This is a genomic window from Paenibacillus sp. FSL M7-0656 (assembly GCF_038003225.1).
Classification (GTDB): Bacteria; Bacillota; Bacilli; order Paenibacillales; family Paenibacillaceae; genus Paenibacillus; species Paenibacillus amylolyticus.
On sequence record NZ_JBBOOT010000001.1, the window covers coordinates 6,977,791 to 7,034,020 of the forward strand.

At 46.4% G+C, this 56,230-nt stretch carries 49 protein-coding genes (1 of these 49 cut by a window edge); 38 read left to right on the forward strand and 11 right to left on the reverse strand.

Annotation, left to right across the window (positions count from 1 at the left end; translation table 11 throughout):
• The 22 genes from mgsA to MHI01_RS30755 form a co-directional block, all read left to right on the forward strand.
• A protein-coding gene (gene mgsA / locus MHI01_RS30650; RefSeq protein ID WP_017687735.1) for a methylglyoxal synthase crosses the window boundary here: on the forward strand, positions 1–237 show its 3' portion. Its footprint begins 204 nt before the window's first position; only the last 237 of its 441 coding nucleotides appear in the window; its start codon lies off the left edge, out of view; it ends in the stop codon at positions 235–237.
• On the forward strand, positions 234–932 hold the full coding sequence (gene bshB1 / locus MHI01_RS30655; protein ID WP_076317443.1) for a bacillithiol biosynthesis deacetylase BshB1: 699 nt from the start codon (positions 234–236) through the stop codon (positions 930–932). Before mgsA ends, bshB1 begins: the two co-directional genes overlap by 4 nt.
• A 99-nt stretch (positions 933–1,031) precedes the next feature.
• The gene (bshA, locus tag MHI01_RS30660; protein WP_036672009.1) at positions 1,032–2,192 is read left to right on the forward strand and encodes an N-acetyl-alpha-D-glucosaminyl L-malate synthase BshA; all 1,161 of its coding nucleotides are present in this window, start codon (positions 1,032–1,034) and stop codon (positions 2,190–2,192) included.
• 62 nt (positions 2,193–2,254) lie between these two features.
• On the forward strand, positions 2,255–3,553 hold the full coding sequence (locus tag MHI01_RS30665; protein WP_036672006.1) for a CCA tRNA nucleotidyltransferase: 1,299 nt from the start codon (positions 2,255–2,257) through the stop codon (positions 3,551–3,553).
• The gene (locus MHI01_RS30670) at positions 3,540–4,517 is read left to right on the forward strand and encodes a biotin--[acetyl-CoA-carboxylase] ligase (RefSeq protein WP_036672005.1); all 978 of its coding nucleotides are present in this window, start codon (positions 3,540–3,542) and stop codon (positions 4,515–4,517) included. The genes MHI01_RS30665 and MHI01_RS30670 overlap by 14 nt, the downstream gene beginning before the upstream one ends.
• A 344-nt stretch (positions 4,518–4,861) precedes the next feature.
• On the forward strand, positions 4,862–5,740 hold the full coding sequence (gene panB / locus MHI01_RS30675) for a 3-methyl-2-oxobutanoate hydroxymethyltransferase (protein ID WP_036672039.1): 879 nt from the start codon (positions 4,862–4,864) through the stop codon (positions 5,738–5,740).
• Complete coding sequence (gene panC / locus MHI01_RS30680) at positions 5,737–6,633, forward strand: pantoate--beta-alanine ligase (RefSeq protein WP_076317445.1); 897 nt, start codon at positions 5,737–5,739, stop codon at positions 6,631–6,633. Before panB ends, panC begins: the two co-directional genes overlap by 4 nt.
• The gene (gene panD, locus MHI01_RS30685; protein ID WP_017687742.1) at positions 6,626–7,009 is read left to right on the forward strand and encodes an aspartate 1-decarboxylase; all 384 of its coding nucleotides are present in this window, start codon (positions 6,626–6,628) and stop codon (positions 7,007–7,009) included. Before panC ends, panD begins: the two co-directional genes overlap by 8 nt.
• Before the next feature lie 117 nt (positions 7,010–7,126).
• Positions 7,127–7,750, forward strand: a complete 624-nt coding sequence (locus MHI01_RS30690) for a tetratricopeptide repeat protein (RefSeq protein ID WP_306068488.1) — start codon at positions 7,127–7,129, stop codon at positions 7,748–7,750.
• 142 nt (positions 7,751–7,892) lie between these two features.
• The gene (dinG, locus tag MHI01_RS30695) at positions 7,893–10,754 is read left to right on the forward strand and encodes an ATP-dependent DNA helicase DinG (protein ID WP_076250015.1); all 2,862 of its coding nucleotides are present in this window, start codon (positions 7,893–7,895) and stop codon (positions 10,752–10,754) included.
• Positions 10,755–10,973: 219 nt separating this feature from the next.
• Positions 10,974–11,627, forward strand: coding sequence for a redox-sensing transcriptional repressor Rex (locus tag MHI01_RS30700; protein WP_036671997.1), 654 nt, complete (start codon positions 10,974–10,976; stop codon positions 11,625–11,627).
• Entirely contained in the window at positions 11,614–12,921 is a 1,308-nt protein-coding gene (locus MHI01_RS30705; RefSeq protein ID WP_036671995.1) for an amidohydrolase, read from the forward strand. Before MHI01_RS30700 ends, MHI01_RS30705 begins: the two co-directional genes overlap by 14 nt.
• Before the next feature lie 37 nt (positions 12,922–12,958).
• A complete protein-coding gene (locus tag MHI01_RS30710) occupies positions 12,959–13,489 on the forward strand; it encodes a DUF5590 domain-containing protein (RefSeq protein WP_047843541.1) in 531 nt (176 codons plus the stop codon).
• A 301-nt stretch (positions 13,490–13,790) separates the two neighbouring features.
• Entirely contained in the window at positions 13,791–14,318 is a 528-nt protein-coding gene (locus MHI01_RS30715; protein ID WP_017687748.1) for a hypothetical protein, read from the forward strand.
• Positions 14,311–15,813: an AAA family ATPase gene (locus tag MHI01_RS30720; RefSeq protein ID WP_036671989.1), complete on the forward strand. Its 1,503-nt coding sequence runs from the start codon at positions 14,311–14,313 to the stop codon at positions 15,811–15,813. The genes MHI01_RS30715 and MHI01_RS30720 overlap by 8 nt, the downstream gene beginning before the upstream one ends.
• Before the next feature lie 133 nt (positions 15,814–15,946).
• Positions 15,947–16,819, forward strand: coding sequence for a 3-hydroxyacyl-CoA dehydrogenase family protein (locus tag MHI01_RS30725; protein ID WP_017687750.1), 873 nt, complete (start codon positions 15,947–15,949; stop codon positions 16,817–16,819).
• Complete coding sequence (locus MHI01_RS30730) at positions 16,816–18,021, forward strand: acetate/propionate family kinase (protein ID WP_036671987.1); 1,206 nt, start codon at positions 16,816–16,818, stop codon at positions 18,019–18,021. The genes MHI01_RS30725 and MHI01_RS30730 overlap by 4 nt, the downstream gene beginning before the upstream one ends.
• A gap of 101 nt (positions 18,022–18,122) precedes the next feature.
• The gene (gene asnS / locus MHI01_RS30735) at positions 18,123–19,418 is read left to right on the forward strand and encodes an asparagine--tRNA ligase (RefSeq protein ID WP_017687752.1); all 1,296 of its coding nucleotides are present in this window, start codon (positions 18,123–18,125) and stop codon (positions 19,416–19,418) included.
• Positions 19,419–19,438: 20 nt separating this feature from the next.
• The gene (locus MHI01_RS30740; protein WP_084650363.1) at positions 19,439–20,143 is read left to right on the forward strand and encodes a DnaD domain-containing protein; all 705 of its coding nucleotides are present in this window, start codon (positions 19,439–19,441) and stop codon (positions 20,141–20,143) included.
• 76 nt (positions 20,144–20,219) lie between these two features.
• Positions 20,220–20,891, forward strand: a complete 672-nt coding sequence (locus MHI01_RS30745) for an RNA polymerase sigma factor (RefSeq protein WP_282320929.1) — start codon at positions 20,220–20,222, stop codon at positions 20,889–20,891.
• Complete coding sequence (locus MHI01_RS30750) at positions 20,884–21,336, forward strand: hypothetical protein (RefSeq protein ID WP_076317451.1); 453 nt, start codon at positions 20,884–20,886, stop codon at positions 21,334–21,336. Before MHI01_RS30745 ends, MHI01_RS30750 begins: the two co-directional genes overlap by 8 nt.
• 37 nt (positions 21,337–21,373) lie before the next feature.
• Entirely contained in the window at positions 21,374–22,669 is a 1,296-nt protein-coding gene (locus tag MHI01_RS30755; protein ID WP_445744917.1) for a multi-tm2 domain protein, read from the forward strand.
• Between the two features lie 151 nt (positions 22,670–22,820).
• Here the strand turns inward: MHI01_RS30755 and MHI01_RS30760 are convergent, their stop codons facing one another.
• From MHI01_RS30760 to MHI01_RS30790, 7 genes are all read right to left on the reverse strand, one after another.
• A complete protein-coding gene (locus MHI01_RS30760; protein ID WP_340984792.1) occupies positions 22,821–23,474 on the reverse strand; it encodes a methylthioribulose 1-phosphate dehydratase in 654 nt (217 codons plus the stop codon).
• Positions 23,475–23,477: 3 nt separating this feature from the next.
• Positions 23,478–24,155, reverse strand: a complete 678-nt coding sequence (locus MHI01_RS30765) for a 2-hydroxy-3-keto-5-methylthiopentenyl-1-phosphate phosphatase (protein ID WP_017687758.1) — start codon at positions 24,153–24,155, stop codon at positions 23,478–23,480.
• Positions 24,152–25,375 (reverse strand): 2,3-diketo-5-methylthiopentyl-1-phosphate enolase, encoded by a 1,224-nt coding sequence (locus MHI01_RS30770; RefSeq protein WP_340984793.1) that lies wholly within the window; start codon positions 25,373–25,375, stop codon positions 24,152–24,154. Before MHI01_RS30770 ends, MHI01_RS30765 begins: the two co-directional genes overlap by 4 nt.
• Positions 25,372–26,232, reverse strand: coding sequence for a pyrroline-5-carboxylate reductase (proC, locus tag MHI01_RS30775; protein ID WP_340905500.1), 861 nt, complete (start codon positions 26,230–26,232; stop codon positions 25,372–25,374). The genes MHI01_RS30770 and proC overlap by 4 nt, the downstream gene beginning before the upstream one ends.
• Positions 26,233–26,268: 36 nt before the next feature.
• A complete protein-coding gene (locus MHI01_RS30780; RefSeq protein ID WP_340984794.1) occupies positions 26,269–27,516 on the reverse strand; it encodes a glutamate-5-semialdehyde dehydrogenase in 1,248 nt (415 codons plus the stop codon).
• Between the two features lie 58 nt (positions 27,517–27,574).
• Complete coding sequence (gene proB / locus MHI01_RS30785) at positions 27,575–28,678, reverse strand: glutamate 5-kinase (protein WP_047843533.1); 1,104 nt, start codon at positions 28,676–28,678, stop codon at positions 27,575–27,577.
• 361 nt (positions 28,679–29,039) lie between these two features.
• Positions 29,040–30,248 (reverse strand): pyridoxal phosphate-dependent aminotransferase, encoded by a 1,209-nt coding sequence (locus MHI01_RS30790; RefSeq protein ID WP_340984795.1) that lies wholly within the window; start codon positions 30,246–30,248, stop codon positions 29,040–29,042.
• A gap of 261 nt (positions 30,249–30,509) precedes the next feature.
• Here MHI01_RS30790 and MHI01_RS30795 point away from each other — a divergent pair, with 261 nt between their 5' ends.
• From MHI01_RS30795 to MHI01_RS30810, 4 genes are all read left to right on the forward strand, one after another.
• Positions 30,510–31,505, forward strand: coding sequence for an ABC transporter substrate-binding protein (locus MHI01_RS30795; RefSeq protein WP_340984796.1), 996 nt, complete (start codon positions 30,510–30,512; stop codon positions 31,503–31,505).
• Between the two features lie 202 nt (positions 31,506–31,707).
• The gene (locus tag MHI01_RS30800) at positions 31,708–33,330 is read left to right on the forward strand and encodes an AraC family transcriptional regulator (protein ID WP_340984797.1); all 1,623 of its coding nucleotides are present in this window, start codon (positions 31,708–31,710) and stop codon (positions 33,328–33,330) included.
• Positions 33,331–33,403: 73 nt separating this feature from the next.
• On the forward strand, positions 33,404–34,225 hold the full coding sequence (locus tag MHI01_RS30805) for a carbon-nitrogen family hydrolase (RefSeq protein WP_340984798.1): 822 nt from the start codon (positions 33,404–33,406) through the stop codon (positions 34,223–34,225).
• Positions 34,226–34,316: 91 nt separating this feature from the next.
• Entirely contained in the window at positions 34,317–34,502 is a 186-nt protein-coding gene (locus tag MHI01_RS30810; protein WP_340984799.1) for a hypothetical protein, read from the forward strand.
• Between the two features lie 234 nt (positions 34,503–34,736).
• On the opposite strand, the gene MHI01_RS30815 is transcribed toward MHI01_RS30810, so the two are convergent.
• Complete coding sequence (locus MHI01_RS30815; RefSeq protein ID WP_076318119.1) at positions 34,737–35,657, reverse strand: LysR family transcriptional regulator; 921 nt, start codon at positions 35,655–35,657, stop codon at positions 34,737–34,739.
• Between the two features lie 361 nt (positions 35,658–36,018).
• Between MHI01_RS30815 and MHI01_RS30820 the strand changes: the two genes are divergently transcribed.
• From MHI01_RS30820 to leuD, 5 genes are all read left to right on the forward strand, one after another.
• Positions 36,019–37,917, forward strand: a complete 1,899-nt coding sequence (locus tag MHI01_RS30820) for a beta-glucoside-specific PTS transporter subunit IIABC (protein WP_100527258.1) — start codon at positions 36,019–36,021, stop codon at positions 37,915–37,917.
• A 37-nt stretch (positions 37,918–37,954) separates the two neighbouring features.
• The gene (gene licT, locus MHI01_RS30825) at positions 37,955–38,794 is read left to right on the forward strand and encodes a BglG family transcription antiterminator LicT (protein WP_036671969.1); all 840 of its coding nucleotides are present in this window, start codon (positions 37,955–37,957) and stop codon (positions 38,792–38,794) included.
• A gap of 45 nt (positions 38,795–38,839) precedes the next feature.
• Complete coding sequence (locus MHI01_RS30830) at positions 38,840–40,297, forward strand: glycoside hydrolase family 1 protein (protein ID WP_091017958.1); 1,458 nt, start codon at positions 38,840–38,842, stop codon at positions 40,295–40,297.
• Positions 40,298–40,670: 373 nt separating this feature from the next.
• A complete protein-coding gene (leuC, locus tag MHI01_RS30835) occupies positions 40,671–42,092 on the forward strand; it encodes a 3-isopropylmalate dehydratase large subunit (protein ID WP_074095602.1) in 1,422 nt (473 codons plus the stop codon).
• Positions 42,093–42,123: 31 nt separating this feature from the next.
• Positions 42,124–42,726 carry a 3-isopropylmalate dehydratase small subunit gene (leuD, locus tag MHI01_RS30840; RefSeq protein ID WP_036607574.1) on the forward strand — a complete coding sequence of 201 codons (603 nt, stop codon included), beginning with the start codon at positions 42,124–42,126 and terminating at the stop codon, positions 42,724–42,726.
• A gap of 197 nt (positions 42,727–42,923) precedes the next feature.
• Here leuD and MHI01_RS30845 read toward each other — a convergent pair whose 3' ends face one another.
• The 3 genes from MHI01_RS30845 to MHI01_RS30855 are packed head-to-tail and all read right to left on the reverse strand — an operon-like array spanning position 42,924 to position 46,201.
• Complete coding sequence (locus tag MHI01_RS30845) at positions 42,924–44,393, reverse strand: serine hydrolase domain-containing protein (RefSeq protein ID WP_340984801.1); 1,470 nt, start codon at positions 44,391–44,393, stop codon at positions 42,924–42,926.
• A 51-nt stretch (positions 44,394–44,444) separates the two neighbouring features.
• A complete protein-coding gene (locus MHI01_RS30850; protein WP_340984802.1) occupies positions 44,445–45,542 on the reverse strand; it encodes a HAMP domain-containing sensor histidine kinase in 1,098 nt (365 codons plus the stop codon).
• Positions 45,527–46,201 carry a response regulator transcription factor gene (locus MHI01_RS30855; RefSeq protein WP_036607568.1) on the reverse strand — a complete coding sequence of 225 codons (675 nt, stop codon included), beginning with the start codon at positions 46,199–46,201 and terminating at the stop codon, positions 45,527–45,529. The genes MHI01_RS30850 and MHI01_RS30855 overlap by 16 nt, the downstream gene beginning before the upstream one ends.
• A gap of 276 nt (positions 46,202–46,477) precedes the next feature.
• Here MHI01_RS30855 and MHI01_RS30860 point away from each other — a divergent pair, with 276 nt between their 5' ends.
• From MHI01_RS30860 to MHI01_RS30890, 7 genes are all read left to right on the forward strand, one after another.
• Positions 46,478–47,884, forward strand: coding sequence for an N-acetylmuramoyl-L-alanine amidase family protein (locus tag MHI01_RS30860; protein WP_340984803.1), 1,407 nt, complete (start codon positions 46,478–46,480; stop codon positions 47,882–47,884).
• A gap of 259 nt (positions 47,885–48,143) precedes the next feature.
• On the forward strand, positions 48,144–49,553 hold the full coding sequence (locus MHI01_RS30865; RefSeq protein WP_340984804.1) for an N-acetylmuramoyl-L-alanine amidase family protein: 1,410 nt from the start codon (positions 48,144–48,146) through the stop codon (positions 49,551–49,553).
• Between the two features lie 35 nt (positions 49,554–49,588).
• Positions 49,589–50,266 carry a GerMN domain-containing protein gene (locus tag MHI01_RS30870; protein ID WP_340984805.1) on the forward strand — a complete coding sequence of 226 codons (678 nt, stop codon included), beginning with the start codon at positions 49,589–49,591 and terminating at the stop codon, positions 50,264–50,266.
• A gap of 72 nt (positions 50,267–50,338) precedes the next feature.
• Positions 50,339–53,077 carry an S-layer homology domain-containing protein gene (locus MHI01_RS30875; protein WP_340984806.1) on the forward strand — a complete coding sequence of 913 codons (2,739 nt, stop codon included), beginning with the start codon at positions 50,339–50,341 and terminating at the stop codon, positions 53,075–53,077.
• Positions 53,078–53,240: 163 nt separating this feature from the next.
• Positions 53,241–53,936, forward strand: coding sequence for an endonuclease III (gene nth / locus MHI01_RS30880; protein ID WP_036607558.1), 696 nt, complete (start codon positions 53,241–53,243; stop codon positions 53,934–53,936).
• Between the two features lie 23 nt (positions 53,937–53,959).
• Positions 53,960–54,232, forward strand: a complete 273-nt coding sequence (locus tag MHI01_RS30885; protein WP_017687779.1) for a hypothetical protein — start codon at positions 53,960–53,962, stop codon at positions 54,230–54,232.
• 308 nt (positions 54,233–54,540) lie between these two features.
• Positions 54,541–56,230 (forward strand): dynamin family protein (locus MHI01_RS30890; RefSeq protein WP_340984808.1); only part of this gene is annotated, 1,690 nt, incomplete at its 3' end.

Here is a 56,230-nt window from a genome sequence, read left to right on the forward strand (position 1 = left end):
GCGCAAAATGAGATGGATCTGATTATTTTCTTGCGAGATCCATTGATGGCACAACCTCACGAGCCGGATATTAATGCGTTGCTGCGTCTTTGTGATGTGCAGGGTATTCCACTTGCCACAAATATTGCAACTGCTGAGATTCTGGTCAAGGCTCTGGATCGTGGCGATTTTGCCTGGAGAGAGCTGGTACATAAATACAAGCCGGAGGCTGGATTGAATTCGGGTGATTCCGAATGAGTCTGGATATTCTCATCTTTGGAGCACATGCAGACGATGCGGAGATTGGTATGGGTGGAACGATTGCCAAACATACCGCTGCCGGCTTGAAAGTAGGCGTGTGTGATCTGACTCGTGCTGAGATGTCTTCCAACGGAACAGTAGAGCGCAGAACCGAGGAAGCGGAGCAAGCCTCCCGCGTCCTCGGTCTTTCGTGTCGAACGAATCTGGGGCTTCCTGATCGTGGCTTATATCTTACGCCTGAACATGTACAGGCGGTGACGGCTGAGATACGGCGTCATGCCCCTCGGATGGTGTTTGCTCCGTATTGGGAAGATCGTCATCCGGATCATGTCAATTGCAGTAAGCTTGTGCAGGAGGCTGTATTTAACGCTAAGCTTCGCAACTATATGCCGGACATGCCTGCCTTGCAGGTGAAGGAACTTTATTTTTACTTTATTAATGACATCGGGCCTACGGATTTGATTGTCGATATTACGGAACACTATGAGCAAAAAGAAGCATCACTGCTCTCTTATCGTTCCCAATTCGAACTGAGAGACGGAGCGGTCTCGACGCCATTGAATCAAGGGTATATTGAACGTGTAAGAGCCCGCGATTCCTTGCTCGGACAACGCAGTCTCATCCCGTTTGCAGAAGGTTTTGCTACAATTACACCTTACGTGGTTCATCAATTTGGCCCGGGTGCCCAATAAGCGATTTCACATTTTACGTTTAATGAAACGAAGGGTTTCATTATTCCATTGCATTATATCAACCTGCATGAAGCGGGAGATCAAAGGAGCGTCCACAGGATGGATAAAAAGCTAAAAATCGGCATCACCTGTTATCCGTCCCTCGGCGGGTCTGGCGTTGTCGCAACGGAACTGGGCAAATTACTTGCCGAACAGGGGCATCAGGTTCATTTTATTGCCAACAGTATCCCGTTCAGACTGGGTACGTTCCAGAAAAATATTTTTTATCACGAAGTTGAAGTAAATGATTATTATGTTTTCCGTTACCCTCCGTATGACCTGTCACTGGCAACAAAGATGGCTCAGGTGGCTAAGTCACAGCAGCTGGATCTGCTGCATGTTCATTATGCCGTGCCACACGCAGTATGTGCCTTTCTGGCGAAACAAATGGTAGGGGACGGCCTTAAAGTGGTTACCACGTTACATGGAACGGATATTACGGTTCTGGCTCAGGATGAATCTCTGAAGGATCTGATCCGTCTAGCCATTAATGAAAGTGACGCGGTTACTGCCGTATCACAAGATTTGATTCGAGAAACGGTCGAATTGCTGGATATTCAGCGTCCAATCGATCTAACCTATAATTTTATTGACAAACGAATATATTATCCGCGGGATGCTGCCAGTCTGCGAAGAGACTTTGCTACGCCTGACGAAAAAATATTAATGCACATCTCCAATTTCCGACCGGTGAAAAGAACTCAGGATGTGGTAGAGGTCTTCCGTCAGGTACAGGAGCAGGTTCCTGCCAAACTGTTATTTGTTGGTGAAGGACCTGATTTGCCGAAGATGCAATGGAAGATTAATGATCTCGGCTTGAATGATAAAGTTCATTTCCTTGGCAAACAGGATGACATTGCTCAGGTCATTTCCATGGCCGACGTGTTGATGCTTCCATCGGAGAAGGAAAGTTTCGGACTTGTGGCGCTCGAAGCAATGGCTTGTGGCGTACCCACAATCGGTTCACAGGCCGGAGGAATTCCGGAACTGGTCTTACATGGTAAGACGGGGTATTTATCCGCGATCGGGGATACACAATCCATGGCCGAGAACACCATCCGTTTATTGACGGACGATCGTTTGGCTGCTGAGTTCAGGGAAGCATGTCTTCAGCGCGCGCATCACGACTTTTGCAATGATGCTATTCGGCATGAATATGAACAGATATATTACCGGGTGTTGGGAAGGGAAGTTCCGAATCTGAAGCCGGTTTGCGGTTAATCATTTCTTTGACGAAATCATACTGTGCATACCACAACAGGCAAGAGAAGAGGTGATATGTGGTGGTTCAATGGACACAGGTAGATCGTGAAATGGCAATGCAGAGTGAGAATGTACTCACAACATTAAACAAACATGGCTACAAGGCATATTGGGTAGGTGGTTGCGTTCGTGACGAATTGCTGGAACGTGTTGTGGACGATATGGATATCACGACATCTGCTTCTCCTGAGCAAGTCATGGAACTGTTTGACGATTGTATTCCTACAGGTTTACAACACGGTACGGTTACCGTTCGTTCAGGCGGTTATTACTTTGAAGTGACCACATTTCGAACAGAATCCGAATATCAGGATAATCGCAGACCTGCTGCGGTTCAATTTGTTCAGGATATCAAGGAAGACTTACAGCGGCGCGACTTCACGATGAACGCTCTTGCTATGGACGTCACTGGGACAATCGTTGACCCGTTCGGTGGACAGGCAGATATCAAGGAAGAGCGAGTCAGATGTGTGGGTTCTGCGATGGAACGATTTGGTGAAGATGCACTGCGGATGCTCCGCTGTGTCCGGTTTGCTTCCGTATTTGATTTCAAAATTGCCCATAACACGTGGAAGGGTCTTGTAAGGCAGAAAGACCTGCTTCAACATATAGCAATGGAACGGGTACGTACCGAGATGGTAAAAATGATGTCTGGACCGCATCCTTTAAGAGGGTTGGAGCTGTTATACAGAAGTGATTCCCTTGCGCATATCAAAGCGCCGGTAAGCTCGACCCGATTTAACAAGATGTTGTTATCCAATTTGGAACAATTGTCAGGTCAGCATGTGTTGCTTCGTTGGTCACTCATCCTGATTGCTGGCGGTTATAGCAAGGATGAAGCAGATGTATTATTACGTCAGTGGACATTTTCCAATGAACATCGTTCTCGTATAACAGGGGTCCTTCAGGTGGAACAGTTGATTCATACTTCCGTGCAGGAGCCGAAGGATACGGTCAGTCTCCGTTCCGATTGGATCGTTACTGTTCTGGCTTGTGGCGTTCAGGCGGCGGATGATTGGCTTCGAATACAGTCTGCACTGCCAGCAGAATGGCGGAATCAGTCCGAACCGGCAGAAATGCAGGTTGTATTAGTACAAGAGCTTGCAGCCGAATGGAGTCAATCGATTCCTGTGCATGACTTGAAAGAGTTGGATATTACAGGGGAACAAGTGTTACAAATGGTGCAGCGCAAAGGCGGGCCTTGGCTGGGGCAACTAATGAAACATTTGTTACGAGAAACGGCGATTGGAACGATAGCGAATCAGCATGAAGCACTAAGTGCAGAAGTGAAGCGGGTGGTTCAAGATGACCAAACATGAAGATCTGTTACATATGTTATTAAATGCAGAAGGACGATTCGTATCGGGTGAAGAGATCAGCCGTAATCTGTCCATCAGTCGGACCGCTGTGTGGAAACATGTGAACAAGTTGCGAGACATGGGTTATGAGTTTGAAGCGGTATCCCGCAAAGGATACCGTCTGGTAACGAAGCCGGATAGCATTGACGCTACTGGCCTCCAATTGGCCCTGGATACAACCGTATTTGGCCGTAAGGCTGTTTTGTTGGCTTCGACCCTGTCTACGCAAGGGGATGTTCTCAAGCTAGCTGAGCAAGGGCAGGCAGAAGGCGCTGTGGTCATTGCGGAAGAACAAACAGGAGGAAGAGGACGTTTCGGTCGACAGTGGTTCTCTCCTCCGGGTAAAGGAATCTGGATGAGTGTCCTGTTACGCCCTGATCTACCACTTCAGCATACGCCGCAGCTAACTTTATTAACAGGAGTGGCTGTATGTCGTGCCGTTCGAGCTTGTTCAGGAGCTGATGCGGGCATCAAATGGCCAAATGATGTGTTGATTGACGGACGCAAGGTATGTGGCATATTGCTTGAATCTACGGTAGAAGATCATGAAGTCAGATACTGTATCGCAGGTATAGGCGTTGACGTGAACTTTGATCCCGAGGATTATCCGGAAGATCTGACCACAATCGCTACTTCGCTCAAGATGGAGACGGGTCAATCCGTTGATCGCACCAAACTAACGGCTGCCATTTTGACGGAGCTTGAACAGTTGTATTTTTTGTATCAAAAAGAAGGATTTGGCGTGATCTCAGCTCTATGGGAGGCCCTGTCCGTATCGATGAATCGAGAGATTACAGTGACGAATCCTCATGGTGTCATTGAAGGGAAGGCAATTGGTCTTGACCCTTCTGGTGCACTTATCGTGGAGAAGCACGATGGAGAACATACGCTAATCATCTCTGGTGAGATTTCCTGGAAATCATAAACAATTTGTCGAATTTTCACTGGTAAAATGAACATAAGACGTGAAGTTTGAGCAGAACTTTGGTATACTGTGTTCGTGAGGCGATATCGGCTAATGCAGACCGAATTGCACTCCCGTAACAGTAACCTTTGTTCTGCTTTGATGTGTTTTATATAAGCAGACCGCAGTGCAAGAATGAAATACGTTTAAGTGAGTTGTTGGATTCTGCTCTGAGCCGAAGAGGACCGAGACAGAAGGGACGATCGCAAGTGACTCTTTTTTGACTTTTCGGGACTTTTTAGTGGAAAACTAAAAGGTTTTTTTGTTGCGTTTATTTGAAAAGAAGAAAGGAGCCATGAAAAAAAATGGCGAACAAACAAGCGTTGAATATTGTGAAAATGAAAAAATATAAGCAGGATGGCGTGCCGCTTACCATGATCACGGCTTACGATTATCCAACAGCGCTCCTAGCAGAGGAAGCAGGTATTGATCTGATCCTGGTTGGTGATTCACTCGGCAATGTAGTACTGGGTTATAATTCGACGCTTCCGGTGACCATCGACGACATGGTATACCACACACGTTCCGTAGTGCGCGGTGCTGAGAAGACATTTATTGTGGCTGATATGCCTTTTATGACCTATCATGGCAGCGTGGATGAGACGCTTAAGGGTGTCCGTCGACTGATGCAAGAGGGGCATGCCCATGCGGTTAAAATGGAAGGCGGAGTCGAGATAGCGGACACCGTTAGAGCAGTTGTGCAAGCAGGCGTGCCTGTTCTTGGACATATCGGACTGACACCTCAATCGGTTAATCAGATTGGTGGTTACCGCATTCAGGGCAAGGATGCAGCGGATGCGAAACGTCTGATGGACGAAGCCAAAGCCTTGGAAGCTGCAGGTGCGTTTGGCATTGTGCTTGAACTGGTTACGGAAGAAGTTGCACGGGCGATCTCGGAGGAACTGTCCATCCCTACCATCGGAATTGGAGCAGGACGAGGCTGTGATGGTCAGGTACTGGTATTCCACGATGTGGTTCAATACGCCTCTCCGTATACGCCCAAACGATTTGTCAAAACCTATGGAGATGTGGGTACATTAATCAGAACCAGCATCGAAGCTTACGTGAAAGAAGTGAAAGATCGTTCGTTCCCGGCCGAAGAGCATGTATTCAATGCGGCGGATGGTGTTCTGGATCAACTGTACGGCGGACAACGCAAGGAAAAGGTGGGGAGTAACTCATGAAAGTATTACGGACAATCGCAGAGTTAAGACAGGAACTAAGCTTGAAGCGTCAAGCGATTCGGTCCAGTGCGTCTGTTGTAGGTCTTGTACCAACAATGGGTTATCTTCATCAAGGTCATGCAAGCTTGATGCAGGCAGCCAGACAACAGAGCGATATCGTGGTATTAAGCATATTTGTTAATCCAATTCAATTTGGCCCTAATGAAGATTTTGACAGCTATCCGCGGGATGAAGCCAGAGATGTGGAAACAGCACGCTCACAAGGAGTGGATATCGTATTTATTCCCTCTGTTGAAGAGATGTATCCACAGGCAACGCAAACGACCGTATCTGTCTCAAAACTGACGGAGCGCTTATGTGGCGCTTCACGTCCAGGACATTTTGACGGGGTAACGACCGTAGTCTCCAAACTCTTCAACATCGTACAGCCACAGCGTGCATTTTTTGGTATGAAAGACGCTCAGCAGGTTGCGGTCATTCAACAGATGGTGAATGATTTGAATATGCCTGTAGAAATTGTACCCTGTCCGATTGTTCGCGAAGAGGATGGCCTTGCCCTCAGTTCACGTAACGTCTACCTTAACCCAGAACAGCGTACACAGGCCTTGGTTCTATCGAAGGCACTACGTGCAGCTCAGGAAGCCACAGATACAGGTGTAGCTACTACAGCCGCAGATATCCGTCGTATTCTGCGCGAGCACATTGCAACCTCACCGCTTGCCGTTATCGACTACGCCGAGATTCAGGCTTTTCCAAGTCTGGAGCCGCTCACAGATCAGGAAGAAGTTCAAGGCCGTGACGATCTGCTCATTGCACTTGCGGTGAAATTCGGAAAAACAAGATTGATTGACAATATAAGGTTGCAAAAATCGGAGGTACTGTCCCATGTTTAGAACACTGATGAAATCCAAAATTCACCGGGCTACTGTAACGGAAGCCAACTTGAACTATGTGGGTAGTATTACCATAGATGAAGACTTGATGGAAACATCCGACTTGATGGAAAACGAGAAAGTGCAAATTGTGAACAACAACAATGGTGCACGTCTGGAAACATATGTGATTCCAGGACCACGCGGAAGCGGGGTCATATGTCTTAACGGCGCAGCTGCACGTCTGGTACAGCCTGGAGATAACGTCATTATCATTTCTTACGCCATGATGTCGCAAGAAGAGGCAAATACTCACAAACCAACCGTTGTATTTGTAGATGGACAGAATAAACCTGTACAAACGATGAAACAGGAAGTCCACGCAACAATTATGTAATCGACTGGTAAGGAGAATGAAATCGGCCCTTGAAGCAAAAAATGAGTACAGGTCACTGCACTAATCCATTTTTTCAAGGGTGGGGATGCATCGATGTTCCAGCATGTTTTCGCAGAAATGAACGACATGTTAGATGAAATTATCAAGAGCTATCCTTCCGCTGAAGGCCTGAACAAACAAGAATTGCTGCAAAAGTGGAACTTGCTTAAGCGGATGAGTGACGGAATGCTGGATGAATGGCTGATGTTTGAAGAAAAGATGAGCCAGGTGAGGGAGCGAGAGATGGATAAGCCTGCTTCCCTTGAACCGGAACAGGAAGCTGTTACCGCTCTGCCTGAACTCCATCTGGAATGTTTCAGTCGAGGTCAGGGTTATTTCAAATTACAGATGTATCCGCAGGCGATCATGCAATTCTCCCGGGTTGTGACCGACCATCCGGAGAGTGCATTAACTCGTTTTTACCTGGCGCTGGCGTATCTGAATCTGGAACAAATGGCGGAAGCCGGAACACATTTACAGCAGATCATGTACCTTAAAGGTTCACCTCGCTTGAAAGGGCTTGTGTGTAACGCCCTGGGCTGTATTCAAGTCAAGCTTGCGAATCCCGAAGCTGCATGTTCACTCTTTGCACAGGCCCTTCAGTATGACCCGACATTGACCGAACCACTGTACAACATGGAAGCTTGCAGGTTGAACAGGGGAAAATTGCAATATGCTAATCAGCTGACGACCCTTCATTAAGCGGGAATTCGGCGACAAAAAAACGGTGTTCCCTCCTTTGGCATAGCGGCGGGGACACCGCTTTTTTGTCAGTTAATTTTCAAATCCCCTTTTTTTTGCTATGCTGTAACATAGACTGGAATGGAAGGGACCGTACATTGCAATGAAATTTGCCGTATTGGATTTCGAAACAACCGGCACGCAGTCCGACGGTGAGATTATACAGGCCGGACTTGCCATCATAGATCATGACTACAGCATAACTCAAATATATAGTTCTTATGTGAACCCTGGTGTACCGATTCCCCCGTTTATTTCGGGGTTGACGGGTATTACCGATGCAGATGTGGCGGACGCTCCTTCACTCGAAGAGATGATGATGGAGATGGTTCCGCTGCTTAATGATGTGGTGCTTGTTGGACACAACGTCGCTTTTGATTTTCACTTTTTGCAGAATGCTCTTGACCGTTGCGGTTATTTGCCGTTCACTGGCCGCATTCTGGACACGATTGATTTTCTGAAGATCACATTCCCATCACTGGGTTCTTATCAACTCGGTTATGTGTCTTCCGAATTTGGATTTCAACATGATCGCCCTCACCAGGCAGACAGTGATGCACTGGCGACAGCCTATGTGCTACTCAAGTGTCTGGATGAGTTAAAGGAATTACCGCTCATAACGATTCAGCGCCTCAGTGACCTGTTTGCACCAGAAGACAGTGACTTGGGTTGGTTTTTGGACGGAATGCGCAGTGAGAAGGAAGCAGAGCCGATTCAGGACCTGGACGGACATACCTATTATCGTCAGCTTGCTCTTAATGTAAGTGATTGGACCGATATTGGTGCACCACGCGATGAGCGGGAGGCTAACCCCCTCGATGGTGTAAGCTTCGAACAGTTTATGGACCAGGTTCGGGAGAATCTGAAGGATACACTGGATCATTACGAAGAGCGTGAAGCGCAGACTCAGATGTTCAGCAGTGTAAGGCAAGCCTTGGATGAAGAGAAACATCTCTTGATCGAAGCTGGAACGGGTACCGGTAAATCTCTAGGGTATCTGTTGCCTGCTATTTATGAAAGTGTGAAGCAAGAACAGAAAGTTATGGTTAGCACGCATACGATCAATCTGCAGGAGCAATTGAGAGAGCGGGACATTCCGATGCTGACTCAAGTGGTTCCGTTCCCGTTTAAGGCTGCTGTATTCAAAGGACGTGGACATTACCTGTGCCTGCGCAAATTTGAACACAAAATCAATAAACGTGAATTCGCCACACCGAAAGAGGATTATTTCACAGCTGCTCAGATGATCGTCTGGCTTACGCAGACCGAAACCGGAGATGATGAGGAACTTAACCTTAGCGGACGCGGAGGGGACTTCTGGGAGACCGTACAGAGTGAATCCGAATCATGTCTGGGAAGATCCTGTCCATGGTTCCGTAAATGCTTCTACCATCGTGCCAAACATGAAGCAGGGTTGTCTGATATCGTAATCACCAATCACTCCAAATTATTTACGGATGTGAAAGCCGCGCATCAGCTGCTGCCAGCCTATGAGAGTCTTGTGATCGATGAGGCACATCATCTGGAGGATGTCGCTGGTAAACATCTTGGAATGCATATGAAATATTTCACCTTGGTTCATACACTGACCCGCCTATTTAAAGACAGTCGTAATGGTCAGCTACCTATGCTTCGTTCGCAGTTTTCCGGGCATGAAAATTCGGTGCAATGGGGCTCCATGGTGGATCAGATGTTCCCGCTCGCTCTTGAAGTTAAGGAGCTGTGGGATCGTATGAGCGATGCCTTGTTTGGTCTCTTGCCTGAACGAAGTGATGCTTCACCGGGAGAGACGGGGCAATTTTCACTGCGTCTGAAAGCATCTCAGAAACCTGCAAAATGGCAGGAGTTGCAGGATCTGGAGAACCAGATCTATGTGACTCTGGGCGATTTGGTTCGCAAAGGGGACAAATTGCTGCTTGAAGTGAAAGAGGATCAGGATGATTATCAATCGGATAGTCTGATCACGGACATTACAGGATTGCTGAAAGATCTGACCACATTGAAGGAGAATCTACGTTTCTTCATGCGTATGGATGACGCCAAAACGGTGTACTGGATGGAAGCCAGCGGTCAGTTCCGCAGTAAATCTCTTCAGCTGTATGCCGTACCTGTAGATGTCAGTGCCCAACTTAAGGATTTATTTTTTGACAAAAAGAAAAGTGTTGTGCTTACATCGGCTACGCTCTCGGTAGATAAGTCATTCCAGTTCATGATTGAGCAGCTTGGCTTACAGGAAGCCTCTGAGAATAATCGGCTGTTAACGTCGATGCTGCCATCACCTTTCAACTATCGCGATCAGGCACTTCTGGTGATTCCGCGTGATTTCCCGAGTGTGAAGGGAAGTGTGGGTGATGCGCACTTTGTTAATATGCTGGTGCAATCACTTGCAGAGACGGCAATTGCTACGCGTGGACGCATGATGGTTCTGTTTACTTCATACAAGATGTTGCGACAGGTCTATGATCCGCTGAAGGAGGCACTGTCTGGCAACGACATCTCGTTGCTTGGGCAAGGCGTTGACAGTGGAAGTCGTTCCAAATTGACTCGCAGGTTTCAAGATGCCAAAGCAACGGTACTTCTGGGCACAAGCAGCTTTTGGGAGGGTGTAGATATCCCGGGAGAGGCGCTAACCTGTCTCGCTATTGTGCGATTGCCTTTCCAGCCACCGAATCATCCGTTGGTGGAAGCCAAGAGTGAGCTGCTTCAGGAACAGAAGAAAAATCCGTTCATGAAACTGTCCGTGCCGCAAGCGGTCATTCGTTTCAAGCAGGGATTTGGCCGGTTGGTGCGTACAGCGAAGGACAGAGGAATTGTCATTGTTTATGATACACGGGTGATTGAAGCGTACTACGGTAAATTCTTTTTATATTCATTACCTGGTCCCAAAATGGAGCATATGCTCACGGAGCAGATGGTTCCACGAATTACCGAGTGGTTGGAAAAACCTGCTAATGAACAAAAATAATGGTCGTTTTGTTCGTTATATCATTGCATGACACTATCGTTTGGCGTTAAACTTTATTAGATATTTCCGTATCCGATTAAAGCAGTTGCACGTAAGAACTTATAACCTAAATTACAAGGAGCATTCCGTATAAAATGTCACGTTTATCTTTGAGTTTTATACAGAATGCTCATCTTTTCATCTATTATTTTATCGTGGCCTTGGTAAGGGGGAGCAAGAATGAAATCGGATAAAATTTCGGAAGCGGTGGTACGACGTCTGCCTGTATACTTGCGTTATTTGAACGAGTTGCATCAGCGTGAGGTGGCTACTGTTTCTTCTCAAGAGCTTGGACAGAGGCTGGATCTGAATCCGGCCCAAATTCGTAAAGACCTGGCTTACTTCGGTGATTTTGGTCGTAAAGGGATCGGGTATGATGTATCCTATCTGATCGAAAAAATTCGTCACATTCTCAAAATCGATCAGCAAATTAATGTGGCTCTGGTAGGCGCGGGTAATCTCGGACAGGCCTTGTCCAACTATAACGCGTATCTGAAAGACAACATGAAAATTGTTGCTGTATTTGATGCATACGGACCGAAGATTGGTAGTCAAATCAACAGTTTGACGGTAAAACCAATGGATGAATTGACGGAAGCCGTTAAAACGGAAAACATTCGCATCGGAATTATCACGGTTCCGGATACGGAAGCCCAAAATGTAGCCGATCAGCTTATTGAATCAGGAATTGAAGCGATCCTTAATTTTGCACCAACCATTCTAAAAACACCGCCGCATATCCGCATTCACCATGCTGACTTCACAACGGATCTGCTTAGTTTGGCCTATTACTTGGAGACTGGAAAGGACGACGAGGAAGATGACAACAAATAGATGGGTAATTCACAACGGCAAATTTGCCGTTAATGAAGGCGGCACAACATGGAACGTGGTCCACGGATACATGGTTGTTGAGAATGACAAGATTGTGCATATTGGTGAGACATTGCCGGATGAAGACAAAAATTGTACCAAAGTGGATGGAAAAGGACTGTTCTTCCTGCCGGGTCTGATCAATACGCATGGTCATGCAGCGATGTCGTTGCTCAGAGGGCACGGAGACGATCTTGCATTGCAAGTATGGTTGCAGGAAAAAATGTGGCCGATGGAAGCGAAAATGACTTCAGAAGACGTATATTGGGGAACTTCGCTATCGGTGCTTGAAATGTTGAAAGGCGGAACTACAGCTTTCCTGGACATGTACGATCACATGGATCAAGTTGCCAAAGTTGTGGAGCAATCCGGCGTTAGAGCAGCACTGGCACGTGGTGTAATCGGGCTGTGCTCGGAAGAAGAACAATTGCGGAAGCTGGAGGAGTCGGCTGCGTTTGCGCGTGAGTGGAATGGACAGGCAGATGGTCGCATTACAACCGTAATCTCGCCACATGCACCATATACATGCCCTCCTGACTACATAGAGAAGCTTGTGCAGGTCGCGAACGACCTAAACCTTCCCCTTCATACACATATGTCGGAAACGCTTCGTGAAGTCGAGCAGAACGTGGCTGATTATGGACTGCGTCCTGTGGCACATCTGGAGAAACTGGGCTTTTTCTCTCGTCCATCCCTGGTTGCACATGCGGTGCATCTGAATGACGAAGAGATTGAGATTCTGGCCCGTCATGATGTGGCTGTATCCCATAACCCGGGAAGTAACCTGAAACTCGCTTCCGGTGTTGCGCGGGTACCTGCGTTGCTGAAAGCAGGAGTTACCGTGTCACTCGGAACAGACGGACCGGCAAGCAACAACAACCTGGATATGTTCGAGGAAATGAGACTGGCTGCATTGATTCACAAAGGTGTATCTGGTGACCCGACGGCAGTGCCAGCAGGCGAAGCGTTATTACTCGGAACGTCATACGGTGCCAAATCCATCTTCTTGAACAATACCGGAGCACTCCAGGTCGGCATGAAGGCTGACTTTATCGCCTTGGACATTGAACAGGCACATTTCTATCCACATACAGACCTGATCTCACATACAATCTATTCGGCTTCTGCCAAGGATGTTGAGCACGTATGGGTGGATGGGAAACAAGTGGTGAAACATGGCGAATGTCTGACACTGGATGAAGAACGCATTTTGCGTGAGTCTCAATTGGCATTTGATGGTCTGCTTGCTCGTTAATTGCAGGACAGCATCATAGGGAAAGGAAGTTCGGCTTTTGAAGAAAAAAAAGAAGTGGATATGGATTTCGCTGCTTGCACTGGTTCTGATTCTGTTTGGACTTCAGCGTTATTACGTCCATGTCACGCAGGACCAACGCAAGGAAGAAGCGCTCGCCATACAAGCAGCACAGGAGCAACTGGGCATTACATCCTATGATGAATTGCGCAAGTACATCTGGGGAGACAAAGAAGGCTCTGACAACATCTACTGGACCCTGATCGGCAAAAACAAGGATAACCAGGATGTTATGGTCTGGGTTAAATTCGATGCAAACAATCAACCGGTTAAGGGTGCAAACGCTGTACACAGTGAGCTGCTGCAGAATGGCATGTCCGAAGCGCAGATACGCAATCGCTTCAGTTCTGAAGTTCCTGCCGGTGAGATTAAACGAATCATGCCCGGAGTTGTGAATGGAATATATGTGTGGCAAGTGTATTATAAAGACGGTACGCATAACCACTATCGCTTTTATCGTTTTAGCAACGGAGAACAGGTGGACCTGGTCTACACACTCCCGAACAGCTAGAACAAGATAGAGTGAGATAACTAGAGAATTAAAGAAATGAAAGAACCGGCAGACGGATATCCGACTGAACCGGTTCTTTGTGTTGTCTGTAAACATATTTGATTTAAATAGTTAAAATTAATAATTTATTCATATTTTCGCCTTCGAAATTGTATATACGATGTGATATACTCAGATATGTACTCAAAGTTACATTCAAAACAAATAAACCTGTCAAAATTATCGCAGGAGTCAATGTGCACATATTCGTATATACCAATAAGCCAGTAGGTTGGGCCAAATTCTGGGAGGGGTAATTCACTTGAAGCTAAAAGTATTGCCTATTGCTTTAACTGCCGTCATTTCAGCCGTTGTGTTGTTTGGAGGTTGGTTTGTATATCGTCAGGTGGCTGTGCAGAATCCGATTGAAAAAATGGTAACCCAGTACGATGGAGTCAATGACGTTCAATTAACTATTAACCGCAATGACGTACAATTGAAACTGGATCTGCAACCTGATGTTGATTTGGGCAGACTGGTACAATATATTCACAAAGAAGGACAGACCCTGATTGGAACACGCTCACTAAAGTTGGATGTTGTGGATCATTCCAGTGAAGCACTGGAAAGTTGGTGGGGTGATGCGATGTTCACCGTAGCTCAGGCGATGGAGAACAAGCAATACACCGAGATTACACCAACGTTGTCAAAGATGGCGACGAATGGAATTAAGGTAAATACAGCGATGGATGACAACAATGTATATGTCAGTCTCAGAGACGGAGATGCCAGCAAGTTTATTATTCTGCCGCGTGTGCCCGGTCAGATAGGAGTGTGGCCTAATGCCTAAGTGGACAAAAGAAGTTGCCATCGGATTTTTTCCCGTATTGATTATTTTCCTTGCTTTTACTGGTGTTAATATTGTTCCGATCCTGATTGCAGCAGTGCTTGTCGGAGCTTTGCTGTTCATGATGCAAATGCGTGGCGGGATTACAGTAGGCGCTGCACAGGAACGTAAACGGAAGAAAAAAGGACCTTCCAAGCTTACTTTTGAAGAAATTGGCGGACAAGACAGTGCTAAGCAGGAATTGCGTGAAGCGCTTGACTTTCTGATCAAACATGAAGAAATCCGGAAGTTCGGGATTCGCCCGTTAAAAGGGATCTTGCTGACGGGCCCTCCAGGGACAGGGAAAACGTTGATGGCCAAGGCTGCTGCCCATTACACCGATTCTATTTTTGTAGCAGCATCGGGTAGTGAGTTCGTGGAAATGTATGTTGGTGTGGGTGCCAGCAGAATTCGGGATTTGTTCAAGGACGCGAGAACCCGTGCCACCAAGGAAAATAAGGAAAACGCTATTATCTTTATCGATGAAATCGATGTCATCGGGGGGAAACGTGAGGGTGGTCAACAGCGTGAATATGATCAGACCCTGAATCAGCTCCTGACGGAAATGGATGGAATCTATTCTTCCGATACGCCAAGAATTCTGGTTATCGCTGCAACGAACCGTAAAGAGATGCTGGATAGCGCCCTGACGCGACCGGGACGTTTTGACCGCCACATTCAAGTGGACTTGCCTGACAAAAAGGGCAGAAAGCATATTCTGGAACTGCATGCGGTGAACAAACCTCTGTTGAAGGAAGTTAATCTGGAGAAAACAGCAGAAGAATCATATGGTTTCTCCGGTGCACAGCTCGAAAGTGTGATGAACGAAGCAGCAATATACGCCATGAGAGACGGGCTGTTAAACATTGAACAGCGGCATCTGTCCCTGGCTATTGATAAAGTCATGATGGGTGAGAAGACAGACCGTGAGTCCAGCGTGGAAGAGAAGAAAAGGGTCGCCATTCATGAGTTGGGACATGCCATTATGGCTGAACTCGTTCGTCCAGGTAGTGTTAGTCAGGTGGCACTTAGTCCGCGTGGTCAGGCGCTGGGATATGTACGTCATAACCCGCAACAGGAACAGTTCCTCTATACGAAGCGCTTTCTGGAAGAGCAGATCATGATTGCACTCGGAGGAGCAGCTGCGGAGGAAATGTACTACGGTGGTCGTTCCACAGGTTCACGCAATGACTTTGATCAGGCAACCAATGTTGTACAGACGATGATGGCTTCGGGGTTGACTTCACTTGGGATTGTGAACATGGATATGGTCACAACCGAGGAACTGATGCGAGAGAATAAATTAATTCTGCAAGAACTGATGGAACAGACAAAGCAGTTGCTTGAAGAGCAAAGGACAATTTTCGACAATTCACTCGACATCTTGATTCGTGAGGAAGTTTTGTCTGGCGAGCAATTTCGTTGTCAATTTCGTGACAGTGCCCTTCTACCAGCATAATTTATTTATGCTGGTTATTTTTTTTTACATTTCACTCGTGCTAAGATATTATTATATGTTGGGTCGAAATTTGTAATTTTCGGCGAACAGGGTACAATAGAGAAATAGAGAACCGAAAGGATGGAGCAGAACCATGTTTTTCAAAAAAATAGGAGTTGTCGGCGGCGGTACGATGGGGCAAGGTATTTCCCAGATGCTCGCAGCCAAAGGACTTGATGTGCTTCTCGTGGAGCATACAACACAAAAGCTGGATCATGCATATGACATGATCGAAACCAATCTGGATAAACAATTGGAGAAATGGGCGATTACAAAAGCGGAGAAGAAATTGATTCTTTCCCGCATTACCAAGGTAGCTCATTTAGCTGAACTTGGAACTTGCGACATGGTCATTGAGACAATTTCAGAGGATCTGGATGCGAAAAAAGCAGTATTCAGCCAACTGGACCAAGTTTGTCCAAGCAATGTCATTCTGGCAAGTAATACATCCACGCTGAGTTTGACCGAGCTTGCAAGCTCGACCAAATACCCAGAGCGTGTTATTGGTATGCACTTTATTCACCCGGTATCCCGGGTTGATCTTGTAGAGATTATTCGTGGACTGAAAACTTCGGATACAACATTCGAAGAGACCAGACGTTTTGTTGAAGAAGTAGCGGACAAAAAAGGAGTCATGATTTATGAATCCCCTGGATTCGTAACTTCCCGTCTGATCTGCCTGCTGATTAACGAAGCGTTGCATGTATTGCAAGAAGGTGTTGCATCTGCTGAAGATATCGATGATGCAATGCGTATCGGATACAACTTCCAACATGGACCACTCGAAATGGCTGACCGTTTCGGATTGGATTCTGTTGAAGCTGCACTCGAAAGAATGTTCCGTGAATTCGGAGAATTGAAATATCGTCCTTCTACAGTCCTGAAGAAAATGGTGCGTGCAGGACACCTGGGTGCCAAAACAGGCGAAGGATTCTTCAAGTACGACAAGGATGGTGACCGACTGTGAAAGTACTCGTAATTAATGCGGGGAGTTCCTCGCTCAAATATCAACTGTATAATATGACTGACGAATCTGTACTGGCTAAAGGTTTGGTAGAACGGATCGGAATGGATTCCTCCATCCTGACACACAAACCGACAGGCCGTGAGGATGTTACAGAAGTTAGTGAGATTCTGGAGCATACAACAGCGATCCGTAAAGTCATTGATATTTTGACTCACAAAGAAAATGGTGTACTGGATTCTGTAAGTGAAATTCAAGCTGTTGGCCACCGTGTTGTTCACGGTGGTGAAGCATTTAAAGAATCTGCATTGGTAGATGATGCTGCCAAAGCTGAAATTCGTCGTTTGTTCGACTTGGCTCCACTTCATAACCCTGCAGCAATGATGGGTATTCGTGCGGCTGAATTAAATATGCCTGGTGTGCCACAAGTTATGGTCTTTGATACAGCATTCCATCAGACGATGCCTGAAAAAGCTTACCTGTATGCTATTCCGCGTGTACTTTACAAAAAATATAAAGTACGTCGCTACGGCGCACATGGTACTTCCCATGATTTCGTAAGCAAGGCAGCTGCTGAATATCTGGATCGTCCAGTGGAAGATCTGAAAATTATCACTTGTCACGTCGGTAACGGCGGTAGTGTAACAGCAGTTAAAGGTGGCGTATCCGTTGATACTTCGATGGGTATGACTCCGCTTGAAGGATTGATGATGGGAACGCGTTCTGGTGACCTTGACCCAGCCATCGTACCTTATGTAATGAACAAGGAAGAACTGAGCGTAAGTGAAGTGAACTCCATGTTGAACAAACACAGTGGATTGCTTGCGATCTCCGGAATCAGCAGTGACATGCGTGAGATTACGGAAGGTATGGAGAATGGCGATGCCAACTCCACGCTTGCTTTTGAAATGTACGAATACCGTCTGCGTAAATACATCGGCTCATATGCAGCTGCAATGAACGGTGTAGACGTGATCGTCTTTACGGCTGGTGTAGGTGAGAACTCCGTTGTACTTCGCCAAAAAGTATGTGAGCAACTCACTTATCTGGGTGTTGAACTGGATGAAGCGTTGAATGCCATTCGTTCTGGCGAACCACGCCGGATTACAACAGCGAACTCCAAAGTGGAAGTTCTCGTTGTGCCAACAAACGAAGAATTGGTAATTGCACGTGATACACACCGAATCGTATTGAATTCTCAGTAATCTAACTGTAAAGTAAATATAGAATGACAAGGAAGTGCAGAGGACAGGCATAAGCCTGCCCGCTGCATTTTCAAATTCAGGAACCAAGGGGAGATATGGGCATGAATACGAATTGTGTAATTCGTAATGTGAACGAGCATGTGGGCGAAACCGTAACAATCGGTGCCTGGATTAACAACAAACGTTCCAGCGGTAAAATTCAGTTTTTGCAGCTACGTGATGGAACCGGATATATCCAAGGGGTTGTTGTGAAAAGTGAAGTTAGTGAAGAGATCTGGAACAATGCCAAGAGCCTGACTCAAGAAAGCTCTTTGTATGTTACAGGTATTATTCGTGAAGAACCTCGCAGTGCGTCCGGTTACGAGATGACTGTTACAGGGGTTGAGATCATTCACCTGACTGAAAACTATCCAATTACGCCTAAAGAGCATGGTGTCGATTTCTTGATGGATCATCGTCATCTGTGGCTTCGTTCTACGAAGCAACGTGCTGTTATGGTGATTCGTGCAGAGATTATTCGCGCTGTTCAGCAGTTCTTTGATGGTAACGGATTCACACAAGTTGATCCTCCGATTTTGACACCATCGTCTGCGGAAGGAACAACGAACCTGTTCCACATCAAATACTTTGATGAAGATGCTTATCTGACACAAAGTGGTCAATTGTATATGGAAGCCGCAGCTATGGCTCTGGGCAAAGTATATTCCTTTGGTCCAACATTCCGCGCAGAGAAGTCCAAAACACGTCGCCACTTGATTGAGTTCTGGATGATTGAGCCGGAAATGGCATTTGTAGATCACGAGGAAAGTCTGCGCGTACAAGAGAAATTTATCGCTCATGTCGTTCAATCCGTGGTGAAAAACTGCCGTGCTGAACTGGAATCTATCGGTCGTGACGTATCCAAACTCGAAGGCATCGTAGCTCCATTCCCGCGTATTACGTATGATGAAGCGATTGAATTCCTGCATGGACAAGGCTTTGATATTCCTTGGGGAGAAGACTTTGGTGCACCACACGAAACAGCTATTGCTGAGAAGTACAATACACCTGTCTTTATCACGCATTACCCTGCTGGAATCAAGGCTTTCTATATGAAACCAGATCCAAATCGTCCTGAAGTTGTTCTCTGTGCTGATATGATTGCACCAGAAGGCTACGGAGAGATTATTGGCGGTTCGCAGCGTATCGATGATCCGGAATTGATGCAACAACGTTTTGAGGAGCACAATCTCTCGGATGAAGCTTACCAATGGTATCTGGATTTGCGTAAATACGGATCGGTTCCTCACTCCGGTTTCGGTCTGGGATTGGAGCGGACGGTAGCATGGATCTGTGGATTGGATCATGTACGTGAAACAATCGCATTCCCACGTATGCTCTATCGTCTGTACCCTTAATGTTTAACCGAGGAGCATCTATGGAAGACACCACATCCAAAGCTTGGTTGGATGGAGCAGCTTATGGTATGACTTCGGGTACAGCCCATCTGCCGTATGCCTTGTTACGTTTTTATCACCAGCTTGGTCTATCAGATGCAGAAGTGCTTCTTCTGATTCAACTGCTAGGGTTCCGTCAGGCAGAGTTCAATGAGTTTCCCACGCTTGAAGAGCTTGCGGCGCGCATGGGACTTGCACCTGAAGGCATTGCCAGAATGTTGCAACGTCTGATGAGGGATGGGTATATTGCTATTGACGAGCACCGTGACGAAGAACGGGACATCCAGTACGAGCGATATGATTTACATGGATTATATGCCAAGCTTGCAAAGTGCACTGCTGAAGAAGTAGCCGCATTCCGTGCGGAGCAGCAGAGTAGCAATTCAGCACGTCAAGATTCGAACAGTGTTCAAAAAGAAGAGGAAGAACGGAACATGTTCTCCATCTTTGAAAAAGAATTTGGACGTCCGCTCTCTCCAATGGAGTGCGAGACGATATCCGGCTGGTTGGATCAGGACCGTTATCAAGAGGAATTGATTCTAATGGCTCTGAAGGAAGCGGTTTTTGCAGGCAAAGTACATTTCCGGTATATCGATCGAATACTGCTTGAGTGGAGTCGCAATCGTGTTAAGACCGTTCAAGACGCGAAGGCGTACACGCAGCGGTTTCGTAATGGTGGACGTTAATTCAAGCGTAGGCAGGGACAAGAAACAGGCCAGAAGTCATTCTGTGCCTGTTTTTTTTGGATTAAAGATTGGATGAGTGATCAGCAACATCAACCTTTCAGGCAATGATTTCATTTTGTTTTACAAAAATTTGATGGATCACGCAGGGGTTAACGCACAAGCTGTCGTCTATTGTATTGGAGAGGAGGGGAGAGTTATTGATGAAGCGCGCGTAATCGAACAAATCCGTCAAGGAGATACATCCCAGATGCGTACTCTGATTGATAAGTATAGCCAGCATGTATACCATGTGGCCTATTCCGTACTCAGGAACGATCAGGAAGCACAGGATGCAGCTCAGGAGGCGTTCATACAGATGTATAAGTCTCTCCCCGACTACCGTTCTGAAGGTTTCAAAACGTGGTTAACCCGAATTGCCTTTCACAAAGCGATTGATGCCAAACGCAAGCTGGGCAGACGAATTGCTGAGGATCTGGGTGGAGAAGAAAAAATAATCAATATGCCCGGACGGGATGAAGACGTTCTTACCCGTCTCGTTCGTGAAGAGCGCCAGGATAAACTTCGCGAACGAATTAATCAGTTGCCTGCTCAGCATCGTGACATTATCACTGCGTATTATCTAAGCGAAAAAAATTATGAACAGATTGCCAGTGATGCACAGGTGGCTGTGAAGACTGTGGAATCCCGCTTGTATCGTGCCCGGCAGTGGATTCGAAAACATTGGAAGGAGGATGAATGGCGTGAGTAAACAGGAGAAATATACCACTGCGCAATGGACCGATTATATTGAAGGCCATATGAGTGAAACTCAAGCAAACCAAATGGAACAGCTTCTGATGGAAGATCCGGATGCGATGGACATCTATCTGGAAGCGCTTGGTATCCACGGAGAACTGCCTCCGTTACATGACCCAACAGGGTTTGCGGATTCAGTCATGCATCGGATTGAGGGCATTCAATCACCCAAGGTACAACGCAAATCCCGTGCTGGACGAAACCGGCGCTGGCTTGATCATAAAGTGTTCCATTACGCGGTAGCGGCCTGTTTGACATTGATCTTCCTCTCGTCTGGACTTTTTGACAAGGTAGCACCATATCACAAGTTCCAGGATGGCGACCACAGAGGGTCTTTTACCGAGAAATGGACGGAGGCAGCCACTTCATGGCTGGATAACCTCAAGCCTAAACCATAAATGGTTTCGCATTGCCTGAAAAGAAAGGATGACGACTGTGCACTCAGATCGTAACAAATTACTCGCATTTCTATTAAACCTGATACCCGGTCTTGGTTTTATGTATTGGGGTCGAGCCGCAAGAGCCGTGATCTATCCATTGCTTTTCTTCGGAACAGCTGTTGGCTCATTCATGCTGGCATGGGCGTTTGGTCAACAGGACTTGATGATTTTTGGTGCACTATGTGCCATGTTCTTCTGGGGAGTCAGTATGCTGGATATCAGCATACTTCTGCTCCGATCGCCATCTCCACGTGATGCTCGCTACCAAGGTTATGGGGCACATTACGGAGCTCAAAATCAAGGAGTAGCCTATCAACAAGGACCATTCGCTGGTCAGGGAGATCCTTTGGAGCGGATGAATGAAGATGAGATGCATCATCAGCATCCAGGTGATGAATATGGCGTGCCTGCGGGTCCTTATGGTCAACCCATGTATCGAAAAGGCAGTGAGGGTGAACGGTTCTTCACCATTTTGCTCTCATTTGTTCCGGGATTGGGCCACCTTCATCTGGGATTGTTGCATCGCGGTTTGTCGTTCTTGATGGCGTTCTTTGGTTCATTTGCCATGATGGTTTTCGTGGCATCGATCACCAATGAATCCGTATTTTTAATGTTTCTACTCATACTGCCTGTAATATGGGTATACTGCATGTTTGATGCGGTGCAGCATGTCCACCGTAAGCAGGCTGGTGAGGTACTGCAAGATCGGACTTTATTCGAAGAATTGGAGATGGGCAGAGTAGCCGGACGACGTAGCAAAGTGCTTGCAACGCTGCTATCCGCTTTTCCAGGTGCGGGTCATCTCTATCTGGGATTACAAAAAAGAGGCATGCAATTAATGTTCCTGTTCCTTGCAAGCATCTATGTTCTGGACCTGCTGCATTTGTCGGTGTTCCTGTTCATGATTCCACTGATCTGGTTCTACAGCTTCTTTGACGGGCTCCAGTGCTCCAGTCGTTATGGACGCGAGCCTTTGGTTGATCAACCGATCTTCAAGGACTGGGCCCGCCATCAGCGTCTGATTGGATTCGGGATCGCCGCGCTGGGTCTATATTACCTGACGATCCGTCTTGTCATTCCACAGCTGAATGAGCTCTTCCCTAATGCATTTATGACGTATGAGATACGTTCCTATTTAAACACCGTCATCGTATCCTTGCTGCTCATTTTTGGCGGTTTGAAACTGCTGTTTGGCAAGCAGAGGGGGACGGGTATCCATAGTGCTGCTCAAGGAAATGATGAGGGAGCAGACAGCCTCTTTTTATTCAAGGATCGGGATGATCGACTGTAGAGTGACCTAAAGATTATTTACACTGACACTACGATGACAGAGCAACCTTCTAATCGCTGTTATCCAACAACATAAAAACACGCCAAGGGCTATGTATATCAGCCTCTGGCGTGTTTTTGGTTGTGCAGCTTTGATTTCGAATAAATGATTGCTATTTCGTAGCACCCTTCAGCAGAAGTTGACGGTACATCACTTCGAACAAGAACTCAAACGCTTCCAGATGACGTTTCGCTTCAAAAGCATCCTTGCCCCACGCATATATGCCGTGGTTACGCAGCAAAATTCCTGGTACGTTGGCATCAAGTACACCTGGCACCAATTCAGCGATAGATGGAATATCTGCAAAGTTAGGCAGGACGGGTACACGAATCTCCGCATTTTCTTCCCAAATGTTGAAAGCCTTGATCAATTCGATTCCTTGAATCGGTACGTGTCCATCTGCTCCAAAGAATTCACTGATCAGGTTGTTAAACACAGTATGCACGTGGAATACAGCACCACAACCCGTCAAACGATAGATTTCGCAATGAATCAACGTTTCGGCACTTGGTTTCAACGTTGTTGTTTCAATTGCTTTGCCGTGTTTGTCCACAAAAAGAAAGTCTTCCGGAGTGCGAAGTGATTTGTCTTTGCCTGAGGCGGTAACCGCAAAATAAAATTGCTCCGGGTCAAAGTCTCCTACACGCATCGACAGATTGCCACTTGTTCCGGGGAACCAGTTACGACCGGCAAACAACGCTTTAATATCAGCCAGTTCTTCAAGGACCTGACGTTTGTGTTCCAATGTAATCTTTTCAATGCCCATCGTTTACAGCACTCCTTGTGTTTGCTTCTGTTTCATATCTTCGATGATATCGTAAAAGGTAGCGAATGGCACATGGTCCACACCAAGTTCAATACATTTATCCGTCAAAATGGAGCGGGAGTAGACGAGATCGGCAATTTTGGCACCCTCAAAATCTGTGAGACTGTCTCCAATAAGGATTCGATTGTATTGTTCTTCCGGGAAGGTACGAATGACTGTTGTTTTGCACATGCCGCAGCCATTCTCACAAGGAGGTTGGCAGGGATTCGGCCATTCAATCTTAATGGTTTCACCCGAGAAGTCAGCTCCGTTGCAATAGACATGATCCTGCGGGATATGAAATGGTGCGAGTAACGGTTCAATGAAAAAGTCCATACCACCGCTGGTCACATTGAATTCGATACCTTCGCTGCGAACGTAGTCAAGAAACTCGCTGAATCCTTCACGGATCCCCGCTTGTCCAAGCACAAATTCCACAATTTCATCTTTCTGCGATGCAGGCAACAGAGCAAACATGGCTCCAACACCTTCACGCAGCGAGATTTTTTGCTCAATTGTATCTTTCATAATCGCTTCAATGCCCTCAGGCTTGAAATGTTTCATGATTGCGACAATATTGTCCGAGAGCGTAATCGTACCGTCAAAGTCACAGAAAATGACTGTTTTTTTATCACTTCTCATCGTTCGCCACCCCACAGATCCAATGCACTTTTCAGCTCTGGATGCTCGGTTGCATACTGCACGAGTGGAATGGAACGTTGAGCTGCCTCAATGGCTTGCAGGAATGCACGTCCGCCTGCCTCAGTGCCCATAGGATGTCCATGAATACCGCCACCAGCATTAACGATGACATCCGTGCCAAAGTCGCGCAAAATGAGCGGTACAAGGCCTGGATGGATACCGGCTGAAGGCACTGGCATACTGGTTCGTACTGGCAGATCTGCTGTCAGTAATTGCTCCGTGATCGCCATATTTTCTTCCTTCGGCATCGTAACCGAACCATAAGGAGAAGGGAAGAGCACCAGATCGGCACCCGCAAGACGCATCAACTGGCCTAGTACAACCGAAGCGGACATACCGTAATGTGGTGAAGGATACAGTGCACCTGCAAGAGCAGGGTGAGCCATAATTGGCACATTGATGTCAGGATCACTGCTGAGTTCATGCAGCACATCATATCCGTAAGACAATACGTTGAATAACAGGGCATTGGCTCCTGCACCAATAGCGCGTTCAGCTTGTTGCTTCAGACGAGATGTAGGTCCTGTAAGATTGGTTGCATACAGAAGTTTCTTGCCGGTCTCCTGGCGTGCCTGTTCGGCAGCTTTCATGCAGACCTCGACTCTTTTTTCGATAGGTGTCAATTTATTCTCAAACAGAATCTCATCGTCCTTGATCAAATCAACGCCACCAAGAGCCTGACGAATAAATTGTTCACGCAGTTCATCTGCATCCAGTCCGATAACTGACTTAAAGATACTCATTAACAGTGGACGATCATGTACACCAAGCAGATCACGAACACCATTCAGTCCAAACTTGGGTCCCGGGAATGCACTCAGGAAGCCATCCGAGAAACCAAGCTTTGTAAGTTTAATTCGGCCATCCATTGAGATTTTGCCAAAGACCGTCACGAGCAGGGCAGGGATATCACGGCTGAAGTTAACATCAGGATATCCGATGGTAATATCGGCGTAACGCTCACCCGCAGCCATTCCTTCAGCTTCATTTACTTCTACGCTGATTACTTCACCCAGATGTTTCTGCATCGCTTCACGCTGGGCTTGCGGCAACTCCGTCCAGCTACCCACGGTCATGCCAATCGCGATAGACTGAGCCTTCTTGCGAAAGTCTGCATGATCATCATGCAGACGATATGTGGCTGTGCACATGTTATTCATTTTAAATCCCCTTCCAAAGCAGCTCCCATCTCCCGTGAGCGCTCTGCACAGCGGTTGACGGCTGCAATAACATTTTCAAAGAAATCTCCTTCGTCCAGTGTCTTCAGTGCTGCCTGGGTTGCCCCTCCCGGGGAAGTCACATCACTACGAAGTTTCATCGGTTCCAAACCGGTTTGTTGTACCATTCGTGATGCGCCAAGCACCGTCTGAACAGTGAGATCACGAGATTGCTGGCTGGATAAGCCACCACGAATACCTGCCGCAATCATGGCCTCCATTAAATAGTATACATAAGCAGGGCCGCTTCCGGAAATCCCAGTGAGCACTTCGAGTTTATCTTCAGGTACGATGGTTACGATACCAACCGCTTCAAACATGGTCATCACCGTACTACGCTGTTCATCCGTAATCTCCGCAGAGAAGGCAAGCCCGGTTGCACCGAGTCCAATGGTACTGGATGTGTTCGGCATGGTTCTCGCGATCGGTTGTTTACGACCAAGCAAGGACTGCATCGTGCGGATTGATAATCCGGCAATGACAGATACGATCAGTTGATCAGGTGATAACAGCGGACCAAGCTCGCGCAGCGCTACGGCAGCATCTTTGGGTTTCATACAGAGTACAATGACCGGAGTGGAGGCAAGGTGATCCAAGGATTGCGAGGCAGTTCCGGTATGTACAGCATAACGGGTGCTGAGCTCCTCCTGACGTTTCTGGTTGCTGCGGTTCAGCATCGTAATATCCTGAGGACGAACGACTAGGCGGGAGATCAGTCCGCGCACGATGGCTTCAGCCATCGCGCCTGCTCCGTGGAAAGTAATCTTCTGTTGTAGTAACGTCTGTTGCTCTTGACTCATATTTATCGTTCCTCCTATATAACTGTTGCTGGGATATTATTGACGAATCTGTCCATTGCCTGTAATCCGATATTTGGTTGATGTCAGTGCTGGTAGTCCCATCGGTCCACGAGCATGCAGTTTCTGAGTGCTGATTCCGATTTCGGCTCCATAGCCAAATTCAAATCCGTCGGTGAAACGTGTGGACGCATTGTGATAGACGGCTGCTGCATCCACATCATGCATGAAGCGCTCTGCATGGGCTGTATCCCGTGTTACGATACACTCGGAATGTTTGGTTCCGTAATGTGCGATGTGCTGCATCGCTTCATCCAGGTTCTCGACCACCCGGATATTTAAAATGTAGTCGTTGTACTCGGTCGCATAGTCTTCCTCGGTTGCCTCAAGGGCAGAAGGAACAAGACGGCGCACCGTGTCGCAACCTTTCAAGACCACATTGGCCTCACGGAATTGCTCGGCAAGAGCAGGCAGATGCTCTTCTGCGTATGCGGCATGCAGCAGCAACGTTTCCATGGAGTTACATACGGATGGACGTTGTGCCTTGGCATTGATGGCAATTTCGGCTGCCATAACTGGATCGGCTGATTCATCCACATAGGTATGGCAGATGCCCGCCCCAGTTTCGATGACAGGTACCGTTGCGTTGGCAACCACATTACGAATGAGGGAAGCTCCTCCGCGTGGAATGATGACGTCCAGCAGTCCGTTCAACTTGAGCATTTCATCCACGGAAGCACGATCTGCATCTTCAACCAATTGCAAAGCATCAGCAGGCATGTCTGTCGTTGTGAGTGCCTGATGCAGTACCTCCACAATTTTACGATTGGAGGACAGGGCAGAGGAGCCGCCGCGCAGAAGCACTGCATTACCTGTTTTGAGACATAATCCGGCTGCGTCTACAGTTACATTAGGACGAGCTTCATAGATGATGCCAATCAGGCCAATCGGCACTCTTAGTTTTTCAACATGTAATCCGTTTGGACGGGTAAATGTCTCTAACACTTCGCCGACTGGATCAGGCAAATCTGCAATCTGACGTAACCCTTCAGCAATGCCTGCGATCCGCTCCTTATTAAGGGCGAGTCGATCCAGCATGGATTCCGGCGTGCCTTGTTCTCTGCCGCGTGCCAGATCTTCGGCGTTTGCCGTAATGATGGAATCCGTTCCCTTAATCAAAGCATCTGCCATGACACGCAGGGCCGTATTTTTCTGTTCTGTATTCAATCGGTTCAGCTGTGGAACCGCTGCTTGGGCTTTGCTGGCTTTTTCTCTGACTTCACTCATCGTAATTCCTCCTCATATATATAAAGTTGAGTATTCCAACCACTATATAGCTTCATGTTTATTTTAACGTAATCCATTCGTCTCTATGAATAACTTCAAGTCTGTGGATGCTAGCGAGTTGTTTCATCACTTCACCACTGGGAAGTCCGGCAATGAGTCGAAGCTGGTCATCATCATAATTGACAATACCGCGACCGAGCAAGGTTTCATCCATACCAATGACCTCTACGACGTCTCCTGCATGGAAAGTTCCCAGTACCCGCTTGACCCCTACAGGTAGAAGACTGTGCCCCCCATGGACAAGGGCTTCTTCAGCACCATCATCCACAACGACTGTTCCCAGCGGAGTAGACATGAAGCCAAGCCACTGCTTTTTACGGGATAGCGAAGCGAGTCGTGTCTCAAAGTAAGTTCCTTTGCCCGTGCCATCAACTGCCTTCTGCATATCTCCGGGTTCTTTAACACTTCCCACAAATACGGGTACGCCTCCACGTGTAGCTACCTTAGCTGCATCTACTTTGGATCGCATTCCACCTGTACCAACCGATGATCCTGAACCACCGGCAAAAGCATAGATCTCAGCCGTGATTTCGGGGATACGGTCGTAACGCACGGCAGAAGGATCTTTACGCGGATCTGCGGTGTACAGGCCGTTGGTATCGGTAAGAATGATCAGATGCTGTGCCTTCACCAGGTTTGCAACCAATGCGGACAACAGATCGTTATCACCAAACTTCAATTCGTCCACCGACACCGTATCATTCTCATTAAAAATCGGAATCACTCGCTGTTTGAGCAGTTCCTCTACAGTCATGCCTGCATTACCCATGCGTTTACGACTGTGAAAGTCTGTACGAGTTAACAGAATTTGCGCCGTAGTAACGCGGTGCGCTGCAAAAGCCTGTTGATATGCCTGCATCAGTAATGCCTGACCAACGGCCGCTGCGGCTTGTTTCTCATGTAGCAGTTTGGGGCGCTGAGGGTAGCCGATCTCGCGGAATCCGGCCGCTACCGCTCCTGAGGTGACCAGAAGTACTTCATGGCCCTGATCAGCCAATGCTGCAATTTCTCCGGCAAAAAAAGTAATCGAACTGCGATCCAGACCGCCTTCTTCCGTTGTAAGCGAGCTGCTTCCAATTTTAACTACAATACGTGAAGTCATGGTTTCACTTCCTTAAACATGATTAATAAGTGCTTCTGGAGCAGGCTTTAGCGGGTACAAAAAAAACTTCCGCCCTTTAGTTAAAAAGGACGAAAGTTCGTTACTTCCGCGGTACCACCTTTATTGATGATTAGATCATCCGGCTTCATGCCCTGTAACAGAAGGCACTGTCCTGCACGTAACAGGCCGCTCAGGGGTAGGTTTCAGAGAAGAGCCGCGGTAAATTCTTTCAGCAGGGTGGAATTTACTCTCTGGGCGCGACTGATATTCTCTTACTGGTCCCGTCATCACGTTTCGTTCAATATTTCTTATAACATACCATGGAAACTTGGCATATGCAAAGGGGTTATCGTCCTGTAAATTACTTGAATAAATTTAGCTTGCCAATCCGCTGGGCAGCTTCGCGTAATCGGTTTTCATCACTTAACAGCCCCGCGCGCACATAGCCTTCGCCATGCGAACCAAAACCAATACCTGGGGCTACGGCTACCTTGGCTTCTCGCAGTAACAAGTCTGCAAATGAAGCGGAGGTATAACCTGGAGGTACAGGTAACCAGCTGAAGAATGAACCTGCGGGTTTCGAAGCTTGCCAGCCAATCGAGGAAAGAGCGTCATAAAATGCATTGCGACGGGATTCGTAACGTGAAACGAGCGAAGTAACACATTCCTGAGAGCCAGTAAGTGCTTCCGTTGCCGCAGCCTGAATTCCACCGAAGAGACTAACATAGATATGATCCTGAAGCAGATTGATTTTAGAGACAATCTCTGCATTACCAAGCGCGAATCCAACACGCCATCCAGCCATATTGTATGTTTTGGATAACGTATAGAACTCAATGCCCACTTCTTTGGCACCAGGGGCTTGCAGGAAACTTACGGGACGATGTCCGTCAAATCCAATCGCACCGTAAGCAAAATCGCTGGCAACAACAATTTGATTTTGAATGGCAAATTCAACCGTATCTTCGTAGAACGAAAGTGGTGCCGTTGCTGACGTTGGATTGTTAGGATAGTTCAGGAACATCAGCTTGGCCTTCTCCCGATCTTCGGCTGTAACAGCTTCATAATCCGGCAGGAATGCGTTGGACTCGAGCAAAGGCATAAATGACATGTTTGCTTTGGCGAGTGCAACACCAGACCAGTAATCCGGGTAGCCGGGATCTGGAACGAGAACGGTATCGCCGGGGTTAAGCAGTACCTGTGGTAACTGAACCAGACCTGTTTTGCCCCCGAACAAAATGGCTACTTCAGTCTCGGGGTCCAGATCAACATTGTAATCTTCCTTATAACGTTTGGCGACAGCTTCCTTCAGGAAAGAGTACCCTCTGAAAGGGGAGTATTTGTGGTAGAGGGGATTCTCAGCCGACTCTTGCAGTGTTTTCACAATATGAGGTGGTGTAGGTGTATCCGGGTTCCCCTGACCCAGATTGATCACGTCATGTCCACTTGCGATTTCACGATTTACATTTTGAACAAGGGTAGCAAAAAATTGCGTTGGAAGCTGTGTCATCACATCAGAAGTCGGTATCTTAAAAGCTGAACGAGCAGTTATATGGTCTGATTGGGTCATTATATTCATCACTCCGGTTTATTAAAAATGGCAAATAGTTCTCATTAATTTATCACGCCAATCCCGAGCTGTATAGAGGGAAATGCACTTGAATATACAGTACATAGGAGCAAAGAGCGGAGTATTGTACAAAACTGAAAGTGCCCATTTAGTTTTGTCCATTGAGCTGAGAGAAGCCATGTTTTATGATAATATCCGATAATGATAATCAATATCATTAATTTCTAGCACAACGCACATGATATAGGGGGAGAAATAGAAATGAAAAAGGGCATACGAAATACGGGAGTATTATTAACGATCACATGGTTATCCATCCTGCTACTGGCTTGTGGAAATCAGGGTGCAACACCTGCTGCTGGCGCAGATGATTCCAAAGCAGCCACAGAAACCACAGAGACCCAAACTGCAACGGAAGAGACGAATGAGGGCGAGACCCGGATATTCAAAGACTGGACTGGCCACGAAGTTGAGATTCCTGTAAATCCGAAGCGAGTTATCTATCATGGAGAAGTTACAGGGGATCTGCTCGCGCTTGGTGTTGTTCCTGTCGGCATACTTCGTCAAGAGGGAACCGTATTTGATGATCAGGTTGCTCAGGCAGAAGATGTAGGATTTCCGATCAGTGTGGAAAAGGCGTTAGACCTGAATCCCGATCTGATTATTTTTTCCAACAGTGACGAGGCTCAATATGATCAGATCGCAAAGGTCGCACCCACGGTTACATTTGATTCATTTGGTTTAATAGAAGATCGCATGCGTATCCTTGGCGATTTGTTGAATAAGAAGCAAGAAGCGGAGGAATGGGTTACAGCTCATCAAAAAGCGACGGAAGAGATGTGGACGCAACTTCATGAGAACGGAGTAAAAGAAGGGGAGACCGCTTCGGTATTCACCATGTATCCCGGGAATCGTCTGTTTGTCATGGCGGGTGCAGGATTGCCACAGTTGTTATACGGAAAAGACGGGCTGAAGCCAACCGCGGAAATCCAGAAAGTATTGGATGAAGACATGGGATTTGTAGAGATTTCGACTGAAAAATTATCTGAATTTGCCGGTGATCGGATATTTATTTTGGATCCCGTGACCGACGATGCGAAACAATCCACCAAGGAATTGCTGGATAGTACAATCTGGAAGAACCTGCCTGCGGTGAAAGAAGGGAAAGTATATCGTTTTAATATCGTAAAAGCTTCTAGTGATGCTCTTTCGAGGGAGTGGCTGTTACAAGAGCTGCCAAAACAGATGATCCAATAATGGTGACGAGCTAGTGAGGCAGCAGTAACACCTTTGAGTAATGCAGTTATAAAAAAAGTGAAAGGGGCCTTCAACATTTCGTTGAACGCTCTTTTTTGCTGATTAAACTCATATCTGGATTATTAACAATTGCTCGCTTATAATCAGACCATACAGAATGATTGATAATTATTCTCATTTTAGAAAAACGAGGTGAACCGACATGCAGGCTTTGGATGCCGATGGGGGAGCGTTGTTCTACTCAGCATTCATGTTTCGGCTGGATCATCTGGTACGTCGAATTGAACCACCTGAACAGGTGATGCTGGAAGTTGCTTGCGAGAAACATGCCTTCCTGATCTGTGAAGAAGGGGATGGGCGTTTATATATAGGGCATGAACAGTTTCCGTTTACTACGGGATGTGTTTATCCGCTTTCTCCGGGAGAGGGGTACCAGATTGAACATCTTAATAACTCGGAATTGAAATATATCATAATGGCTTTTGATGTTATTCATGTGTTGACGGGTGATCCCGAGCTCTTTACCCGCCCTGTATTTGAGCACAGAAACCAATTGAATGGTTATCCCTATGCTCCGTTAAGTGGGTTGCTGGAGCAGATGTATGTCATTCGGAATTATAGAACAGATGCTGAATACAGCCATCTGAATGCACAGTTCCAAAAATGGATGGAGATGATCATTACCCGGTACACTTCTCCAAAGACGGAACAGAGTATGGAAGCAAGGCTACACAGTACGATTCAGTATGTGGACGACCATTATGCTGAAGAAATCACTGTACAGAAACTGGCACGACTTGCGGAGATCAGACCTGTACAATATACGACCCTTTTCAGACAACTCACGGGTCACAAGCCGCTCGATTATGTGAATCATGTACGCATCAAACATGCCAAGGACTGGCTTCGCAAATCAGATGAACCACTTCGGGATATTGCGAGTCGCGTGGGGTTTAAGGATGAGTATTATTTCAGCAGGCGTTTTCGCCAAATGACCGGATTATCTCCTCGTCAATATGAGAGATCGATTCAGCAGCAGACATTAGTACAAGATTGGTTGGGTCATGATGTGAATATTCCAGTAAACCCGGAGCGAATTATGTATTACGGAGATTCCGCTGGGGATATGCTGATGTTGGGCATTCAGTTGCTGGAAGATCGGACATATGACGCGGTCGCTCCAGTTAATGTGGAAGCCGCTGTTATCATGAAGCCGGATTTGATTATTTTTGATAGCAGCAATGAACAGCAGTATGAACAACTTTACCGGATTGCACCGACGCTTGCTTACAATTCACATGCCACGTTGGAAGAACGAATGCGCAGATTGGGCAGCTGGTTTGGCAGACAACCGCAGGCTGAACAATGGCTAACCTCCTATGCGGAGCGTACTGAGCAGATGTGGGCGAAGATCCATACTGTGATTGAAGAGGGGGAAACGGCATCCGTATTTACATACCATCGGGGTGCACGATTATTTGTTATGGGCAATATCGGTCTGGCGCCTATGTTATATCATCCAATGGGATTCAGTCCAGTTACCAAAGTGAAGGAAGCACTTGTGGCAGGCAGAGCCTATAAGGAAATCTCGGCTGAAGCGGTACGTCAGTACGCGGGAGATCATGTGTTTGTTATGCTGCCTGAGGAAGTTGTGGCAAGACAGGCTACAGAGATGCTGATGAAAAGTCCCAGTTGGCAGGCCCTTCCGGCTGTGCAGCATGGACGGGTATATCCTGTGGAGGAGTCAACATGGAATGTGGGTGATGCGCTCACGAGTGATCGATTGTTGACCCTGCTCCCTGAGTTGTTGTGTGCAGGTTCATAACAAAAACAGGCTTGCAGTCCTCAGGAGGATCAAGCTATGATAGCAGGTATTACGGTTCAGAGGAGTGCTTGTCATGACAGAAAAACAACAGGGAGAAATGCGTGTAGCCCTGATTCAGGGCGATATTCAGCTCGGAGACCCTGAGGCCAATCATAAACATATGCAGATGTTGCTTAAGCGTGCGGTAGAACAATATCCGGATCTGGGGCTGGCTGTGTTACCTGAGATGTGGAATACCGGATACGCTTTGACTCAAATTCATGAACTCGCTGACCCGGAAGGCCAGAAATCTCGGGAATGGCTGTCTGCTTTTGCTCAAAAACATCAAATTTCCATCGTTGGCGGTTCGATTGCCGAGAAACGGGATGGTCAAATATACAATACAATGTACGCTTATGATCGTGAAGGAAAACAGGTAACACGATACGATAAATTACATTTGTTCCGTCTGATGGACGAGGAGAAATACTTACAGCCTGGTGCGGAACCTGAAATTTTTGAATTGCAGAACGGTCTTACAGCGGGTGCTTCGATCTGTTATGACATCCGGTTCCCGGAGCTTGCCCGCACCCTTGCTTTGAATGGTGCCAAGGCATTGATTGTACCCGCCGAATGGCCGAAACCTCGTCTGCACCACTGGCGTACGTTGCTTACCGCACGAGCGATTGAGAATCAGATGTATGTGATCGCATGTAACCGTGTAGGTAAAGGGGGAGAGACCGAATTTTTCGGACATTCCCTCATCATTGATCCTTGGGGTGAGATTGTGGCTGAAGGTGGCGAAGGGGAAGAGATCGTGACCGGAATTATTCGTCCATCTCTGGTAGATGAGGTTCGCGGACGTATTCCCGTATTTGAAGACCGTCGACCTGGCGTTTATTTTGGCAAAAAATAAAAACTGAAATAAAATTCTTCAGAAAAAGTGTTTATTCTTCCAAGACGCGGGTAATGATAACTATCCCGTCACCAAGGAGGATGATCAATCAATGGACAACCATGTGAAAGATACGCTCAGGAGACTGGAACAGGATAACACAAGGGAAGATCACTTAAGGGCATTCTTAGAGAATGGAGCAGGAGGGCTATCACCCCCTGATTCAACTGTTCAGGACGAAGGCCGTGTATTGAATCAGCAAAACAGGCTGACAAGCGATCGTAATTTGCGTAAATAAACCGCCAGACATGAAGTTTTCTTATGTACGTTTCTACGTTAACATTATAAATTAGCATTGTAGCTAAACAACTTAACAAGCAACATTGTACTGTAACCAGTTACTGTGATTGCAATGTAAGAACTCTATCCTGCGGATGCGGGAAACGAGTATATGACAAAGGCTTGGCCCATAAGGGTCAAGCCTTTGTTTTGTTTCAGTATGAAATGTACCCATACCCATAGGAGAAATTTTTTAGTCTCCCTTTGACAGTTCGGTCACGGTTTGTTGAAACGTATGGATGAATGCTTCGGCTGCCTTCGACAGCACTCTTCCTTGACGATAAGCCACAACAAGTGTTCTGCTAGGAGTAGGCTCAGCAAGTGGCACATACACAGGCACGAACTCACTGCGCGGCGCACGGGCGATAAAGCGTGGAACCAGTGTAATGCCCATACCAGTGGCGACCAGCGACTGAACGGTTTCAATATTTGTGCTCTCAAACACAACTTGGGGATCAAAACCAGCCTGCTCACAGAGATCAAATGTAAGTTTGCGGAAGCCCTGCCCTTTTTTCAACACAACAAAGGGTTCATCCCGAAGCTCTTCAATTCGCACAGGAAGCGGATGTTCCGGATCTGCCCTGCGTGCCAAAGGGTGATTCGGGGGAACTGCCAGATCAATCTTTTCCTCTCCAATGGCAACATAGGCGAGACTTGGCTCTTGTAAAGGAAGAGATAACAGACTGAGATCTGCTTTGCCGCTTGCTGTCAATTTCTCAAGCGTAAGCCCGGAGTCTTCCAATAAGGTAACCTCAATCTCGGGATAAGCTTGTTGAAACGCAGGAAGCACGTGTGGGAGCAGGTGTGATCCCGTGATCGGCATGCTGCCCACAACGACTTTACCTTTGCGAAGCTGGGAGATGTCGGACATTTCCTGACGCAATAGCTCCACAGCATCTACGATCTTCTGGGCTTGCTCGACAAACGTAACACCCGCATGGGTTAACTCCACGGTACTTGTATTACGCTGAAACAGCAGCACACCCAATTCTTTTTCCAATTTGGATAATTGCTGGCTTAATGAAGGCTGGGCAATATGTAGCTTCTCTGCTGCCCGGGAGAAATTGCGTTCGGCCGCAATTTGTAGCGTATATTGAAGTTGTCTGAATTCCATCGTCATCGGTCATTCCTTTCGTTATGCCACCATTATATCATTACAGATGAAGAAATCATTAATTTCGCTTAACCGCTTGCACTCCGTCAGAAGAGTTGCTATACTGATTTTGAAAACGCTTAATAAGAACCACTTACCCGGGTAAAACAAAATCAACGTTTTCATGTGTACCAGTTTCAAGTGTTAGCACAGAACCATTTCAAATGTTCATATTCTTTTTCGTTCATATAATTGAATAACATTCATCCAACGATGGCGTGTTACTGTTCGGCAGGCAAGACCTAGATTGGGTGGGAAGAGTTTCTCTTTTCCTACCCTTTTTAGGTCTTTTTTTGTTCCCATCAAGAAACGGAGGTGCACCATGAATTACAAACAATTAGCCCAATCGATTATGGAGCTGGTCGGTGGCAATGATAATATCAACACGTTAATTCATTGCTCTACCAGGCTCAGACTTACCCTGAAGAATCCGGATATGGCGAAGACCCAAGAAATTAAGAGCCTTGATGGTGTTATTGGCGCAGTGAATAGCGGCGGACAATATCAGGTTATTATCGGTAATGACGTCGCGTACGTCTACAATGAACTTGCCAAGATGATGGATACTCGGCAATCAAACGAAATTCAGGAGAAACAAAAAGCGGATTATAGCCCCAAAGGACTGTTTAATACTTTTGCCAGTGTCATTGCAGGCATTTTCCAACCTATTATCCCAGCCATTGCTGCCTCGGGCATGCTTAAGGCACTTTTGCTACTGGCGACCGTGACCGGCCTGATGTCTAAAGAGAGCCAGACATATACCGTTTTGAGTGTCATGTCTGATGCTGCCTTTTACTTTCTTCCGATTCTACTGGCCTATTCCAGTGCAAATAGATTTAAAACGAACCCCTTTGTTGCCGTTCTGTTTGGTGGAATCATGTTACACCCGAATATGATTGGTCTGCTTGGCGGTGAAGATCCGGTGTCCTTTATTGGCATACCTGTTGCATCCGTTCAATATGCGACATCCGTGGTACCGATTATTTTAACGGTCTGGTTCATGTCTTACATTGAAAAGTTCGCGGACAAGATCTCACCAGGACCGGTCAAAATTTTCCTTAAACCTTTGATTGTTATTCTCATTGTTGCTCCAGTTGCCCTGATTGTACTTGGACCTCTGGGGATGTATCTCGGAACGGGAATGTCCAACCTGATCTATTGGATTCAGGATAAGATTGGATGGTTGACCGTTGTCATTATGGCTATACTGATGCCTCTGATTGTCATGTTCGGTATGCATAAAGTATTTTATCCCATTATTTTCGCAGCCTTGGCTTCACCTGGATATGAAACACTGGTGCTGGTCGCGATGCTGGCATCCAATATGGCGCAGGGAGCAGGCGCACTGGCGGTGTCATTCAAAACCAAAGACATCAAGCTGAAACAAGTCGCTTTGTCTGCAGGAATTTCAGGTGTATTCGGTATCACGGAACCTGCTCTGTACGGTGTACATTTAAGGCTCAAGAAAACGCTGTTTGCCTGCATGATCGGCGCCGGAGTCGCTGGGTTGTTCGCAGGTATCGTGAATCTCAAGGCATATGCTGCCGTGGGTCCGGGGATTGCATCTATGCCTATGTTTATCAGTGAAGATCATATGAATATTATCTATGCGATCATTACCATGCTGATCTCTGCCATTGTCGCGTTTGTCGCTGTATATGTCATTGGATTTCAGGATGTTGTTCCAACAGCAGTGTCGATAGCAGGCAGTCCTACAAACAAAGCGAGAGGCGAATCTGAAATCCAGCCATCCAAAGGGATCAAATCGAAAAAGATCGTTTTTGCTCCATTGGAAGGTAAAGTTCTGCCATTAAGAGAGGTGAAGGACGAGGCCTTCTCGCAAGAAGCCATGGGACAAGGTATGGCCATTCAGCCAAGTGTTGGCAAGGTGTTTGCCCCGTTTGATGGTACCGTTGAGACGGTGTTCCGTACCAAACATTCCATCGGTCTGAGATCGGTAGAAGGTGTAGAAATTCTGATTCATGTCGGATTGGATACGGTGAAACTGAAAGGCCAGCATTTTGATGTAAAAGTGAATGAAGGAGAACAGATCTCTCATGGTCAACTCCTCATTGAATTTGATCTTGAAGCTATACAAGCGGCAGGTTATGACACGACGACCCCTGTAATTGTGACCAATTCATCAGATTATCTGGAGATACTGGGCAATGAAACTGCGGCGACAACAGGACCGGGGAAACCATTAATTACGGTGTTATAACTCCGCTGAAATATGAATGAAAGGCAGGCAGCCTGATATGGAAGTCATAAAAATACTGAATTCGAGCATTGTTCTTGCCAGACGTGGTGAGGATGACAAGGAAATTATTGTGATGGGAAAGGGCATCGGCTACAGGAGCAAACCGGGAGATGTCGTGGGGGAGGATGAGATCGAGAAGATCTATGTCCTTGAAAATGAAACGATCTCTTCGGATCTCACCGCCCTGATGAAGGAAACGCCAAAAGAATATCTGATTCTGGCTGATGAAATCATCTCCCATGCCAAACATACATTGTCCCGCCATCTGAGTGATCATCTCTATGTCGCATTAACGGATCATCTGTATATGGCCATGAAGCGATTCAAGGACAATATGACGATCCAGAACCGAATGTTGTGGGAAGTGAAAAAGTTCTATCCGCAGGAGTTCAGCATCGGGTTGCATGGTCTGTCTCTCATTCAAAAACAGCTTGGACTCTCCCTGCCTGAAGAGGAAGCGGCGAATATTGCCTTTCATCTCGTTAATGCGCAGCAGAATGATGACAATATGAATCAGGTCATGATGATGACCAATACCGTCAAGGATGTACTCAATATTATCAAAATTCACTATCACGTGGAGCTGGATACACACAGCATCAACTATTCACGCTTTTTGACCCATTTGCAGTTTTTCATTCAACGGCTTTTTGAACATAAAACGTTAAACACGCAGGATCATGAGCTCTTTGAGCAGATCGCGAATAAATATCCGCAGGAGGAAGCCTGCGTATTGCTAATCAAGGATTATATTGAAGCTCGGTTTGAACATACGATCTCCAATGAAGAGATGATGTATTTGATTATTCATATCAATCGGGTCATGAGTCGCAATTGAGCAAGAATCAAAGAGTTACAGAGATAATCCAAGGAGGAATACACAATGACCAATACAACAAGAACGTTTCCAGAAGATTTTCTATGGGGAGGAGCGATTGCTGCCAATCAGGCAGAAGGAGCGTGGAATGTCGATGGCAAAGGTCTGTCTACAGCCGACATTGCTATCTATCGAAAAGGTGTAGCCAAGAGTGAGTATAAAAAGCATAATGCGATCAATGAAGAACAGATCAAAACTGCGATGGAGTCTACCTCGGACAGAGAATATCCGAAACGCAGAGGCATTGATTTTTACCACCGCTATGAGGAGGATCTGGCCCTGTTTGGGGAGATGGGTCTCAAAACGTTGCGCTTATCTATTGCTTGGACCCGAATTTTCCCGAATGGCAACGAAACAGAGCCGAATGAAGCCGGTTTGCAGTTCTATGACCGCGTTATTGATGGCATGCTGAAACAAGGGATTGAACCATTAATTACGTTGTCGCATTATGAGATGCCGATGTATCTGGTGAATCACCATGGTGGATGGACGGATCGGAAAGTCGTCGAGTATTTTGTTCACTTTTGCAAAACCGTGTTCACCCGTTATAAGGACAAAGTGAAGTATTGGATTACATTTAATGAAATTGACAGCATTGTTCGCCATCCGTTTACGAGTGGTGGTATTGTTCCGGAGCGTTTCGAAAATGTGGAGCAGGCTGTATATCAGGGGTTACACCATCAATTTGTAGCGAGTGCACTCGCAGTGAAATACTGTCATGAGATCATTCCCGGTTCCCAGATCGGATGTATGCTTACCAAACTGACAACGTACGCTCATACATGTAATCCCGAAGACGTACTTGTTGCTTCTCGGGATAATCAATTCAATCTTATGTTTACGGACGTACAGGTGCGTGGAGCGTATCCGTACTTTACGAAGAGGTTTTTTGCCGAAAAAGGGATTAACCTGGATATGCTTGAGGGGGATGAAGAGATTCTGAAAGTACACACTGTGGACTTTATCTCATTCAGTTATTATATGTCCCTCGTATCAAGTGTGGATGGCGACCGATTGGAGCAGGTGAGTGGCAATACAACTGGAGGGGTGAAGAACCCGTATCTGCAAACGAATGATTGGGGCTGGCAGATTGACCCGGTAGGTCTGCGTATCTCACTGAATGAACTGTATAGTCGTTACGAGGTGCCTTTGTTTATCGTTGAAAATGGAATTGGGGCGGTAGACACGATTGAAGCGGATGGTAGCATTCAGGATGATTATCGTATTGATTATTTTCGCTCTCACATTGAACAGATGCATGAGGCGATTCTGGACGGTGTTGAACTGCTCGGCTATACCAGTTGGGGAGTAATTGATCTGATTAGTTATTCTTCTTCAGAGATGGAGAAACGATATGGCTTTATTTATGTAGATCAGGATAATGACGGCAATGGAACACTGGAGAGAAAACGAAAGAAGAGTTTCTATTGGTACAAAGATGTGATTGCAAAAAACGGTTTGTAATACAGTAGTCGGACAAGCACTCTCTATAAGAAGGTGTTGATATGATAATGTTCATTTCATAACAGAAACTAGCAAAGCAGCTCTGGATTCAGGGCTGTTTTTTTATGTTCTAGATAAAAAGCATTGACAGCGAAGCAGCGGAAACGTAGTATAAGACTTATCTGATAATGATAATTGTTATCAATTGAAACCTCTGCGACGAGCAGTGGTTTATTTGTCTTTCTCTCATTATAGGTTAAACCTATTACATCTATAGATATTATATCTTGGAACAATGAAGGACAGGGTGATATATTTATGTCATTCAAGAGCTTCACTTTTTAAAGAAAACAGAGGCTCTTCCAAGGACCGAACTTATAATGAGGTGAAAATGATGAGTAAAAAAACGATGTTTGAGAAAATTTGGGAAAATCACGTAATTCATCAAGAAGAAGGCAAACCAAGCATTCTGTATATCGATCTGCATCTGGTGCACGAAGTAACTTCTCCACAGGCATTTGAAGGTCTTCGTCTCAGTGGACGTAAAGTTCGTCGCCCTGAACTGACATTTGCAACAATGGACCACAACGTTCCAACGAAAGACCGTTTCAACATTACAGATCCTATCTCCAAACAACAAATTGATACACTTTCGCAAAACTGCCGTGATTTCGGCGTGAAATTGTATGATCTGGACACGATTGATCAAGGCGTTGTACACGTTATGGGACCTGAACTGGGTCTGACTCACCCGGGTAAAACGATTGTATGTGGTGACAGTCATACATCCACACACGGTGCGTTTGGCGCACTGGCATTCGGAATCGGAACAAGTGAAGTTGAGCACGTTATGGCAACTCAATGTTTGCAACAAGCAAAAGCCAAAACGATGGAAGTTCGTTTTGTCGGCAAACGTAACCCGGGTGTAACCGCAAAAGACATGATCCTCGCAGTCATCGCCAAATACGGTACAGACTTTGCAACAGGTTATGTTATTGAGTACACAGGCGAATCCATCCGTGAGTTGAGCATGGAAGAGCGTATGACGGTCTGCAACATGTCCATCGAAGGTGGAGCAAGAGCAGGATTGATCGCTCCGGATGAAACAACATTTGAATATCTGCGTGGACGTGAATACGTACCAGCGGATGCCAAATTCGACGAAGCTGTAGCAGGTTGGAAACAGCTTGTAACCGATGAAGGTGCCGAGTTCGACCATATGGTTGAAATCGATGTAGAGACATTGATTCCGCAAGTGACATGGGGAACAAGCCCAGGTATGGGAACCGACATTTCTTCGAAAGTTCCTGTTCCGGCTGAATTGCCTACAGAAAACGAACGTAAAGCGGCTGAAAAAGCGCTTGAATATATGGGACTTGAACCGGGAACACCAATCGCCGAGATTCCAATTGATTATGTATTTATCGGTTCTTGCACCAACGGACGGATCGAAGATCTGCGTGCAGCAGCACAAGTGGCTAAAGGTCACACGGTATCCAGTCAGGTTACAGCAATTGTTGTACCAGGCTCAGGACGTGTTAAAATTCAGGCTGAACAAGAAGGTTTGGATAAAATCTTTACGGAAGCTGGATTTGAATGGCGTGATGCGGGATGCAGTATGTGTCTGGCAATGAACCCGGATGTATTGAAGCCAGGTCAACGTTGTGCTTCGACGTCCAACCGTAACTTTGAAGGACGCCAAGGACGCGGAGGACGTACGCATCTGGTATCTCCAGCAATGGCAGCAGCAGCAGCGGTTAAGGGCCACTTTGTGGACGTACGGGACTGGAATTTCAAAACAGAAGCAGCGATCTAATCTATAACAGACAGAAGGGAGAACGTTTAATATGGAAGAATTCAAAACATTACAAGGCATCGTTGCACCGGTAGACCGGGTCAATGTAGATACAGACGCAATCATTCCGAAACAGTTCCTGAAACGGATTGAACGTACCGGATTTGGACAATTTTTGTTCTATGAATGGCGTTTTGATGAAGAGGGCAACAATAATGCTTCCTTCGAAATGAACAAACCTCGTTATGAAGGGGCATCCATCCTGATCTCACGTGCCAACTTTGGCTGTGGATCTTCCCGTGAGCATGCGCCATGGGCGATTTTGGACTATGGATTCCGTTGTGTCATCGCTCCATCTTATGCAGACATCTTCTATAATAACTGCTTTAAGAACGGAATTTTGCCAATCAAGTTGTCAGAAGAGCAAGTTGAAGACTTGTTCCAACGTACAGCGACACATGAAGGCTATGAGATGAATGTAAATCTGGAAAACAAAACGATTACTGATGCATACGGACTGCATATCGATTTTGATCTGGATGAGCACCGTCGTCAATTCCTGTTGCAAGGATTGGATGATATCGGTCTGACTCTTCAACATGATGATGAAATCGCTGCTTACGAACAACGCCACGCGGCAAAACTGTTCGGTTAATCGTTAAAGTATTGCATAACAGAAAGCTTCTGCCTCGCCCAAGGGACCTTGTTCCCATCGGTGAGACAGAAGCTTTTTGTAGTTCCAGAAGTAAATTAGCTTAATAAGTCAGCTATACATAGAACTCCTGATTTTTCTTGACCGAATACTTCAACAGATACAATAACAGCTGACTAAATAGAGAACCTAAAAATCGATTATTGAGGTAACTCCAAAGGGTCGTTTTTTGTATTTTGAAAATAGACATAGATATAACAAGCCAAATGCACGAAATTCACAAGTGACCATACCATAAGCCATATGATTGGAGTTGATAGGGTAGTCCAGATGCCAAACCAAGGCAGCACACGTCCTCCGCCGATAAACGTAACCAAGGGGGACAGAGATAAGAGAATTAGAACCGGGATCAGTCTACCAACCGTGATCATAATCAATTTGCTGATCGTTAGGCGGTGGTAGTTCCGAAGTATGCGAGAATAGCCGTAGATGCCCCATGCAAGCGTAGCGACGATCAGCGCAATCATAATCGTTTCCATATTCCGACCGTTTACAAAAGAGGTTTGGGGTTCCTGTCCCCTCATAATATCCGCTATTCCATCAATAAATGCCGAGTAATTCACATAAGCGTTTATACCAGAATTAAACATTACGGCAATGCCCATTTGCTCGTTCAAATAAACCTGTTCTTCGGACTTGTAGGTCCAGAAAATGCCGCTGTGGGAGATCGTTTGGCCGTTAGACGCATCTTGGTTTGCAAGCCAGCCCATGCCGTACGGACCGATCGCTCCTGAGGCATGATATTGTTTCATCAGCACAGGGGAAACGAGGCGGCCATTATATTGGGAAAGCATCCATAGGGACATGTCCTCTGCGGTTGAAACGATGCCGGCGGGACCCTCAATGAACCAAAGCGGTTCGGATTGACTTATAGCGCGTCCCAAGCTCAGGTAATATCCTAGCGGGATAGTATTATTCTCATAGAATTGCTGCGTTGTATTGACACTGAAGGTATGATTCATTCCTAACGGTTCAAAAATATGTTTTTTCAGATAATCCGAAAAGCGCTCTCCGCTAACACTTTCCACGAGGTTCGCCAGCAGCACGTAATTGGGATTATGATAGCTGTAGGCTGTTCCGGGGATATGGGCAAGTTGAACCGTGTTTAATAATTGGTTCGCTTCAGCCAGTGATTGGAATTGCGGAGTCTTTGTCATATCGGGATTAATCTTGTCATTGAGACCACTTGTCTGATTCAGTAAATGACGGACCGTGATATCAAGAACGTAGGGGTCCTGTGGAGAAAGCTCTGGAAAATAGGAAGCGTAAGTCGCATCCAAGTCGATCTGACCCTTGTCCACCAGCTGCAGAACGGCTAATGCAGTAAAGGACTTGCTTAGTGAAGCAATGGGAAAAGGGGTGTTGCCCGTAACCTGGCCGTCCGCCAATGTCCCGTAGCCTTTTGCGTAAAAGACCTCATCGTTATTGGCAATCGCCAGTGAAGCAGCCTTAATGTAATTGGCCTTCATGCTCCGATTCATATATTCGTCGATCTCCTGCAGCACTTCTGTCCTGTCTCTGGCTTCATCGGCGGATAAGGGGGACGCCCACGCGGTACATAACAACAAGCAGCTAATTGTGATATACATTCTTTTTTTCAGTTTTAGCATGATAACACTCCTTGAATTCAAGATAAGGAGATGTTATCAGATCATTTTCAACTATTTATCAACTCGGGTCCCAATACTTGCCGTGACGCTTCCACCTCCGTTAGGACCGTTTGCAATCCGAAGACTACCTTCATGTTTTTCGCAAAATACCTTGCAAACGTAAAGGCCCAGCCCGCGATGTTCGCTTGCATCCCATACTTCGCCTCGGTAAAAAGGGAGCATAGCCTTACTCAGGGCTTCCTCAGAGAAACCAGTACCGTCCTCTGAGACGGTAATCTTCATAATGCCTCCCTGAACGTCATAGTGAACGTTCACTTGACTGGCTGCGTATCTCGCCCCATTAGCCACTATATTCTCGAAAATCTGCATGACGAGATAGGGATCTACATGTACTGAGGCATTATCATATTCCACGGATGAGACGAAACGAATACCGAACTGTTTCGCGATTTGTTCAGCGCTGCCATCCAGCAAAGCCGTCAATGAGATCGTATCCATCGATTGGAAGTTCAACGGCACATCCTCCAGCCTCTGAATGGAGTTCATGGCCTCTGCATAACTCTCCAGACGCAAGATGTGAAGGTTCATAGTATGGATCAAGTCCAGCACCTTTTCTTCCGACAACTTCTTCTCAGGAAGATAGGTGGAGAGAAGCTCGGCGTTTCCTTTTAACACGGACAGGGGTGTTCTCAGATCATGGGCAAAAATAGCATTGATCTGCTTGCGCTCTTCAACCGAACGCCAAAGTGTCTTAAGGTTTTTTTCCAATTGTGAGCGCATGTTTTCAAATAGCGCGATCAGCTCGCCCATCTCATCCTGGCTGTCATAGGAAATGCTGAAGTCTAGATCGTTGGCCGAAATGTTCTTGGATGCTCGTTTTAATAGCTCCAGCGGACGTTTTAGCTTCCATCTGTAAAATAGAACGGCCATGGTGACAATACCAGTCGCTACGGTGAGCAGAACCGCCATGACGAGGGAGGGCATCACCCAATCCGTTTCTCCGAAACGCAGCCGCAGGTTCTCCGCCCAAGCAAACTCCAAAGTTATAACGGCAAGCACGGCAATGAGTGTGACCACACACAACAGCATAAAAGATTGTAGCAAGGACAATCGCTTTAAAAACAGGAGTCTAGTCATGAACTTGGCCATTTGTACCCTACTCCCCAAACGGTCTCGATTTGATTATCACAGCCGTATTCCTTTAATTTGTAGCGAATTCGCCGGATATGCTCTGCGATGACGTTACTGTCACCTTGCTCGTCCATGCCCCAAATCTTTTCGTATATGCGTTCCTTTCCAAACACCATATCAGGATGCGTGGACAGCAATTCGACAATATCAAACTCTTTTTTGGGCAGTGAAATTCGCTTATCCAGGTAGTAAAGCTCCCTGGCCGTATAATCAATGACCAATTCATTGTTAAACCTTACCGAAGATTTAGTTTGGATTCGTTGTTCCCTGCGTATATGTGCTTCGACCCTGGCGCCCAACTCGCGAATGCTGAAAGGTTTCAGGATATAGTCATCGCCTCCGGCACGAAATCCTGCTATTTTATCAGCATCTTCGATTCGAGCCGTTAAGAATAAGATCGGGCAAGAGACAAAGTCGCGAATTTTTTCACATAATTGAAGGCCGTTCTGTTCAGGCATGTTGATATCTAACAAAACGAGATCGGGTTGTTTTTCCACTTTCCGCAGCGCTTCCCTGCTGTCCTTGGCCGTCATCACGGAGTATCCGTTAATTTCAAAATAATCAGTCAGTAGCTTTCGAAGATCTGCTTCATCGTCCACGATCAGTATTTTAGGCATCAAGTCTCAATCTCCTGTATTCAAGTATTTGAACTCAGCATAGCAAAAATGGATGAGGAATGTAATTTCCATATGATTTTGGGAACTGGACGAATGGAGAAAGTCACCTTTTTGCCACTCTGTTTCCGACTAAATATGACAACGTTGTAACCGGATGATCAGACAATATCTGATAAACTGATTAGTAGATTATGGAAGGTTACATATTGTCATTGATGTTACGCTGCAGAGAATCAGGTCGGATGTTCAAAAGACAAAAAGAATGGTGGATGAGTTATGAAAAAATGGTCGGCAGCAGTCGTTTTTCTTCTGTTCCTATGTTTATTCCCAGTCATGGCCCATGCAGACACCACTCCCTCGATTGTACTCGACGGTGTAACCATTAACCAGCAGACGGGTGCACCTGCAGAGAATATCGGGAAAACGGTCATGGTTCCAATTCGAATTGTATCCGAGAACCTGGGTTATAAGGTGAAGTGGGAGAAGGAAACTCAGTCAGTCCAGGTTCAAAAAGGAAACAGCATGATTCAAATGACAGCTGGCAAAGATGCAGCTACAGTGAATGGAAACGTGGTGAACTTGGATTCGCCCCCACTGATCAAAAAGGGAACTACGCTTGTTCCGTTACGCTTTGTTGGGGAAGGCATGGGTCTGCGTGTTGGCTGGGACAATGGAACCAAGACAGTAAGCCTATTTAGTATTCCTCCCGTAGTTGAAACGGAAGGTGACAGTGACCCCGTCGAGGCACCTGTCCCGGATGGTTTGACAGAACTTCAAGGCATCAGCTTCAGCGGTGATCGCTTGATTGTAGCAACAAACGGTAATATTAGCCCCAAAGTATCCAGTATTGATGGGCCAGACCGAATTATTGTTGATCTGCCTTCAGCGACATTTTCTGAGGAATTCATTCAGGGACAAGCCTCTAACCCGGATGGGAGTGGACAGATTCTCGTTACGGATTCATCCATAGTTTCCAAAGTTCGGTATGCCATGTTCAGTAAATCGCCTTCTACCGTGCGTGTCGTTCTGGATATGAATCAGACGGCTACAGCCAAATGGTCTGTTGGAGATAACAATGTCTTGCTCGTTGACCTGACAGCCACGAGTGGAGAACCGACAAGCCAACCGGCAGTACCTACCAATGATGGAAAAACGATTGTGGTTATTGATCCGGGACATGGTGGTCGTCAATCGGGTGCAGTGAGTTTGTCAGGAGCTTATGAGAAGGATTTTAATCTGGCTGTAGGACTGAAGGTACAGGCAACCCTTCAAAAATACCCAAATATTCAAACGGTCATTACACGCCAGGATGATACAGAACTTTCGCTCAAACAGCGTGTGGATATTGCTGAATTGAATCAGGCAGATGTTTTTGTATCCATTCATGGAAACAAATTCACTACACCGGTACCAAACGGCATTGAAACGCTCTACAGTCGTAAAGAAAGCAAAACTTTGGCTGACACTCTTCACAAATATGTGTTACCGGTAACAGGACTCAAGGATCGTGGGGTTAAAACGGCTAGTCTGCATGTGACGCGTGAAACAACCATGCCTGCTGTGTTACTTGAACTTGGTTTTTTAAGTAACCCTACAGATGAAGCAGTCATGCTCACGGAAGAATACCAAGACAAATGTGCACAGGCGATTGTGGACGGAATTGTTGAATTTTTGGGACTGTAAATTGAATTGTGCGCAAATATGAAGGTTAGGGTATTACGTTGTTTAGAGATGTATATTTGATAAATAAGGAAAAAACAAGACATTAAAATGTAAAAAAAGCTTGATCTGACAACGTTTTTTTTTCTGTTATGTTGGAATATATTCGCAACTTTTGAGAGCGAGGGGCGTCTAATAGGTGTCTGGTAATGCCCAAGCGGTCAGTCGGAGTTGGAAAATGACAACATGCGGCAAAAAAATATGAGAATGGTAGGGGTGAAGGATGAAGAAGTTCGGTTTTTTGGTACTGTTATTTGTCTTTGGGCTCGTATTCCCGGGCTATAGTCACGCAGCAACAGACACGAAAATTATCCTAGACGGAAAAGAAATCGTACAGCCATCGGATACAAAAGCGGAAATTATCAACAGCAAGGTGATGGTTCCGATCCGGGTTGTGTCCGAAAATCTTGGATATAGCGTGGAGTGGAAGCAGCAAACGCAAACAGTGACTATTAGCAAAGACAACACTGCCATGCAGATGATTGTTGGACAGAAGACGGCAACGGTGAACGGCAGTAACGTAAACTTGGATGCCCCGCCACTCGTGAAAAATGGTACTACGCTCGTACCTCTCCGATTTATTGGTGAGGAAATGGGTCTTAAGGTGGGTTGGAACAATACCACGAAGACGGTAACATTAGTTACCCAGAATTCAGGTTCCGGAAACGGGACAACCACACCTCCGAACTCTGGCAATGAAGGCGGAGGATCGGATCAAGAAGGTCTTGTACTGGTGAACGGCATCAGCTTCAGCGACAACCGCTTCATGATTGCAACAAGCGGAAGTACGAAGCCGAACGTCTTCACGATGACAGGACCAGATCGAATCGTTATAGACTTGCCGAATACCGCATTTGCTGATTCGTTCAGTGAAGGACAGGCTCTAGACAGCAACGAGAATGGACAACTCGTCGTTAGCGGCTATCCGGATGTGTCGAAGATTCGTTACTCGTTATACAGCAACAGTCCATCTACAATTCGTTTTGTAATCGATCTGTCCAGTTCAAAAGGGTACAGTGTGCAAAATGATTCCGGACTGGTTATGATTAACCTCGACAATCAAAGTGGTACACCTGCCCCTCCAGTTGGTAATAATGGCAAAAAAGTTGTCGTTATCGATGCAGGTCACGGAGATCAGGATCCTGGGGCAATCGGTGTAACTGGTAAACGTGAAAAAGACTTCAATCTGGCAATGGCTCTGAAAGTGGAAGCCTTGTTGAAAAAAGAATCCAAAATTGACGTTGTGTTAACGCGCAGCGATGATACATTTTTGGCATTGAAAGAACGTGTGAAGATTGCACAAGACATAAAAGCGGATATTTTCATCTCCATTCATGCTAACAGTGGCCCTACTGCTGCGAACGGTGTAGAGACATTCTATACACGCTCCAACAGCAAAGCACTTGCTACAGTGATGCACAAGTATCTTTTACAGTCTTCCGGACTGAAAGATCGTGGAGTGAAAACGGCAAGTCTCCATGTGACCCGTGAAACGACAATGCCAGCAGTTCTGCTGGAAGGTGGATTCCTTAGCAATAAGAGCGACGAAGCAGCCCTGTTCACTGAGAGTTTCCAGAACAGTGTTGCCAAAGGGATTGTTGCAGGAATCAAGGAGTATCTGGGAATTAAATAAGGGACAAGCCCTTATGTTGAGGAGGCGGAGTTAGAATGAACAAGAAAATATGGATTGCAGCCTTGCTGGTAACGGTTATGGCAGTTGCTGCTGGATGTGGAAGCAAGCCAACAGCTGCTCCGAATCAGACGCAAGGCGCAGGAACTGAAAACAATGTAACCGAGGTTGAAGGCGAAACAATTACTGAACCGGTAACTGCTGAGCCTGAAGAGAATACAACGCCTACAGAATCGACGGAAGGCAGTTCGGAGGAAGAGACTACAACTACTCCGCCAAGCGAAACGTCTACGGAGAAGCCGGCAACTTCCGAAAGTAATGAAAAGAAAACGATCACTGTATTCTATACGGATGAAGAAGAACTGGAGTTGCACAAAGCTTCGGCAGAGATTTCATACGCATCGGATGATGCCAAATATAAAGCTACCTTTGAATCACTGCAACAGAGCAAAGACGCTAAACTGGTTCCGCTGTGGTCTAAAGAAATTGAATTGAAGTCTGTTCAGTTCAAGGATGGAGCTCTTACGCTGGATATTCATATGCCAGATACGGCACGTCTTGGAGCAGGTGGAGAGTCTTATGCACTGGATGCTCTAAAACAAACGTTCTTCCAGTTTGATGAAATAAAATCACTTGATTTACTGGTGGATGGTCAGCAGACGGAGAGTCTGATGGGCCATGTGGATCTTGAACATCCAATGACAAGATCCGAATAGGCTGTACAGCATGCTGTTGTACCGGGAATCCACGGAATATGGGTCGTTTTACATGAGAGAGGGGAATCATAGGTGACTTTTAAATATAACCATACATCACACTCTAAAAAAGTAGTATCAGCCGTGCTTGCAGGCATGATGGCCCTTAGCGCCGGCGGAGCTGCCATGGCAGCAGAATCAACAGAAACGGGGCAGGGTCAGACTGCTGCAATAACAAATACGGCTGCACCAACTGGTTTGTTCAGTGACATCAAGGTCGGATACTGGGCTGAGAAACATGTGTACAAACTGGCATATCAAGGTATTCTTCTCGGTAACAACGGCCTGTTCCGTCCAGGAGACGCGGTAACACAGCAAGAAGCTGTAACAATGGCAATCCGTTTTATGAATCAAGAGGGCCAGTTGAATACCGACACGGCTGCGGCATTACCGACAAACATGGAAGTGGGAAATTATTTCAAGCCATATGTCGCGCTGGCACTTCAACTGGGACTGATTGACAAAACGGAAGAATCAACGGTGGATGTATCCAAGACCTCCTGGGGTCAAAAACCGGCTTCACGGGAATGGATTACAAAATTGTTAATCCGTTCATTGGACAAGGATGCTGAAGCGAAGGCACAAAACAATCAATCTACCGGATTTGCTGATAATGCAAGTATTTCCGAAAGTGGTAAAGGTTATGTCAATCTGGCTGTTAGCCTGGATCTGGCCAAAGGTGTTGAAGGCAACAAATTCAATCCAACTGGTTCCGTAACCCGTGCTCAACTGGCTACCTTCTTCAGTCGTGGTGAATCGTTAACGGATACAACGTACCCGAACACATCCACGGGTTATGTGACAGGATTGAAAGATGGGCAGATCACGCTGGTTGTGGACGGCAAAGCCGTTAACTTCGCAGTGAACAGCAGTACGCCTTACTTTACGAAAGACAGTGAAACTCGTGCTTCCGCCACAGATGTGAAGCTGTATACAAAAGTTATGGTTGTAGGTTCTGCAGGTGGGGCTTCCTATGTGGAAGTTGTTGATGCTACACCGCAGGTGGAAAGTGTTGAAGGTACATTTGCACGTTCATTGTCTGGTAATAAAATTGGTATCTTTGTGGGCGAGAATTACGAAACGTACAGTTATGATGAGGCAACTGCATTCATCGATCAGAATGGTAATGCAATCAAACTGTCCGATATTACGGCAGATAGCATCATCGAAGTACAGCGTGAGACGTTCTCGACTGACAAAAAAACAGTTGCTATTCGTGTGAAATCCGGCATTGTTAACAAGAGTGACAATGGCGTAGTTGCTGAAGTATCCACTTCTGGCAAAACGATCAAACTTGTCAATGCAGCGGGTGCAACAGAGCAGTTTGCATACAATGACAATCTGCTTATCACATATCAAAACCGTATCATGTCAGTGGCTGATCTCAAAGCCGGCAGTGCCGTGAAATACACCGTAAAGGACAGTGTTTTGCAAACTATCACATTGTCTCAAGGTGTGGAGCAATCTGTGCGCGGAACATTGGTTGAGATCGGTGGCAACCAGTCCACGTTAACGTTCAAACGTGAAGGGGGTTCCCTTGAGGCGAAACTGCTGATTGAAAAGCCAGAAGTCATTATCAATGGCATTCAGGATGCAACGCTGAATGATCTCATCACGGATGCAACGAACGGGGATCAGGTGGAGTTGACATTGAACTCTGAAGACCAGGTAACGCGTATTCAGGTGATTGGACGTCAAATGGAACCTATGAACGGGGTAACGGTTGTATCTTACAACAGCAAAACAAAGGTACTTACCGTGTTGGACAACAACAAAAAACCGTTTGTATTTACATTGGACGAAAAAACCAAACTGGACTACAATACGACCAAACCTACACTCGCTGGTCTGGAGTCGATTTTAAATGATGGTCGCAAATTGGATCTGACCTATGTGGGAACACGTGCGTTGTCCGTTAAAGTGATTTACAAGTATGAAGGTACGATCAGCAACATTGACACAACGGGCAGAAAAATCAGTGTGTTGTCTGGTAATCAGACGATTACAGTGCCTTATACTACCTTACCTACGGTTGAGATCTATAACAAATCGGGCGCAAGTCTGGGAGATTTGAAGATTGGTGACAAAGTGACCGTAACGCTTGGAGCAAATCAGGATGTAGTGCAGAAGGTTTCACTGAACACTGTGGCTCAATTCGAAGTGGTTGCCTTGGAAGCAAATAGTCGTATTCGAGTAAAATCCGATCTGTTGACAAGTCAGTTCTACGTGGATCAAGCCGTACTGACAGGAGAGAGTGGTCAGACGATCACGCCTTCACAACTGACAGCAGGCAACCTGATTAATGTAACGTTTGAAGGAGCTACGCCAAAAGCGGTTCAAGTCGTGAAGCGTACGCTGGCTGAGGTTACAGCGGTGGATGCTTCATCTGTAACGCTCAAACAGTTTAACGGCCAGACTGAAACCGTGCCTGTTAGCGGTTCGGTTAAAGTCGTAAAATCTGGCTCCACATTAACTTCACTGACTAGTCTTACGGTCGGAGATCGTGTGGAAATGACAAAAGATACGGATAATTCCACACGCTTCAGAGTACTAACTGTCATGAGCAAACAATTCTGGTCTTATGATGGCGTTGGTAACCAGATTTTGGTTAAACGGGAAACGACAGCAGACACAAACTATCGTTTTGCACTCGGATCAAGTGTATTTGTTCACCAGGGTGACAATACTTTAAGCGTGCAATCTCTCAGAGATAATGATAATATTGTATTGTATCTCCTGAACAATGTTATTCTGGAGATTCAAAAACAGTAATCGTTTCTTTTCGAGGATCAAAAGAATGACCGTCTTGATACGGGATCTTTCCCGCATCAAGACGTTTTTTTTGCAAGCTTTTTGAGGTCCCCGCAAAGTACTCGGATGAAGCTTCGAAGTAAGGCTCCGCAGAGTGGAGTCATTTTGTGGGAGGTAGCTCTTCATGAATGCAGCGACGGTTAGACATATACTCGAAACTATGGAAGCAATGTTTCCTGATGCACATTGCGAATTAAATCACAGCAATGCATTTGAATTGACGGTAGCTGTCCTTTTGTCTGCCCAGTGCACCGATGAAACGGTGAACAAGGTAACCGCAGATCTGTTCCAGAAGTACAGAAGCCCAGCAGATTATCTGGCAGTTCCTCTCGAAGAGTTGGAACAGGATATTCGGCGAATCGGTTTGTACCGGAACAAGGCCAAGCATATTCAGAACATGTGCCGAATTTTAATAGAGCAGTATGGCGGTGATGTACCGCAGGAACATGATCAGCTTGTGACGCTACCAGGTGTCGGGCGGAAAACCGCGAATGTAGTTGTTTCCAATGCGTTTGGAGTACCGGCAATTGCGGTAGATACTCATGTTGAACGTGTATCCAAGCGGCTGGCGCTTGCAGGTTGGGATGACTCCGTACTTGAAGTCGAAAAGAAACTAATGAAGCGCGTACCCCGGGACGAGTGGACTTTAACTCACCACCGGTTTATATTTTTTGGACGCTACCATTGCAAGGCACAGAACCCTGCGTGTCATATCTGTCCATTGCTGGACATATGCAGGGAAGGGAAAAAACGTATGAAAACGTCCCAAATCAGGAAAGATAAGGAACGTGTCACCACCCGAAAACGCAAAATAAATTAATGAGCAGAAAAGGATGAATAATCATGAAATGCATTTCCGTGTACACTGACAATTTTGAGGCCTTCTCCGATATCTTTGAACAAATCGTTGAACAGGAAATGGCTGAAAATGAAGAAAAAGAAGTAGAAGGTATCACAGTAAGCCACTCTGGCGACGTGCCTGAACATTATCTGGAGCGTATGTCCGTTAAACCCGAAGTTGTTGTTATGAGAGACAAAGGCAGAGACATTACAATTCTGCAACATGGACAAGTATTTGAAATCTTGCTACCTTCCATGGAGAACGCAGTTTCATAAGAAGTGATTACACTATTGTTTCTGTTGTATTAATGTCATGAGGATCGTTGTGGTTAAGGTGATCACATCGCATTCATGCAACAGACACTTGGCGTAAGCATTTGCTAAATACCGAGTATAAAACGTATTACAGATAAAACCGACTTGTTCGGTTTTATTTTTTTTAGATTATAGAACTTATACGTCCATTTATGTATATTCAATTCCAACCGTTCAAATTCAAACTTGATAATGTTAAAATAAATGTTGTAAAAGAGATAGACGTCGAAACGGATGTCAAATTAGAGGAGCCAGGGGGAAGGCCAGTCATGTCCAGAACAGATTACCCAAAAGAAATGGCCAAACCTCTGCTTCCGCTGCGTGAAGCGATGGAGCAGACAGGGGACCATACGGCTGTACAGGCTATAACGGATTTAATCAGCAAGGCGGAAATGAAACATCTGACGATTGCGTTCTGTGGTCATTTCTCTGCAGGCAAATCGAGTCTCATCAACAGTTTATGCGGTAAGCGGGTGCTGCCTTCAAGTCCCGTTCCAACAAGTGCAAATGTGGTATCCATACGTAATGGTAAGCCAAGAGCGCTTATTTATACTACTCCAAACGTAAGCGCTGACAATGGAGCAGGAACACTTGAAGTTTCTCCAGAGGAATTGGAGGCGTATTGCAAAAATGGTGGAGCTTATAGCTCAATTGAGGTATGGGATGATATTCCTCTGCTGAAAGATGATGCTGTCCTGCTGGATACACCAGGTGTGGATTCAACAGATCGCGGACATAGTCTCGCAACCCATTCCGCGCTCCATCTGGCGGATGTGGTGTTCTATGTCATGGACTATAACCATGTCCAGTCCGAGACCAACCTTTCATTTGCCAAGAGTCTGTCGGATTGGGGCAAACCGTTGTTTTTGATCGTGAACCAGATCGACAAGCATCGGGAGCGTGAGCTCTCTTTTGACCAATATACCGAAGGTGTCGAAGCTATATTTGCGGCCTGGGAAGTCAGATATGACGGACTGTTGTTTACTTCCCTCCGCGACAAGCAGCATCGCTATAACCAGTGGGATGTGCTTCCGGAACTCATTGGACACATGATGCAAGAGAAGGAAGCGTTAATTACGCACAGTTTGGCAAGTTCGGCCAGTCATGTAACGGAGCAACACTTGACGAGAGAAGCCGAGAAACGTGAAGACGAAGAGAATTCCCTGCTGGATGAGATTGGTGGCAAGGAAGGAATTGAACGCTTGGAACGAGAGCTGGAGCTTCTTGATCAACAAGCAGCAGACATTCGTACCGGGCCTTCGCGAGTGCGTGAGAAATTCCGGGCAGAGCTGGAACCTCTTCTGGCAAATGCAAATCTTACTCCTGCGGATATTCGTGCGTCGGCTGCCGCCTATTTGGAGAGCCGCAAACCAGGTTTCAGGGTAGGATTATTGTTCTCAGGTGGCAAAACCGAGCAGGAGAAACAACGTCGTGCTTCTGAACTGGTGCGGTTATTGCAGGATCAGGCTTCCGGACAAGTTGAGGTACATATTCGTACAATGCTTAGACAGCTGGGTGAATCCCATCAGCTATGGGGAGCGGAGTGGGAGCAGTCGCTCAATACGGAACTGCCTGCTGTAGATGAGGCACTGCTGGAGATGAAACGCAGTGCGAGTGCAGAGGTATCTCCAGAGTATGTGATTCAGTTCAGTAAAGATGTGCGGGGCGAGATTGAGGCCCGCTATCGCAAGTCGGCCATGATGCTGGCCGACCGCATGCTGGAGGCGCTGGCAACGCGAGGCGAAGCCGCGCTCCAGGCTCTGGACGCCAGCCGCGCAGCGCTGCTGGCGCAATCCGCGGCGGCGGCGCGCTACACGGCGCTCCAGCGCAGCGCCGCCGCAGAGGCAGCAGGGCTGCGCAGCCTGCTGCCCTATGCGGGCCCCCTCCCCTCCGGGCTATTGCCGGAGGTGAAGGGCCCGCACGTGCCCGCGGTGCCTGAACCGGGCGAAGCTCCCGGTT

Excerpts from the sequence above, each read along its gene's own strand:
- bshB1 (WP_076317443.1), top strand. The coding sequence starts at position 234 with ATGAGTCTGGATATTCTCATCTTTGGAGCACATGCAGACGATGCGGAG.
- bshA (WP_036672009.1), top strand. The coding sequence starts at position 1,032 with ATGGATAAAAAGCTAAAAATCGGCATCACCTGTTATCCGTCCCTCGGC.
- MHI01_RS30670 (WP_036672005.1), top strand. The coding sequence starts at position 3,540 with ATGACCAAACATGAAGATCTGTTACATATGTTATTAAATGCAGAAGGA.
- panB (WP_036672039.1), top strand. The coding sequence starts at position 4,862 with ATGGCGAACAAACAAGCGTTGAATATTGTGAAAATGAAAAAATATAAG.
- panC (WP_076317445.1), top strand. The coding sequence starts at position 5,737 with ATGAAAGTATTACGGACAATCGCAGAGTTAAGACAGGAACTAAGCTTG.
- panD (WP_017687742.1), top strand. The coding sequence starts at position 6,626 with ATGTTTAGAACACTGATGAAATCCAAAATTCACCGGGCTACTGTAACG.
- MHI01_RS30690 (WP_306068488.1), top strand. The coding sequence starts at position 7,127 with ATGAACGACATGTTAGATGAAATTATCAAGAGCTATCCTTCCGCTGAA.
- dinG (WP_076250015.1), top strand. The coding sequence starts at position 7,893 with ATGAAATTTGCCGTATTGGATTTCGAAACAACCGGCACGCAGTCCGAC.
- MHI01_RS30700 (WP_036671997.1), top strand. The coding sequence starts at position 10,974 with ATGAAATCGGATAAAATTTCGGAAGCGGTGGTACGACGTCTGCCTGTA.
- MHI01_RS30705 (WP_036671995.1), top strand. The coding sequence starts at position 11,614 with ATGACAACAAATAGATGGGTAATTCACAACGGCAAATTTGCCGTTAAT.
- MHI01_RS30720 (WP_036671989.1), top strand. The coding sequence starts at position 14,311 with ATGCCTAAGTGGACAAAAGAAGTTGCCATCGGATTTTTTCCCGTATTG.
- MHI01_RS30725 (WP_017687750.1), top strand. The coding sequence starts at position 15,947 with ATGTTTTTCAAAAAAATAGGAGTTGTCGGCGGCGGTACGATGGGGCAA.
- asnS (WP_017687752.1), top strand. The coding sequence starts at position 18,123 with ATGAATACGAATTGTGTAATTCGTAATGTGAACGAGCATGTGGGCGAA.
- MHI01_RS30740 (WP_084650363.1), top strand. The coding sequence starts at position 19,439 with ATGGAAGACACCACATCCAAAGCTTGGTTGGATGGAGCAGCTTATGGT.
- MHI01_RS30760 (WP_340984792.1), bottom strand. The coding sequence starts at position 23,474 with ATGGGCATTGAAAAGATTACATTGGAACACAAACGTCAGGTCCTTGAA.
- MHI01_RS30765 (WP_017687758.1), bottom strand. The coding sequence starts at position 24,155 with ATGAGAAGTGATAAAAAAACAGTCATTTTCTGTGACTTTGACGGTACG.
- MHI01_RS30770 (WP_340984793.1), bottom strand. The coding sequence starts at position 25,375 with ATGAATAACATGTGCACAGCCACATATCGTCTGCATGATGATCATGCA.
- proC (WP_340905500.1), bottom strand. The coding sequence starts at position 26,232 with ATGAGTCAAGAGCAACAGACGTTACTACAACAGAAGATTACTTTCCAC.
- MHI01_RS30780 (WP_340984794.1), bottom strand. The coding sequence starts at position 27,516 with ATGAGTGAAGTCAGAGAAAAAGCCAGCAAAGCCCAAGCAGCGGTTCCA.
- proB (WP_047843533.1), bottom strand. The coding sequence starts at position 28,678 with ATGACTTCACGTATTGTAGTTAAAATTGGAAGCAGCTCGCTTACAACG.
- MHI01_RS30790 (WP_340984795.1), bottom strand. The coding sequence starts at position 30,248 with ATGACCCAATCAGACCATATAACTGCTCGTTCAGCTTTTAAGATACCG.
- MHI01_RS30795 (WP_340984796.1), top strand. The coding sequence starts at position 30,510 with ATGAAAAAGGGCATACGAAATACGGGAGTATTATTAACGATCACATGG.
- MHI01_RS30800 (WP_340984797.1), top strand. The coding sequence starts at position 31,708 with ATGCAGGCTTTGGATGCCGATGGGGGAGCGTTGTTCTACTCAGCATTC.
- MHI01_RS30805 (WP_340984798.1), top strand. The coding sequence starts at position 33,404 with ATGACAGAAAAACAACAGGGAGAAATGCGTGTAGCCCTGATTCAGGGC.
- MHI01_RS30810 (WP_340984799.1), top strand. The coding sequence starts at position 34,317 with ATGGACAACCATGTGAAAGATACGCTCAGGAGACTGGAACAGGATAAC.
- MHI01_RS30815 (WP_076318119.1), bottom strand. The coding sequence starts at position 35,657 with ATGGAATTCAGACAACTTCAATATACGCTACAAATTGCGGCCGAACGC.
- MHI01_RS30820 (WP_100527258.1), top strand. The coding sequence starts at position 36,019 with ATGAATTACAAACAATTAGCCCAATCGATTATGGAGCTGGTCGGTGGC.
- licT (WP_036671969.1), top strand. The coding sequence starts at position 37,955 with ATGGAAGTCATAAAAATACTGAATTCGAGCATTGTTCTTGCCAGACGT.
- MHI01_RS30830 (WP_091017958.1), top strand. The coding sequence starts at position 38,840 with ATGACCAATACAACAAGAACGTTTCCAGAAGATTTTCTATGGGGAGGA.
- leuC (WP_074095602.1), top strand. The coding sequence starts at position 40,671 with ATGAGTAAAAAAACGATGTTTGAGAAAATTTGGGAAAATCACGTAATT.
- leuD (WP_036607574.1), top strand. The coding sequence starts at position 42,124 with ATGGAAGAATTCAAAACATTACAAGGCATCGTTGCACCGGTAGACCGG.
- MHI01_RS30845 (WP_340984801.1), bottom strand. The coding sequence starts at position 44,393 with ATGCTAAAACTGAAAAAAAGAATGTATATCACAATTAGCTGCTTGTTG.
- MHI01_RS30850 (WP_340984802.1), bottom strand. The coding sequence starts at position 45,542 with ATGGCCAAGTTCATGACTAGACTCCTGTTTTTAAAGCGATTGTCCTTG.
- MHI01_RS30855 (WP_036607568.1), bottom strand. The coding sequence starts at position 46,201 with ATGCCTAAAATACTGATCGTGGACGATGAAGCAGATCTTCGAAAGCTA.
- MHI01_RS30860 (WP_340984803.1), top strand. The coding sequence starts at position 46,478 with ATGAAAAAATGGTCGGCAGCAGTCGTTTTTCTTCTGTTCCTATGTTTA.
- MHI01_RS30865 (WP_340984804.1), top strand. The coding sequence starts at position 48,144 with ATGAAGAAGTTCGGTTTTTTGGTACTGTTATTTGTCTTTGGGCTCGTA.
- MHI01_RS30870 (WP_340984805.1), top strand. The coding sequence starts at position 49,589 with ATGAACAAGAAAATATGGATTGCAGCCTTGCTGGTAACGGTTATGGCA.
- nth (WP_036607558.1), top strand. The coding sequence starts at position 53,241 with ATGAATGCAGCGACGGTTAGACATATACTCGAAACTATGGAAGCAATG.
- MHI01_RS30885 (WP_017687779.1), top strand. The coding sequence starts at position 53,960 with ATGAAATGCATTTCCGTGTACACTGACAATTTTGAGGCCTTCTCCGAT.